The organism is Empedobacter sp. UBA7611, from assembly GCF_002484365.1.
Classification (GTDB): Bacteria; Bacteroidota; Bacteroidia; order Flavobacteriales; family Weeksellaceae; genus Empedobacter; species Empedobacter falsenii_B.
The window spans coordinates 1-57671 of record NZ_DLJR01000031.1 but is presented as its reverse complement, the minus strand read 5'-3'; the positions used below and the strand labels follow the sequence as shown (position 1 = coordinate 57671).

51 protein-coding genes and 1 pseudogene are annotated in these 57671 nt (G+C 31.7%); 30 read left to right on the top strand and 22 right to left on the bottom strand.

The genetic code is table 11. From position 1 onward, the window contains the following. Nucleotides 1-274 precede the first annotated feature (274 nt). Complete coding sequence (locus B3R94_RS04380; RefSeq protein WP_125349041.1) at nucleotides 275-847, top strand: hypothetical protein; 573 nt, start codon at nucleotides 275-277, stop codon at nucleotides 845-847. A 117-nt stretch (nucleotides 848-964) separates the two neighbouring features. Further along, nucleotides 965-1411: a hypothetical protein gene (locus tag B3R94_RS04375; protein ID WP_115001277.1), complete on the top strand. Its 447-nt coding sequence runs from the start codon at nucleotides 965-967 to the stop codon at nucleotides 1409-1411. A gap of 61 nt (nucleotides 1412-1472) precedes the next feature. On the opposite strand, the gene B3R94_RS04370 is transcribed toward B3R94_RS04375, so the two are convergent. Beyond that, complete coding sequence (locus tag B3R94_RS04370; RefSeq protein WP_291049064.1) at nucleotides 1473-2426, bottom strand: isopenicillin N synthase family dioxygenase; 954 nt, start codon at nucleotides 2424-2426, stop codon at nucleotides 1473-1475. Nucleotides 2427-2716: 290 nt separating this feature from the next. Here B3R94_RS04370 and B3R94_RS04365 point away from each other — a divergent pair, with 290 nt between their 5' ends. Both B3R94_RS04365 and hemF read left to right on the top strand, forming a co-directional pair. After that, a complete protein-coding gene (locus B3R94_RS04365; protein WP_038334655.1) occupies nucleotides 2717-3148 on the top strand; it encodes a hypothetical protein in 432 nt (143 codons plus the stop codon). A gap of 76 nt (nucleotides 3149-3224) precedes the next feature. Continuing rightward, the gene (gene hemF / locus B3R94_RS04360) at nucleotides 3225-4127 is read left to right on the top strand and encodes an oxygen-dependent coproporphyrinogen oxidase (protein WP_180906200.1); all 903 of its coding nucleotides are present in this window, start codon (nucleotides 3225-3227) and stop codon (nucleotides 4125-4127) included. Nucleotides 4128-4170: 43 nt separating this feature from the next. Here hemF and B3R94_RS04355 read toward each other — a convergent pair whose 3' ends face one another. Continuing rightward, nucleotides 4171-5616: an RtcB family protein gene (locus B3R94_RS04355; RefSeq protein WP_291098927.1), complete on the bottom strand. Its 1446-nt coding sequence runs from the start codon at nucleotides 5614-5616 to the stop codon at nucleotides 4171-4173. A gap of 17 nt (nucleotides 5617-5633) precedes the next feature. Continuing rightward, the gene (locus B3R94_RS04350; protein ID WP_291090153.1) at nucleotides 5634-6725 is read right to left on the bottom strand and encodes a slipin family protein; all 1092 of its coding nucleotides are present in this window, start codon (nucleotides 6723-6725) and stop codon (nucleotides 5634-5636) included. Between the two features lie 725 nt (nucleotides 6726-7450). Here B3R94_RS04350 and B3R94_RS04345 point away from each other — a divergent pair. Together B3R94_RS04345 and B3R94_RS04340 are read left to right on the top strand one after the other, a co-directional pair. Continuing rightward, nucleotides 7451-8470 carry a helix-turn-helix transcriptional regulator gene (locus B3R94_RS04345; RefSeq protein ID WP_115001268.1) on the top strand — a complete coding sequence of 340 codons (1020 nt, stop codon included), beginning with the start codon at nucleotides 7451-7453 and terminating at the stop codon, nucleotides 8468-8470. Nucleotides 8471-8510: 40 nt separating this feature from the next. Then, nucleotides 8511-9260 carry a polysaccharide deacetylase family protein gene (locus B3R94_RS04340; RefSeq protein ID WP_291098924.1) on the top strand — a complete coding sequence of 250 codons (750 nt, stop codon included), beginning with the start codon at nucleotides 8511-8513 and terminating at the stop codon, nucleotides 9258-9260. Between the two features lie 66 nt (nucleotides 9261-9326). On the opposite strand, the gene B3R94_RS04335 is transcribed toward B3R94_RS04340, so the two are convergent. Both B3R94_RS04335 and B3R94_RS04330 read right to left on the bottom strand, forming a co-directional pair. Beyond that, nucleotides 9327-9668, bottom strand: coding sequence for a phage holin family protein (locus B3R94_RS04335; protein ID WP_115001266.1), 342 nt, complete (start codon nucleotides 9666-9668; stop codon nucleotides 9327-9329). A gap of 134 nt (nucleotides 9669-9802) precedes the next feature. Further along, on the bottom strand, nucleotides 9803-11338 hold the full coding sequence (locus B3R94_RS04330) for a glycine--tRNA ligase (protein ID WP_115001265.1): 1536 nt from the start codon (nucleotides 11336-11338) through the stop codon (nucleotides 9803-9805). Between the two features lie 205 nt (nucleotides 11339-11543). Here B3R94_RS04330 and B3R94_RS04325 point away from each other — a divergent pair, with 205 nt between their 5' ends. The 6 genes from B3R94_RS04325 (at nucleotide 11544) to B3R94_RS04300 (ending at nucleotide 17862) form a co-directional block, all read left to right on the top strand. Next, nucleotides 11544-12062 (top strand): hypothetical protein, encoded by a 519-nt coding sequence (locus B3R94_RS04325; protein ID WP_115001264.1) that lies wholly within the window; start codon nucleotides 11544-11546, stop codon nucleotides 12060-12062. A 99-nt stretch (nucleotides 12063-12161) separates the two neighbouring features. Then, nucleotides 12162-12608, top strand: a complete 447-nt coding sequence (locus B3R94_RS04320; RefSeq protein WP_125349052.1) for an HYC_CC_PP family protein — start codon at nucleotides 12162-12164, stop codon at nucleotides 12606-12608. Nucleotides 12609-12736: 128 nt separating this feature from the next. Next, nucleotides 12737-14986, top strand: coding sequence for a TonB-dependent receptor (locus B3R94_RS04315; RefSeq protein ID WP_291098921.1), 2250 nt, complete (start codon nucleotides 12737-12739; stop codon nucleotides 14984-14986). Between the two features lie 22 nt (nucleotides 14987-15008). Further along, a complete protein-coding gene (locus B3R94_RS04310) occupies nucleotides 15009-15374 on the top strand; it encodes a heavy-metal-associated domain-containing protein (protein WP_115001258.1) in 366 nt (121 codons plus the stop codon). 122 nt (nucleotides 15375-15496) lie between these two features. Continuing rightward, nucleotides 15497-16066 (top strand): tRNA methyl transferase PRC-barrel domain-containing protein, encoded by a 570-nt coding sequence (locus B3R94_RS04305; RefSeq protein WP_115001257.1) that lies wholly within the window; start codon nucleotides 15497-15499, stop codon nucleotides 16064-16066. An 11-nt stretch (nucleotides 16067-16077) separates the two neighbouring features. Further along, nucleotides 16078-17862 (top strand): endonuclease, encoded by a 1785-nt coding sequence (locus B3R94_RS04300; protein WP_291098918.1) that lies wholly within the window; start codon nucleotides 16078-16080, stop codon nucleotides 17860-17862. Between the two features lie 75 nt (nucleotides 17863-17937). On the opposite strand, the gene dnaJ is transcribed toward B3R94_RS04300, so the two are convergent. The 4 genes from dnaJ to B3R94_RS04280 form a co-directional block, all read right to left on the bottom strand. Further along, nucleotides 17938-19062, bottom strand: coding sequence for a molecular chaperone DnaJ (gene dnaJ, locus B3R94_RS04295; RefSeq protein WP_291098915.1), 1125 nt, complete (start codon nucleotides 19060-19062; stop codon nucleotides 17938-17940). Nucleotides 19063-19076: 14 nt separating this feature from the next. Beyond that, nucleotides 19077-19634, bottom strand: a complete 558-nt coding sequence (locus tag B3R94_RS04290; RefSeq protein ID WP_260391935.1) for a nucleotide exchange factor GrpE — start codon at nucleotides 19632-19634, stop codon at nucleotides 19077-19079. Nucleotides 19635-19974: 340 nt separating this feature from the next. After that, nucleotides 19975-22413: a TonB-dependent receptor gene (locus tag B3R94_RS04285; RefSeq protein ID WP_291098912.1), complete on the bottom strand. Its 2439-nt coding sequence runs from the start codon at nucleotides 22411-22413 to the stop codon at nucleotides 19975-19977. Continuing rightward, complete coding sequence (locus B3R94_RS04280) at nucleotides 22361-24052, bottom strand: M23 family metallopeptidase (protein WP_291098910.1); 1692 nt, start codon at nucleotides 24050-24052, stop codon at nucleotides 22361-22363. Before B3R94_RS04280 ends, B3R94_RS04285 begins: the two co-directional genes overlap by 53 nt. A 237-nt stretch (nucleotides 24053-24289) precedes the next feature. Here B3R94_RS04280 and B3R94_RS04275 point away from each other — a divergent pair, with 237 nt between their 5' ends. The 7 genes and pseudogenes from B3R94_RS04275 to B3R94_RS04245 all read left to right on the top strand — a co-directional run bounded on the left by B3R94_RS04275 (nucleotide 24290) and on the right by B3R94_RS04245 (nucleotide 31423). Next, nucleotides 24290-25114 (top strand): hypothetical protein, encoded by an 825-nt coding sequence (locus B3R94_RS04275; protein WP_291098907.1) that lies wholly within the window; start codon nucleotides 24290-24292, stop codon nucleotides 25112-25114. Nucleotides 25115-25235: 121 nt separating this feature from the next. Beyond that, nucleotides 25236-25580 (top strand): hypothetical protein, encoded by a 345-nt coding sequence (locus tag B3R94_RS04270; protein ID WP_019975371.1) that lies wholly within the window; start codon nucleotides 25236-25238, stop codon nucleotides 25578-25580. Between the two features lie 7 nt (nucleotides 25581-25587). Then, a complete protein-coding gene (locus tag B3R94_RS04265) occupies nucleotides 25588-25878 on the top strand; it encodes a cell division protein ZapA (RefSeq protein ID WP_038335658.1) in 291 nt (96 codons plus the stop codon). A gap of 263 nt (nucleotides 25879-26141) precedes the next feature. After that, entirely contained in the window at nucleotides 26142-27704 is a 1563-nt protein-coding gene (gene rny / locus B3R94_RS04260; protein ID WP_371875740.1) for a ribonuclease Y, read from the top strand. A gap of 383 nt (nucleotides 27705-28087) precedes the next feature. Beyond that, nucleotides 28088-29047: a ribonucleotide-diphosphate reductase subunit beta gene (locus B3R94_RS04255; protein ID WP_038335662.1), complete on the top strand. Its 960-nt coding sequence runs from the start codon at nucleotides 28088-28090 to the stop codon at nucleotides 29045-29047. A 79-nt stretch (nucleotides 29048-29126) separates the two neighbouring features. Beyond that, nucleotides 29127-30656: pseudogene (locus B3R94_RS04250) on the top strand (ribonucleoside-diphosphate reductase subunit alpha); the annotation flags it as partial. Nucleotides 30657-30700: 44 nt separating this feature from the next. Next, nucleotides 30701-31423, top strand: a complete 723-nt coding sequence (locus B3R94_RS04245; RefSeq protein ID WP_280062991.1) for a hypothetical protein — start codon at nucleotides 30701-30703, stop codon at nucleotides 31421-31423. Between the two features lie 123 nt (nucleotides 31424-31546). On the opposite strand, the gene B3R94_RS04240 is transcribed toward B3R94_RS04245, so the two are convergent. Both B3R94_RS04240 and B3R94_RS04235 read right to left on the bottom strand, forming a co-directional pair. Next, a complete protein-coding gene (locus B3R94_RS04240) occupies nucleotides 31547-32212 on the bottom strand; it encodes a DUF2490 domain-containing protein (protein WP_125350203.1) in 666 nt (221 codons plus the stop codon). Between the two features lie 70 nt (nucleotides 32213-32282). Beyond that, complete coding sequence (locus tag B3R94_RS04235; protein WP_125350202.1) at nucleotides 32283-33314, bottom strand: LLM class flavin-dependent oxidoreductase; 1032 nt, start codon at nucleotides 33312-33314, stop codon at nucleotides 32283-32285. A gap of 106 nt (nucleotides 33315-33420) precedes the next feature. On the opposite strand from B3R94_RS04235, the gene B3R94_RS04230 reads away from it, so the two are divergent. Next, nucleotides 33421-34014, top strand: a complete 594-nt coding sequence (locus tag B3R94_RS04230) for an MgtC/SapB family protein (RefSeq protein WP_291098904.1) — start codon at nucleotides 33421-33423, stop codon at nucleotides 34012-34014. A 417-nt stretch (nucleotides 34015-34431) separates the two neighbouring features. Here the strand turns inward: B3R94_RS04230 and B3R94_RS04225 are convergent, their stop codons facing one another. After that, complete coding sequence (locus B3R94_RS04225) at nucleotides 34432-35013, bottom strand: tRNA-(ms[2]io[6]A)-hydroxylase (protein WP_115001228.1); 582 nt, start codon at nucleotides 35011-35013, stop codon at nucleotides 34432-34434. A gap of 70 nt (nucleotides 35014-35083) precedes the next feature. Next, entirely contained in the window at nucleotides 35084-35485 is a 402-nt protein-coding gene (locus tag B3R94_RS04220) for a hypothetical protein (RefSeq protein WP_291098901.1), read from the bottom strand. A 98-nt stretch (nucleotides 35486-35583) separates the two neighbouring features. On the opposite strand from B3R94_RS04220, the gene B3R94_RS04215 reads away from it, so the two are divergent. Further along, entirely contained in the window at nucleotides 35584-36825 is a 1242-nt protein-coding gene (locus tag B3R94_RS04215; RefSeq protein WP_291098898.1) for a glycosyltransferase, read from the top strand. 15 nt (nucleotides 36826-36840) lie between these two features. Here B3R94_RS04215 and B3R94_RS04210 read toward each other — a convergent pair whose 3' ends face one another. The 4 genes from B3R94_RS04210 to B3R94_RS04195 form a co-directional block, all read right to left on the bottom strand. Further along, the gene (locus B3R94_RS04210; protein WP_291073389.1) at nucleotides 36841-37353 is read right to left on the bottom strand and encodes a hypothetical protein; all 513 of its coding nucleotides are present in this window, start codon (nucleotides 37351-37353) and stop codon (nucleotides 36841-36843) included. 78 nt (nucleotides 37354-37431) lie between these two features. Next, nucleotides 37432-38871, bottom strand: a complete 1440-nt coding sequence (locus B3R94_RS04205) for an MBL fold metallo-hydrolase (protein ID WP_291098895.1) — start codon at nucleotides 38869-38871, stop codon at nucleotides 37432-37434. A gap of 137 nt (nucleotides 38872-39008) precedes the next feature. Next, nucleotides 39009-39596: a methyltransferase domain-containing protein gene (locus B3R94_RS04200; RefSeq protein ID WP_291067146.1), complete on the bottom strand. Its 588-nt coding sequence runs from the start codon at nucleotides 39594-39596 to the stop codon at nucleotides 39009-39011. A gap of 8 nt (nucleotides 39597-39604) precedes the next feature. Next, nucleotides 39605-40408 (bottom strand): sulfite exporter TauE/SafE family protein, encoded by an 804-nt coding sequence (locus B3R94_RS04195; RefSeq protein WP_291067148.1) that lies wholly within the window; start codon nucleotides 40406-40408, stop codon nucleotides 39605-39607. Nucleotides 40409-40628: 220 nt separating this feature from the next. Here B3R94_RS04195 and B3R94_RS04190 point away from each other — a divergent pair, with 220 nt between their 5' ends. Beyond that, the gene (locus B3R94_RS04190) at nucleotides 40629-41951 is read left to right on the top strand and encodes a M16 family metallopeptidase (RefSeq protein WP_291067150.1); all 1323 of its coding nucleotides are present in this window, start codon (nucleotides 40629-40631) and stop codon (nucleotides 41949-41951) included. A 14-nt stretch (nucleotides 41952-41965) separates the two neighbouring features. Continuing rightward, complete coding sequence (locus B3R94_RS04185) at nucleotides 41966-44008, top strand: M16 family metallopeptidase (protein WP_291098892.1); 2043 nt, start codon at nucleotides 41966-41968, stop codon at nucleotides 44006-44008. Nucleotides 44009-44223: 215 nt separating this feature from the next. Here the strand turns inward: B3R94_RS04185 and ccsA are convergent, their stop codons facing one another. After that, on the bottom strand, nucleotides 44224-47514 hold the full coding sequence (gene ccsA, locus B3R94_RS04180; protein WP_038335680.1) for a cytochrome c biogenesis protein: 3291 nt from the start codon (nucleotides 47512-47514) through the stop codon (nucleotides 44224-44226). Between the two features lie 270 nt (nucleotides 47515-47784). Here ccsA and B3R94_RS04175 point away from each other — a divergent pair, with 270 nt between their 5' ends. The 4 genes from B3R94_RS04175 (at nucleotide 47785) to B3R94_RS04160 (ending at nucleotide 50554) form a co-directional block, all read left to right on the top strand. Then, nucleotides 47785-48213, top strand: coding sequence for a CC0125/CC1285 family lipoprotein (locus B3R94_RS04175; protein WP_180906237.1), 429 nt, complete (start codon nucleotides 47785-47787; stop codon nucleotides 48211-48213). Between the two features lie 95 nt (nucleotides 48214-48308). After that, entirely contained in the window at nucleotides 48309-49565 is a 1257-nt protein-coding gene (locus B3R94_RS04170; RefSeq protein ID WP_038335682.1) for a Y-family DNA polymerase, read from the top strand. Nucleotides 49566-49577: 12 nt separating this feature from the next. Then, nucleotides 49578-50036, top strand: a complete 459-nt coding sequence (locus tag B3R94_RS04165; RefSeq protein WP_115001214.1) for a LexA family protein — start codon at nucleotides 49578-49580, stop codon at nucleotides 50034-50036. A 56-nt stretch (nucleotides 50037-50092) separates the two neighbouring features. Then, nucleotides 50093-50554, top strand: a complete 462-nt coding sequence (locus B3R94_RS04160; RefSeq protein WP_147280014.1) for a hypothetical protein — start codon at nucleotides 50093-50095, stop codon at nucleotides 50552-50554. Nucleotides 50555-50586: 32 nt separating this feature from the next. Here the strand turns inward: B3R94_RS04160 and B3R94_RS04155 are convergent, their stop codons facing one another. Next, entirely contained in the window at nucleotides 50587-51975 is a 1389-nt protein-coding gene (locus B3R94_RS04155; RefSeq protein ID WP_291098888.1) for a hypothetical protein, read from the bottom strand. A 294-nt stretch (nucleotides 51976-52269) separates the two neighbouring features. Between B3R94_RS04155 and B3R94_RS04150 the strand changes: the two genes are divergently transcribed. Both B3R94_RS04150 and B3R94_RS04145 read left to right on the top strand, forming a co-directional pair. After that, the gene (locus tag B3R94_RS04150; RefSeq protein WP_038335685.1) at nucleotides 52270-52518 is read left to right on the top strand and encodes a type B 50S ribosomal protein L31; all 249 of its coding nucleotides are present in this window, start codon (nucleotides 52270-52272) and stop codon (nucleotides 52516-52518) included. Nucleotides 52519-52651: 133 nt separating this feature from the next. Beyond that, nucleotides 52652-53824, top strand: a complete 1173-nt coding sequence (locus B3R94_RS04145; RefSeq protein ID WP_115001213.1) for a proline dehydrogenase family protein — start codon at nucleotides 52652-52654, stop codon at nucleotides 53822-53824. Between the two features lie 50 nt (nucleotides 53825-53874). Here B3R94_RS04145 and B3R94_RS04140 read toward each other — a convergent pair whose 3' ends face one another. Beyond that, nucleotides 53875-54183 (bottom strand): hypothetical protein, encoded by a 309-nt coding sequence (locus B3R94_RS04140; protein WP_115001211.1) that lies wholly within the window; start codon nucleotides 54181-54183, stop codon nucleotides 53875-53877. Between the two features lie 69 nt (nucleotides 54184-54252). Next, nucleotides 54253-54564 (bottom strand): hypothetical protein, encoded by a 312-nt coding sequence (locus tag B3R94_RS04135; RefSeq protein WP_115001209.1) that lies wholly within the window; start codon nucleotides 54562-54564, stop codon nucleotides 54253-54255. Nucleotides 54565-54712: 148 nt separating this feature from the next. Between B3R94_RS04135 and priA the strand changes: the two genes are divergently transcribed. After that, nucleotides 54713-57172 carry a replication restart helicase PriA gene (priA, locus tag B3R94_RS04130; RefSeq protein ID WP_115001207.1) on the top strand — a complete coding sequence of 820 codons (2460 nt, stop codon included), beginning with the start codon at nucleotides 54713-54715 and terminating at the stop codon, nucleotides 57170-57172. A 42-nt stretch (nucleotides 57173-57214) separates the two neighbouring features. Here priA and B3R94_RS04125 read toward each other — a convergent pair whose 3' ends face one another. Beyond that, nucleotides 57215-57589 (bottom strand): hypothetical protein, encoded by a 375-nt coding sequence (locus B3R94_RS04125; protein WP_291098886.1) that lies wholly within the window; start codon nucleotides 57587-57589, stop codon nucleotides 57215-57217. Nucleotides 57590-57671: the final 82 nt, after the last annotated feature.

The window sequence follows — 57671 nt, the reverse complement described above, 5'->3', positions numbered from 1 at the left end:
TTTGGAAAAATTGTAAAAGATTTTATTTATAATAGTTATAGAGAATATTTATAATAAACGTTTGTTGTCGGATATTAAACTTTGTATTAATTTGTTAAAAACAAACAATAATAGTTAAAGTGTAATTGTATGAAAGCGTACTTTAACACCTTTTTAACTATTTGTTTACGAAAATATGATGAAATGATAAGATTTGAAATCTTTTCAACTAAATTTGATTTTTGAATCGTAAAGACTTCATAAATTTAAACAAATTTTAAACCAAAACGCCAAAATGAGACTTTTTTTATTGGTTTTTTCCTTACATATTGTGTTATTTGTTGATGCGCAAAATGTTAACCCAAATCAAATTCGAACAAAAATTTACGATACTATTTTACAAGATATCCAAAAACAAAGTTTAGAATTTCCGAACAAAAAAATTGTGGTAGATCCTACGATTAATAAGTTTGAAGATTATAAAATGGACGAATTTGGGCTGAAATTAGATTCGGCGAAATATCTACAAGACACTTCAATTTGTTCTAAATTAACAACCTATAAATGCGTTTCGAAATTTGAGATTGATAATTATTCGATTACCAATGTTTACAAAGATGAAGCAGATGCGTTATATCCTGACTTTTATGGGATTTATGCACCAATCGATTCGTGGTACAATTTGATTTATTATGCGGCTGTTAATCATTTTGAGAAGGATAGAGAATTTCAATTTAACGTCTTAATTCCAGTTCGAAATGTGCAAATGAAAAATAAAACGATGAAGGAAAAAATGTTCTTTTATAACGTTTTGTTTGATGAGCAATTTAAGATTCTAAAATTTGAAAAATTATTATTAAAACATTAAAATTCAATCAGAAAAGTTGTAAATTAGCAAGACTCAAATTTTTAATTGATGTTAAACGTTAGCGCTTATATAGACGAGCTTTTGCAGTTATCAAAAGGCAATTTACGGATTTGCCGTATGAATTGGTGGCTTTTAAAATACGAAGATGAATTTGAGAAAGCAATAGAACAAACGTCTTGTAAAAAGTGGCAAAGATGGCTTTATAATGGAGAACATCCATATCCATGTGTTTGTCCAAAGCGCGAAAAATTATGCGTTTTTATCGATTTATATCGTGAATTGGATCGTTTGACACAAGTGCAACGTTTAGAGAATTTTTTTCACGAATATTTTCAAAAATTTGAGTTGATTAAAGATTCAAAAGAATCTTTAAAAAATTGGATGAATGATATTCGTCCAACGATTTCCTCTATTTATTTATTATTGGATAAGAATGATAATCTAAAAATTAGATTTTATAATTCGGATCCAGTTTTGGAAGTGAATATCAATAAAAATGATTATAAATACACCTTGTTGTGTTTGGATATTTTTAACTACAACATGTACGTAAGAGGAATGTAAAAGAAAAGAGAGTTGACGAAAATCAACTCTCTTTTTTATGAAATAATAGATTAAATATGGCTTATTTAATTAAACCAATTTCTCTTAAACGCTGAGTTAAGAAATCCCCAGCTGTAATATCTTCAAATTGTTTTGGATTTTCTTCTGTTACACAATCTTCTAAAACAGATAAGTCCATTTCAGAAACTGGATGCATAAAGAATGGAATAGAAAAACGAGATGTTCCCCATAATTCTTTCTCTGGATTAACCACTTGGTGAATTGTAGATTTCAATCTGTTGTTTGTGTGACGAGATAACATATCACCAACATTAATCACCAATTCGTCGTCAGCAGCAATAGCATCAACCCAAGTTCCATCGTGACGTTGCACTTGTAATCCACGACCTTGCGCTCCCATTAACAATGTAATCAAGTTAATATCTCCGTGAGCACCTGCGCGAACCGCATCTTTAGGCTCTTCTGTGATAGGAGGATAGTGAATTGCTCTCAAAATAGAGTTTCCGTTTTTCACTTTATCATCAAAGTAAAACTCGTCTAAACCTAAGAATAAAGCCAAAGCACGTAAAACGTAAACACCAGTTTTTTCTAATTGTTTGTATGTCTCTTCACCATAAGTGTTAAAACCTGGAACTTCGTTTACATCAACATTTTCTGGATAGTTGTATTTCGCTTTATCTTCTTCAGTTAAATACTGTCCAAAATGCCAAAATTCTTTCAAGTCACCAACAGTTCTACCTTTAGCATGTTCGTTTCCGAAAGCTGTATAACCGCGTTGACCACCAATTCCTTCTACTACATAAGTTTGTTTTGTTTCTGTAGGTAAAGCGTAAAATTCGCGAACGCTTTTATATAAATTTTCAACTAATTCGTCAGATAAAAAATGTCCTTTCAAAGCAACGAATCCGATTTCTTCGTATGCTTGTCCAATTTCGTTGACAAATTTTTGTTTTCTTGCAGGATCATCAGATAAAAAGTCTGCTAAATTAACCGATGGAATTCCGTTTTGTGACATTTATATTTTGTTTTATAAAATTTCTTCTGCAAAGGTATAGAAAGATTTCTTTTGTGAATAATATTGTTAATAACTTTTTTGGATTGCTATTGGTTTGATTTAAAATTAAATCGTTTAAATGATTTTAATTGGCTAAAATATTTATTTTTAATGATATTAAGTTTATTTTGAAGGTTCTATTGATTTTGATAAATATAAGCATTTACTATTTAAAATTGTATTTTAATATATATTACTTATAATTCTGATAATGGATATGGGTTTTGTTATATTACAAAAAATTAAAATGAATGAAATTACTATTTACTTTTTTATTATTTAGTTCAATTGTCTTTGCTCAAGAAAAAGGGAAGGCTAGGATGATGATTTATCCTGGTTGTGAAAAATTTGAAAAGAAAGGTGTAAAGAAGTTAGCAGACTGTTTTAGTAAGGATTTTAATAAACAGCTATTGCTTGAAGTTGAACAGGTGTTAAAAAATAATGGTTTGACAATTAATGAAATAAATGTAAATGCAAAAGTTAAATTTCAGATAAATAAAGAAGGTGAGTTTCAAGATTTAGAAGTAATTGGAAATGATTCAGAGAAATTACTTATTGAAGAGGCTTTTGTGAATTATGTTGTAAAATTGAAAAAAGACAACAAAAAAATAATTCCTGCTGTTACTGAAAAAGGAGAAGCTGCAAGATTAATTTTTGATATACCATTTAAAATTATAAATTAAGGTTTGAAGTTTTATTAATCTTAAGGCTAATTTTACCACAAGGAGATTTCATTCTATATTTGCAAAAATATTTATGATGAAAGATCAATTTTTTCAATATATACAAGACTTACAAAATAAAATTATTGCCAAACTTGAAGAAGTTGATGGTAAAGCCAAATTTCTACGAGATAATTGGGAACGCGAAGAAGGCGGCGGAGGTCTTTCTTGTGTTTTAACAGACGGAGCTGTTTTTGAGAAAGCTGGCGTTAATATCTCGAAAGTTTATGGAGAATTACCAGAAACAATGCAAAAAGCGTTGAATGTTTCATCGGGTAAATTTTTTGCTTGCGGATTGAGTTTGGTTATTCATCCAACAAGTCCACATATTCCGACGACTCATGCGAATTGGAGGTATTTCGAAATGTATGACAAAGAAGGAAATATTGTCGATCAATGGTTTGGAGGAGGTCAAGATTTGACGCCATATTATTTGGATGAAAAAGATGTGATGCATTGGCATACGATCTGTAAAAAAAGTTGTGATGCGCATGATGCGGCTTTTTATTTGAAGTATAAAGAAGAATGTGATAAATATTTTTGGAATACGCATCGAGAAGAAGCGCGTGGAATAGGAGGTTTGTTCTTTGATTACTTGAAACCAACTTCAGAAAAAACAGTTGAACAATGGTATGATTTCGTAACAGAAGTAGGAAACTCATTTTTGGAGGCGTATATTCCGATTGTTGAAAAACATAAAAATGATGAATTTTCTGCTGAACAAAAGGAATGGCAAGAAATTAGACGAGGTCGTTATGTGGAATTTAATTTAATTCATGATAGAGGAACTTTGTTTGGTTTGAAAACTAATGGTCGAATTGAATCTATTTTGATGAGTTTGCCAAAACATGTGCAATGGCATTATAATCATCAGCCAGAAGAAGGTTCGGAAGAATATAAATTAGTCGATGTTTTGAAACATCCAAAAGATTGGATTTAATCTATAATATATAAAATGCCTGAACAATTGTTCAGGCATTTTTTTAATCTTCTCTCGATCCGTCATCAGCCATTCTGACCATTTTAGGTGTAAAAGTTGCCACAATATCTACCAAATCTTGTTGCGCAGCCATTACTTCGTGAATATCTTTGTACGCCATCGGCGCTTCATCTTTTCCGCCACCGATTAATGTAATTCCAAAATAATTCAAATAATCGTTTATCTTATTTTGAGACAATGATTTAATTGCTTGTGTTCGGCTCATTTGTCGACCAGCACCATGCGAAGCAGAATGAATCGAATTTTCTTCACCTTTTCCTCGAACCAAAAAACCTGGCGCAGTCATAGAACCTGGAATAATTCCCATTACATCTTTAGAAGCTGGCGTTGCACCTTTTCGATGAACAATTACTTCTTCGCCATTGTAAATTTCTTTCCAAGCAAAATTATGATGATTTTCTATTTTCGCTAAAACTTCTGCACTGATAGATTTTGCAATTTTTTGATGAATAATTTCGTGACAAGCCGAAGCATATTCGCCAGCCAAATTCATCGCAATCCAATATTCTTGACCTTCGGCTGAATCTAAATCCAAATAAGCTAAATTCTGCGCTTTGTATGGAAGTTTACAAATTTCTTTTGCAATTTTGGTATAATGTCCAGCGATTGTAGCGCCAAAACCTCTCGATCCAGAATGCGTTAATAACGCTAAATATGAACCTTTTTTGATGTTCAATTTTTCATCATCTTCCTTGAAATCAATCAAACCAAATTCTACAAAATGATTTCCTCCACCAGAAGAACCCAATTGCGACCATGCTTTATCTTTTAGATTCTGAATAAATGAATTTGTCTCAAATTTTGCATCATCCAAAATCTGATGTTCAGCTTTGTATTGACCATGAAAACCATGTCCTGCACCAAACTTTGTATTTTTTATCAAAGTTTCTTTTAACGAATCGTGATGTTCAAAATAATGAGAAGCAGGTAAATCATAAATCGATAAAGCCATTCTACAACCAATATCAACGCCGACGCCATAAGGAATAATCGCATTTTTTGTTGCTAAAACTCCGCCAATCGGTAATCCATAACCCTGATGTGCATCTGGCATAATTGCGCCAGCAACGGTAACAGGAAGTTTCATGGCGACTTTCATTTGTTCCAAAGCGCCGTCCTCAATTTTTTCTGCTCCATAAATTTTAAAATCGGTTGGATTTTCATTCAATTCAATCAAGTTTTCATCTTGTTGAGGTAAATGAATTCCATCGATAAAGCCTTTTGCAAGTGTTTTGAAAATTTTATCTTCTAAAAAATCTTGTGGCGAAGACAAAACTTGCGCATATTTATCAAGCATTTCGGCTTTTGTATAATCATTTCTTTTTTTGTTGATTTTTAAGGCAATTCCTAAAATTTCGTTTTCAGGATAACCCAAGGCAATCAAATCATTTCCATTAATTGGTTTATTTTGTTGTTCAGTTGTTTTCATATAATTTGGTTAGAATATTATTTCGTAAACATTGTTTTTAGTTCATTTAATACATTCGATCCGCCAGAAATTGAGATTTCTCCCACTTTATCCGCGATTTTTTCGATGTATTCCATCTCTTTCAATTTCCATAATGTTTCGTTTTCTTCCATTAATTTTGCTGTATTCAACAAGCTTCTTGTTGAAGCAGTTTCCTCACGACGCGTAATCGAATTAGCTTGAGCCGTTTTTTCGGCAATCAAAACACGGTTCATAATTTCTCTTATTTCTCCTGGAAGAATAATGTCTTTCATACCTGCGTCAATCAATTTTAGACCAATTTCTTGGAATTGAGCTTGATATTTTTGAATGATATAATTCGTTACCGAATTTTTATCTGACATCAAATCATCAAAATTCATGTTTCCAATAAATTCTCTCAAACCTAATTGAATCGCTTGATAAATCATTTTTTCGAAATCTTTGTTCGATTGATAAGCGTTTAACAAATCAGTAATTTGATAATTTACCATAAAATTGATTCGTAATTGCGCTTTATCTTTCGTCAAAATTTCTTGTCCCGAAATTTCAATTGTTTGCGGACGCATATCAAAAGATACCATCGAGATTTTAACTTCGTTGTTATAAAATTTATACTCGCCAGCTTTTAAAACTGAATTAAATTCATTGTCTTTAAATAAAATTCCTTCATGATAAGTTGGAATAGAAATAATACGAATCGCACCAGCTTTTCTTAAAATATCTATTTCTCTTTTTGTTAAATTCTTAATTTCGTCAGTAGAATTTAAATCAAATTTTACAGCTTTTAATTGAGTCGAATTTTTCCAAATCATCACGTTTTTATTGTAAAATGAATCATAGATTTGATTGTTTTTGTAAATAATCAACACTTCGTTATGTAAAACTTCGATAAAATCTACCATCGATTTCAATGTTTCATTTTCTAAAAATATTGCATAGTATTTTTCATCAATTATTTCGTTAATGTTTAATTTTTCGATGTTTTTATTAAAGAAAATCCAATAGTTTCCTTTTGTATAAATTTTTTCTACTTCGTTATTTTTGATATAGATTCCAATTTCTTGGTTGTTAATTGGTAATTTTTTCATTATCTAATTTTTTATAAGTTTTTACTATTTTATATTTCTCCTTTATCGAAGAATCTTTTTCTAAATTTTTTAATTAAAAAAGCTAAATCATTTTCCTTTTTTAAAACGGAATTTGAAGTTTGAGCAGCTTATTTTGATTTCTTGTTTTAATCATTTTTTTCAAATCATTTTGACTTGATTTTTTAGTTTAAACTTTTGAAATCAATCATCAACTAAAGTTTCAAATTCAGGTTTTAAACAAGTTTTTGATCTTATTTCAAATTCATTTCTAGGAAATATATTCTCTATTCGAAAAGAAAACTTTTTAGCTTTTGTTTCCAATGGTACCCTTTCGGGCGATAAACAGATTAAAGTCTGTGTGAATTGCTCTACCCACTGAGCTATTTCAGTTTCCTGAAAGTAGGAATCGAACCTACGACCCATCCGCTGGAGATTTTAATTATTCAGAATAGAAGTGATGAAACAATTTCTACTACAATGCTATACTGAAACATTTGTCAAGGAATAATTAAAATCGTTTGGTTTTTAAACCTTTGACAAAGTTGGAGTAGAAGTGTGCAAGTGAATTGCGCAATAAAATATTTTTTCGAATTAATTTGTAAACGATTATTAACAGAGGGTTTTATATTGAAAATATTTTGAATAAAATTTGAAATAAAAATTTCTGCGCAAATAGATTGCGTACTTTGATTTGAAATTTGTAGTATTGAACAAAGAAATCAACCATGGCAACCAATAAAATTGCATTAATACGTTATCAAACGATCGATAAATGTCTTCAAAATCATTTCAGAAAATGGACATTAGAAGATTTGATAGAAAAAGTTTCGGAAGCTTTGTATGAATATGAAGGAATAACTTCTGGTGTTTCGAAACGTACAATTCAGGGCGACATTCAGGTGATGCGAAGTGATAAATTGGGTTATAATGCGCCAATTGTTGTTCGAGAAAAAAAGTTTTATGAATATGAAGATCATGACTATTCGATTCATAATTCACCAGTTTCTTCTGCTGATTTAGATAAAATGAAAGAAGTGATTTCGGTAATGAAACAATTGAATGGGTTTAATTATTTTGATGATATGAACGAGATTATTACGCGTCTCGAAAATAATTTATCCAAACAAACGCATCAACAACCAAATTATATTCAGTTTGAGGAAAATCCATTGTTAAAAGGTTTGGAGCATTTGAATCGATTGTATCAAGCAATAGTGAAGAAGCAACCTCTGTTGATTTCTTATCAATCATTCAAAGCAAAAAATCAAGAACCAAAACAACAAGTTTATTATCCGTATTTGTTGAAAGAATACCGTAATCGCTGGTTTTTATTGGCTAAATCGAGAAAAGATAAAAATTTGTATACGTTGGCTTTGGATAGAATTGTTGAGTTTTATGAATTGGCAAATGAACCTTTTGTAGATGAGCAAGAAATTAATTTTGATACGTATTATAACAATGCGATTGGCGTAACGAAAAGTGTGAAAGAAAGGGAGCAGCGTGTTGTTTTTCGTGTGAATAAAAAATTAGCGCCCTATGTGGTGACAAAACCAATTCATGCGACGCAAAAAGTGTTGGAAGTGACGGACGAAGGAACTTTATTTTCGATAGAAGTTGTACATAATTTTGAGTTGGAACGAGAACTTTTAGGATTTGGAGAAGAAATAGAAATTCTTGCTCCAAGATTAGTGAAAAAAAGAATCAAAACACGATTAGAAAAAGCATTAGAAAAATATAAAAAATAGAATTTCTTTCATACATTTAATTCATTAAAAACTAACTTAAATGATATGGAATAAAAGAATAATGACACTTTTGAGTGTCTTTTTATTAATCTTCTCGACAAGTTTGTTTGCACAGAAAGCGAGTGATTCTGTGAAAAAATATATCTATTTAACTTTTGATGATGGACCTTTGAATGGAAGTGAAAATATTGATGAGGTTTTCAAAAATGAGAAGTTAAAAGTGACTGTTTTTCTTGTAGGAGAACATGTGGAGAAAAATAAAACAATGACGGATTATTTTAAATATTACGAAGATAATCCTTACATCGAAGAATGTAATCATAGTTGGACGCATGCGAATGATCAGTACAAAAAGTTTTATAGTAACGAGCAAACGTCGGTTGCGGATATTTTGAAAAATCAATCGACCTTAAAATTACAAGATAAAATTGTTCGTTTACCCGGAAGAAACATGTGGAGATTGGATGGGAAATCGAAGAATGATGGAGCTTCAGGAGTGCAAACGGCTGATGGTTTAGCGAAGTTAGGATATAAAGTTATTGGTTGGGATTTGGAATGGGCGCATCATGCAAAAGATGGAACACCAGTGCAATCTGTTCAAGCGATTTATAAACAAATTGTTAATCAATTAGAATCGAATAAAACCTTTACAAATAATAATATAGTTGTGTTAATTCATGATGAGATGTTTCAGAATAAATGGGAAGAGTCCGAATTGAAACAATTGGTTGATCTTCTTAAAAAACATGATAACTATATTTTTGAGCAAATAAAATTTTATCCTCAATAAAACTTTTATAAAATACAAAAGCTGTCCAAAATTAGACAGCTTTTTATATGTAGTAATTTGTATAAATTAGTCTCCCATCATTCCTCCAACTAAAGAATTGACAATTGCTAAAACAATACCAAATAATAATGCGTACCAGAATCCGTCAACATGGAAACTGTCTCCCATAATTGCGCTTGCTAATAAGATAATAATTGCTGTAATCACAAAAGAAAATAAACCTAATGTTAAGATTGTTACAGGTAAACTAATAATGTTTAAAATTGGTTTTACAACAGCATTTAAAAGTCCGATAACAAGTGCAACAATAATCGCAGAACCATATCCTTTTACAGATACTCCAGGTAAAATGTTAGCAAGTCCGAAAACAACTAATGCTGATACCAAAAGATTAATAATAAAGCCCATAATTTGTATTTTTTAGATTAATATATCTAGATTAAAATCAAAAGCTTTGCCAAATTGTTAAAAATTTTAATAAAAATAAAAAAAGCTCAGAAATTTCTGAGCTTTAGTATTATTGTATTGAGAAGATATTCTTTTTATAATTGTTCAAAAAGATATTTCATGTTGACTTCTTTGTCGATAATTTGAGCTAACTCATTAATATTAACACGTTTTTGCTCCATTGTATCACGGTAACGTAAAGTAACAGAATTATCGTTTAATGAATCGTGGTCAACAGTGATACAGAAAGGAGTTCCAATCGCATCCATACGACGGTAGCGTTTCCCGATCGTATCTTTTTCTTCGTACATTACGTTGTAATCTAAACGTAATTTTTTCAAAATTTCTTTCGCTAATTCAGGTAAACCATCTTTCTTCACTAATGGTAAAACAGCCGCTTTAATTGGCGCTAATGCAGCAGGTAAAGACAACACTACACGTTCTGATCCATCTTCTAAAACTTCTTCTTTCAATGAATTTGAGAAAACTGCTAAGAACATACGATCCAAACCTACAGAAGTTTCTACTACGTAAGGTGTGTATGATTCGTTTGTTTCGTTATCGAAATATTGAATTTTTTTACCCGAATGTTGTTCGTGTGCTTTCAAATCGAAATCTGTACGAGAGTGAATTCCTTCTAATTCTTTGAATCCGAATGGGAATTTAAACTCAATATCAGCTGCAGCATTTGCATAGTGGGCTAATTTTTCGTGATCATGGAAACGATAATTTTCATTTCCTAAACCTAATGTTTGGTGCCAACGCAAACGTGTTTCTTTCCATTTTTCGTACCAATCTAACTCAGTTCCTGGTTTTACGAAAAATTGCATTTCCATTTGTTCAAACTCACGTTGACGAAAAATAAATTGACGTGCAACAATCTCATTACGGAAAGCTTTACCAATCTGAGCAATTCCGAAAGGTAATTTCATACGTCCAGATTTTTGTACGTTCAAGTAATTCAAGAAAATACCTTGAGCCGTTTCTGGGCGCAAATATAAATCCATTGCTTGATCTGCTGTCGCACCTAATTTTGTTCCGAACATCAAGTTGAATTGACGAACTTCTGTCCAGTTTTTAGAACCCGTTACAGGATCAGCAATTTCTAATTCTTCAATCAAAGCTTTTACGTCATCTAAATCTTCGTTTTCCAAAGATTTTCCCATGCGCGCTAAAATTGTATTGATTTGATTTTGATATTCTACAACACGAGGATTTGTCGCAACAAATTGATCTTTATCAAAAGCATCTCCGAAACGTTTTGCAGCTTTTGCAACTTCTTTCTCGATTTTACCTTCAATTTTTGCACAATGATCTTCAATTAAAACATCGGCACGGTAACGTTTTTTAGAATCTTTGTTGTCAATCAAAGGATCATTAAACGCGTCAACGTGGCCCGAAGCTTTCCAAGTAGTAGGGTGCATAAAAATAGCAGAATCAATGCCGACAATGTTTTCGTGCATTTGTACCATTGCTTTCCACCAATATTGTTTGATGTTATTTTTTAGCTCAGCTCCGTTTTGACCATAATCGTAAACGGCTGATAATCCATCATAAATCTCACTCGATTGAAAAATGAAACCATATTCTTTCGCATGAGAAACTACTTTCTTGAAAATATCTTCTGACATAATTAATTGTGTGTTCTTATTTAAAGTGCAATTTTAGTGATTTTTGATGACTATTGAGGTATATTTTGATAAAATCGTAAGGCTTTAATCGCTTATTCTATTTTTTGAGAAGATTATTAACAAAATGATTGATTTTATTATTCGACTTATTTCAATTTCAATCAAAAAAAAACATACTTTTAAATCATAAAAAAAAGATAACCCTATGAAAAAAATTATTCTTCCTGTTCTATTATTAAGTTTTGTTACAAGTTGTAATTCTAATAATTCATCTAGTTCATCAACAGAAAATAAAATTGAAAGTGAAGTGAAAGATTCGGTTAAAGAATCGGATGTTAATTATAATGTTGCGCTTGATTTTATGAATAATTATGTTGATTATATCATGGATACAATTGGAAAAATAAACGAAGATGAGTATATCAAGCAAAATGAATTATTGACGCAAAGTTTTAAAGATCGATACAAATTTGTGCAAGATTCTGCTTTTAAAGTTGAGCCAGAAGTTGGGTTGGATTTTGATCCGATTGTCGATGGACAAGATTTTCCTGATAAAGGATTTAAAATAAAATCGATTGATAAAGCAACAGGTTTAGTGACTTTGCAAGGGATAGATTGGCAAAATTTTGAAGTTGTTTTGAAAATTGTTAACGAAAACGATAAATCGTTGGTAAATGGTTCTGGGATTATTAATATTCCGACGAACAAACAGGCAAGAAGATAAAGTGATGAAAACTGAAAATTCTATAAGAAACTTTGAAAATGATATAAATTTCAGTTTGTTTTGATTTGAATTTTTTGTTTATTTTTGTCCAACATGAAAATGCAACATTACATAAAGTATGTTTTGTCGGTGGTTTTGATTTTTTCAAATCTTAGCTACGCATTTTCTATGCATTTTTGTCAAGGAGTGGTGGAGCAAGTGAAGTTGAATCATTTGGATAATAATTCGCACGAAATGGGAGTTTCTACTTCGTGTTGTCCTCCAAAAACAGAAAAAAAACATTGCGAATTACCGGAAAACAATAAATCTAAAAAAGATGATTGCTGTAAGGATATTTCATATTCGGATAAGTTTGTAGAAAAGCAAACTGTCAAAATTCAAAAACTTATTCCGATTAGTTTTATAGTTTCTGAAATTCTTCAAATTAGAATTCCGATTCAAGATGAAGAGGTGAGCAATCAATCTAGTTTCCTTGATTTTTATGTTGCGTCAAATGCACCGCCAAATTATATACTCAATTCTCAGTTAACATTTTACGAAGGGTAATACCCGTTTATTTTTTGATTAAATTAATCAGAAAACAATACGCTATTATCTAAATATTAAAGTATTTGATGAAAATCTAATCAACAAGTACACAATAATAAATAGGCATTGAGCCTTAAATCGTAAAAATGAAAAAAATATTCACTTCAGTATTTATACTAAGTGCTGCGTTTTCTTACGCACAATCTACTTTAAAAGGAAAAATTACAGATCAAAATCAACAACCAATCGTTGGAGCAGAAGTGTTTTGGCAATCGTCAGATATTACTGTTATTACAGATGAAAAAGGAAACTTTGAGATCGAAAATTATCAACCAACCTCAATTTTAGGTGTTTTTTATGACAATGAAACAACAACTTTTAAGGAATTAAAAGACGAATTTCAGAATATCACCATCAATGTAAAAGATCATTTTGGGGATACTTCGTTGAATGAAGTTGTGGTTCGTGATACAAGTAGTTCGCTTAAAAAATCGAAGTTTGCAACCAATATGACGACAATGACTGGAAAAGAATTGTTGAAAGCAGCATGTTGTAATTTAGCTGAATCTTTCGAGACAAATCCTTCTATTGATGTCAATTTTTCGGATGCTGTGACAGGAAATAAGCAAATTAAAATGTTAGGTTTAACCTCTCCTTATATTTTGATTGCAGAAGAAAATATACCAAATGTTCGTGGAGCTTCTCAAGCTTTTGGGCTTAGTTTTACGCCAGGAACTTGGGTAGAAAGTATTCAGGTGACGAAAGGTGCTGGAACGGTGATTAATGGTTACGAAAGTATTTCTGGGCAGATTAATACAGAATTAATAAAACCTTCAAATGATATTCCGTTGTTTGTGAATCTTTATGGTTCGACAGATTCTCGTTTTGAAGGAAATGTGCATTTGAACAAAAAATTGAATGATAAATGGAGTACTTCTTTGTTTATGCATGGAAATGCACGCGTTTCGAAGAATGATATGAACGATGATGGATTTTTAGATAATCCGCTTGGACACCAAGTTAATGTAATGAATCGTTGGCAATATCAAAACTTAGAAAAAGGTTGGGTCGGATTTTTATCTGCAAGATATTTGAATGATACAAAACAAGCAGGACAAGTTGATTTTGATAAAGATCGTGATAAATTAACAACAAATTATTGGGGTTCAGAAATCAATACAAATCGTGTGGATGTTTCATCAAAAATTGGGTATGTTTTTCCAGAAATGCCTTATCAAAGTATGGGATTGCAAACGGCGTTTAGTTATCATAAACAAGATTCTTACTTCGGATTGAATCAATATGATATTGAGCAACAAAGTTTTTATTCCAACTATATTTTCAGTTCGATTATTAGCAATACAAAAAATAAATTTTCTACAGGAGCGAGTTTTACGTACGATAAATTCAAGGAATTTGTAGCGCTTCCGACTGATGTAAATTATGATCGAATTGATAATTCTGCAGGAGCATTTTTCGAATATACATTTGATAATATGAAGAATTTCAATATGATTGCTGGGCTTCGTGGAGATTATCATAATCGAATGGGATTTTTCTTAACACCTCGTTTGCATACGCGTTATACACCTGTAAAAGGAACAACAATAAAAGCGTCGGTTGGTCGTGGAAAACGAATCAATAATATATTTGCAGAAAATCAGAATTTATTTGCATCTTCAAGACAATTTAATATTTTGGGCGATAGAAATGGAAAAATATATGGTCTAGATCCAGAAATTGCATGGAATTATGGATTTAGTGTGACGCAAGAGTTTAAATTATTTGGAAAAAATGCAGATGTAACAGCAGATTTTTATCGAACAGATTTTCAAAATCAAATTGTAACTGATATCGATTATTCGGCTCGTCAAGTAAGATTTTATAATTTAGAAGGAGATTCGTATGCAAATTCGTTCCAATTTGATTTTAATTATAATCCATTCACAAATTTCAAAATTAGAGCATCTTATAAATATTACGATATCGCAACAGATTATGAAAAAGGAAAATTAGAACGTCCGTTGCAAGCGAAACATCGTTTCTTTACAAATTTAGAATACGAAACACGCGAAAGAAATGGTAAAAATTGGCGTTTTGATGCAACGTATAATTGGATTGGAAAACAGCGTTTACCAAATACATCAGATAATTTACCAGAAAATCAGTTGAATGAATATTCGAATCCATTTGGGACAATTAATTTCCAGATTACACGTGTTTTTTCAAAACGTTTTGAAGTATATATTGGAGGAGAAAATGTAACGAATTATCAACAACATCGCGTAATTTTAGGAGCAGATAATCCTTTTGGTTCAAATTTCGATAGTTCGATTGTTTATGCGCCAATTTTTGGACAAATGTATTACGCTGGATTAAGATTTAGTTTAAAATAAAAATCATAAAAAATATAAAATAATGAAAAAATTATTAGCCTTTGCTTTGGTTGCGACTTTAGGAATTAGCGCACAAGCACAAAATAAAAATGCAAAACACGATTTACACGTTAAAGGAAATTGTAGGCAATGCAAAGATCGTATAGAAAAAGCAGCTTATGGTGTAAAAGGTGTAAAATCTGCTGAATGGGATAGTAATACGCAAAATTTACATATTATATTGAATGAGAAAAAGAGTAAAGTGGATGATGTAGAAAACGCTGTAGTAGCGGTTGGTCACGATACTGATAATAAACGTGCAGAAGAAAAAGTGTACGGAAATTTACCTTCTTGTTGTTCATATGATCGTGAAGGTTCAGCTGGGGAAGCTAACACGCATAGTCATTAAAAGATTTTAAAATACAAAAAAGGGATTTCAATTAGAAATCCCTTTTTTGTTTATAAGATGTTAATAGTTTAAAAATGAAAATTTTATTTTTAACTTTTAGTTAACATTAACATTCTATATTTATGGCTTTCCTTTTTTGGAAAGAAACAAATAAATTAATTGAAGTGAAAATAGGTCAAATTGTAGAAATTCCAAAAAATTCTTCTATTTATAATATGGAAAAACCATCTTTTCAATCAAAAGAAGAAGAACTTTCTTGGAAGGTAAACCAAAGAAATTATTCTTTGTTTGATGGTTTTATTGTGGGAGAACATACTGGAATAGAAAAATTTGAAATAGGACAACGAAAAGGTTTAAATGTTAGCGGAAAAGAATTTCCGGTTTATGTGATTGGAATTGATGAACGCGAAAACAGAATTTTTATAGGACAAGGAAAAAATCATCCAGGCCTTTTTACAGATGTATTCTTTTTTGAAGAACAAAATATAAGTTGGTTAGAAAAACCATTTTTAATCAATGAAATAGAAGCTAATGTTGCATCTACATATTTGAAAGAAGAAATAAATGCGAGGTTTTATCAATTTGGAAAAATCTATTTTTTGGAGTTCGAAAAACAAATTCCTTTGATAATGAAAAATTACACATTAAGGCTTTCTTATGAAAACAAGGAAGTTATACTATTAAACAAATAATTGTTATTAAAATGAAATTGAAATTTACTTTTTTATCATTTGCTTTAGCATTATTCGCACAAGCTCAAAAAGCACCTGCGTATTATTCAAGCATTAATTTTAGTAAAACGAAGAATGAGTTGAAAAATGATTTTGCTAAATTAATTACTGATACTCATAAGCAAAATGTTTCTTATTCAGAAGGTTTGAAAAATTTATTTCAAACAAGTGATGCCGATCCTCAAAATCCATCTAATTTATTGTTGATTTATGGATCTCAAAGTTCAGGTACGCATCAAAGAAGTCGTGCTTTTTCAGGATCTTGGAATAGAGAGCATGTTTATGCAAAATCTAAAGGAACGCCAAATTTAGGAACTTCTGGACCTGGATCAGACGGACATCATTTACGTCCTGCTGATGTCACATTGAATAGTACTCGTGGAAGTTTGCTTTTTGATGATGGAGTAGGAGCAATGGCAATGAAAACGAGCCGTGGTGGTTGGTATCCAGGTGATGAATGGAAAGGAGATGTTGCGAGAATTTTAATGTATATGTATGTACGTTATGACAAACGAACTTTACCTCTTAACATTACCTTTGGACCAAGTACGTATTCGTCAGATTTCCCTGATATTCTTTTGAAATGGAATGTAGAAGATCCTGTTTCACAATTTGAAATTCAAAGAAATAACGTTGTAGCGAATGTTCAAGGAAATAGAAATCCATTTATCGATAATCCATATTTAGCAACTGTTATTTGGGGAGGTCCTAAAGCGCAAAATAATTGGCCAGAATCTTTTGGTGAAGGAGGAGGTTCTGAAGAAGATACTGAAAAACCTACTGCGCCAACAAATTTAGCTTCAACAACGATTACATCATCAAGTGTGTCGTTAACTTGGACAGCTTCTAGAGATAATGTAGGTGTTAATAAATATGATATTTATGTAGACAATACATATAATACAACTGTTTATAGTAATAACGGAACAGTTTCTGGATTAAATCCTTCGACAACTTATTCTTTTTATGTTGTAGCAAAAGATGTAGCTGGAAATAAATCGGATAATAGTACTGTAATTCAAGTAACAACAAAAGAATCTAATATAGGAGGAGGTTCAGGAGAAGGAACAAGCTGTGGAACAGAGGATTTTGAAAATATTCCATCTACAGGAAGTACACCTCCAGCATCATCTTACACAGATAGAACTTGGTCGAATAGAGGAATTGTGTGGACTGCAATAAATGCAAGAACAGACAAGCAAATTTATATCGATGGAGATAGTAATAAAGCAATTTGTATTAGAAAAGGAAATTTAAAATCATCTACAATTTCTGGAGGAATAGGTTCTTTATCAGTAAAAACATATCTTCCTTTTGCAGATTCTGATGGATTTTATACATTAAAAATTAATGGAGAAGTAAAAGGACAAATACCTTATTCTAAAACAGCTAAAACAACAAAAATTGATAATATTAATATTGAAGGAGATGTTGTTATTGAGTTGATAGATGAAACTTCAAATAACCGTGTTTCTTTTGATAATTTATCATGGACTTGTTACGAAAAATTAGCAACAGATGAGGTTAAAAAACAAAATAATAAACTAGTTATTTATCCTAATCCAGTTAAAAATCATGAATTTGTTGTCAATGGAATTGAAAATAAAGAAACTATTCAAATTTTTACTATCAATGGACAATTAGTCCAAACAATTCAAAATGTAACAAATAACTCTAAAGTTAAATTGAATAAATTAACAAAAGGTGTTTATATTATTAAAACGAAAAATCAATCTAATAAGATTATTGTAGATTAAAAAAATATCATCTTAATGATAAACAAAAAAAATCCATCTCATTTGAGATGGATTTTTTTGTTATATATTTTTCAATTACTGAAACATATCTTTTACACGTTCAAAGAATGATTTTTCATTTTTCGAAGGTTCTGGTGAGAAATGATCATCGTCTCTCATTTTTTCAAAATACGCTTCTTGATCTTTCGATAAATGAGTTGGTGTCCAAATGTTAACATGCACAAATAAATCACCTTTTCCGTAACCGTTCAAATCTGGTAAACCTTGACCTTTTAAACGTAATACTTTTCCTGATTGAGTTCCTTTGTCAATTTTAATTTTTACTTTTCCATTAACCGTCGGAATTTCTTTAGAAGCACCTAAAACAGCATCTGGGATAGAAATATACAAATCAAAATGTAAGTTGTTTCCATCACGTTTCAAAGTGTCGTGTTCTTCTTCTTCAATCAAAACAAGTAAATCACCAGGAATACCATCAAAAGGCGCATCGTTACCTTTTCCACGAACTTGCAATTGAATTCCTTCTCTTGCTCCAGCTGGAATTTTAAGATCGATTGTTTCCTCAACTTTGATTAATCCTTGATTATTTGCTCCCGAAGGAATTTTGTCTGCAACTTTTCCTACTCCTTGACAAGTTCCACAAGTTGTAGCAGTTTGCATTTGTCCTAAAAATGTGTTGGTAACACGGACTTGTTGTCCAGAACCGCCACAAGATGGACATGTTTTAGATGTAACGCCATCTGCTTGTTTAAAACGTTTAACTTTTACTTTCTTTTCGCAACCGTTAACCATTTCTTCTAAGTTCAATTTTACGCGAATACGCAAATCAGAACCTTTCATTCGACGTGGACCACGAGATTGACCTCCAAATCCACCACCGAATCCTCCGCCTCCAAAGATATCGCCGAAATGAGAGAAAATATCTTCCATATTCATTCCGCCGCCACCGCCGAATCCTCCGCCAGCAGCTCCGCCCATTCCTGCATGTCCGAATTGGTCGTAACGTGCACGTTTGTTGTCGTCGCTTAAAACTTCGTAAGCTTCTGCAGCTTCTTTAAATTTATCTTCTGCCTCTTTGTCACCAGGATTTTTGTCAGGGTGATATTTGATGGCAAGTTTACGATAGGCTTTCTTGATATGCTCTGATGTTGCAGATCTTTCGACCTGCAATATTTCGTAATAATCTCTTTTTGATGACATTTTCTTAATCTAAATTATAATCCAACAACAACTTTCGCGTAGCGAACTACCACATCATTTAATAAATAACCCGTTTCTACAACGTCTACAATTTTTCCTTTTAAATCCTCCGTTGGAGCAGGAATTTGAGTAATTGCTTCGTGTAAATCAGTATTGAAATCGTCTCCAGCTTTAGTCTCCATTTCTTTCAAACCTTTTGCACGTAACGTTTCTACTAATTTATTATTGATTAATTCAACACCTTGATGTAAGCTGTCGTCTCCTGACTTTTCAATTTGATTTAAAGCGCGTCCAAAATCATCTAAAACAGGTAATAAAGATGTAATAACTTCTTTATTTGCCGTCTTGAAAATGTCCATACGTTCGCGCGAAGTACGTTTTTTGAAGTTGTCAAACTCTGCAAATAAACGTAAATATTGGTCTTTTTCTTTTGCTAATTGTTCCTTAACAATTTCTAATTCTGACTTTCCAGCAGTTTCTTCTTGTGGTTGTTCTACAGTGTTATCACTCTCTTGAACGTTTTCTTGAAGATTCTCGTTCTCTAATTCTTCGTGTATATTTTGGTCAGACATATTCTTATTAGTTTTTTTGTTTCTGATTGAATCAAATAGTTTGCCAATGCCCATTATGTGTCGTTTTGTCAGATTTTAAATAAAAAAGAAGCACTTCTGTCGTTAGAAGTGCTTCGGTAAATGTATAAAGTTTTTTTGATTTGAGTTTTAGTAGAATTAAATTTCGTCACTTCGAGTGATTTTCAAAGAAAATTGTATCGAGAAGTTAGATGAAATAATATTTTCTTATTTATCAAAGTGTTATTCTAAACTTGTTTCAGAAACACATCTTGCGAGTTTTACTTTGAGGATGCGAAGTTGAAATGAATTCAACTTGACATTATAAGGATAAAAAATTATCTTAAAACTTAAAATTAATCTTTCCATTCAAGAAACGTCCTGTCAAATAATTTGGCATTGTGTAAACTGCACTCGAATTTACGTCGCGAATCCATGAATTACTGATTTCGTTTTTAATATCAAACACATTGAAAACATCTACACCAATCGAAATTTCTTTGAAATTACTCCAGAATGTTCCTTTTGATGGTTTCAATTCTTTTTGATTAATAATTTCTTTCACAAAACCAATGTCAACACGTTTGTAATCTGTCAACGTTGTTTGGTATTGGTAAGGATCTGCAAATTGTGGTGCTCCGTTTGGTAAACCAGAAGCATAAATCAAATTTACATTCACTTTGAAAGATGGTAAAAACTCCATATAATCTTGGAAAAATGCAGATAATTTGAAACGCGGATCTGTTGGTAATGGAATATTTCCTCTGTCATCAATATTTTGATAAGCGCGCGCATACGAAGCCGAGAACCAAGAATCGATTCCTGGAACAAACTGCCCAAATAAATGCATGTCAAGTCCATACGCATAACCTTTGGAGTTGTTATCTGCCGTATAACGAATTCTTACATTGTCTACATAATACGGATTCAAATCGTTTAAGATTTTGTAATAAACCTCAGTTGTTAATTTGAACGGACGATCCATCCATTTGAATTCGTAATCGTTTCCAAATATAAAATGAATTGATTGTTGCGATTTTACTTTATCATTCAAAGAACCATCTAAACGACGAATTTCGCGATAGAAGGGAGGTTGATAATAAATACCTGTCGAAAAACGGAACAACATATCGCTTTCCCAATCTGGTTTAACAGCGATTTGAGCACGAGGCGAAACAGTTGTTTCTTCGTTAAAATCCCAATAAGCTGCACGTACACCAGCGTTGAACATCACTTTCGCATCATTCCACATGAATTTGCTTGTATATTGTGCGTAACCTGAAATACGATTGGTTTTTAAATTATTTTTTGAATTGACATAATAACTTAAATTCAAACCATTTCCTGGATTTGGATTCATAACATATCCTGTCGAATCGATTGCTTGCCATTCACCTAATAAATCACGAATATCTTCTTGTTGAAATTTTGCACCCCACTCAATATCATTGTTTCCGTTGATTTTGTATTTTCCTTTGTGTTGAATTCCGGCAACTAATGCATCAAAATTATTTCGTGCATGATCGATTTGCGAACCAACATCATTCGTAGAAGTAGCATGGCCTTTTTCGTCTACTTCAGAAATGAAATAAGAACCTTGAATATCAAAATATTCGCGCTCTTTCGAATGATAAGCAAAAACATCTAACCCTAAATCTACTTTAGAATTTGGTTGATACGTAAATGATAAACTTCCTGTTTCTGTCGCAAATTTATCATCTTCTTTTCCGTCATAAAAAACAGTTAGCAACAAGGGAGTATCCATTGTATTGATATAAGTTTCACGTTTTATAGGAAACATTTCGTAGCGCGAACGTGACATTGTTCCCAAAAATGCAACATTCCATTTATCATTTAATTTATAATTGATATTGGCTTGCACATCGTAATATTCAGGATTGAAATTGGTATCACCTTTTAAGGTATTCAACACTAAATTTCTGTTTTGATAACGAGCTCCAACAATTGCCGAAAGTTTTTTGTCTTTAGAACCTCCGCCTAATGTCAAACTTCCGCCCATTAAACTTGCTTCTAATTGTCCTTCAAATTTTGTTGGGCGTTTGTAGGTAACATCTAAAACAGAAGACATTTTGTCGCCGTATTTTGCTTCCCAACCACCAGCAGAAAAGTTGATAAATTGCGTCATCGCAGGATTTACAAAACCTAAACCTTCTTGTTCGCCAGAACGAATCAATTGAGGTTTATAAACTTCGATTCCGTTAACGTAAATTAAATTTTCGTCATAATTTCCTCCGCGAACCATATATTGCGAACTTAATTCTGTATTCGAATTTACGAAAGGCAATGTTTTCAATAAATCGGCAACTCCGCCAGTCAAACTTGGTCCTTGTTGCATTTGCGCAGCACTCAAAACGGTACTTTGCAAAGGTTTATTTTTATTGGATTGAAAAGAAATAGTTGCTTCACCTAATTCGATTGCATTGGTTTGATCAGGAACTAATTGAACAAAAATCTCTTTCTTGTTTTTATCTTTTAGCGTAAAAGTTTGTGCAAACGAATGATAACCATTGTTGTTAAAAGTTACGGTAACGGAAGAATTTGATGGAATATCAATTTTGAAATTACCATTTTGATCTGTAAAATAAGATTGATCGTTGACAATAATCTCAGCTTCACTAATTGGAATTCTATTTTCGTCGACAACTTTACCATTAATTTGCGCAGTTTGAGCAAATAAAATTCCACCCAAAAGAGATAAACTTATGGTACTAAGAAATCTTTTTGAATGTTGTAGAGTATGTTGCTGTGTTGTTTTTTTCATCTTTCACGTTTAATTCTAATTGATGGTTGCCAACCGAAATCTGTTCTTTGTTCAAATTAATTGATAATCGTTTAATTTTTTGATCATATTCGGCTAAAACCCACTTACCATCGATATAAGCTTTATAATCTTTTATCCCAGATTGTGCATCATCAATTGTAAATTTGATAATAGCATTAGCTTGAGTAAATTGACTATCTGATTTGATATTTAACGGAGTAATTGTCGGTTTAGTATTGTCAATTAAAATAGAAAAAACACCAAAATCTTTTGGATTTGCAACAAGCTTTCCATTTTTGAGCTCTGTTGTTAAATAATCTTTTTTCCAAGCACCTCTTTTTTGATATTCGCGTACAATAACAGCTTTGTCCAATTGCGCTGTTGGAATGTCAGTAGTCGGTTCTATTGCTAACGTGTAAGTTTGATGAACTGGTATATAATAATCGCCCACCCAATGTTTACCATTCGAGAATTTATAAGCTAAATCAAAATCTTCATAAAAAATATTTTTAGGGAAAAATATTTCGATTCCATCAGATTTGAAATGATTTTCTTTGTTCCACAACATTGGATTTGTTTCAGGAAGTTTTGCAGAGTCTACAAATGCTTTTCCATTAACTGTAAAAGATTGCGAAGATAAATTTCCTGCATAATCAGAAACGTCAATTTTTACTTTGTACGATTTTCCTTCTTCAAGTTCTAAAATTCCATTGTTTTTTAGATTTGAATACATTCTGACAGGATTCCCATCTTTCACAAATCCTTGATACACCCAACTGTTATTTTTCTGAATATCGCCATAATCGCAAACACTATTTATAGCTCGCGCTTCATCAAACGAAAAACGATTAGAAGTAAACGTATAAATCGGTTCATCATTCACATAAATATTAATTTGATGAACTCCATTGTTATTTTCTGCTCCATTGTGTTTGTCATAGGCTTTTACACCAAAACCTATTGCGCCAGAGGCAGAAATTGTACCTCCATTTACCACAACAACACGATTGGTTTTTTGATTCACATCGCCATAAATTGGATAAGCATATAGGCCTAAAATAGATGGTTTTCGAGTATCAGGTAAATCAAAACCGAAGTAAAAAGGATTAATTGGTTCTTCTGTTTTGGTATCACGAATTTCGAAATGTAAATGTGGACCTCCAGAACCTCCAGAATTTCCAGAAAGAGCAATCAAATCGCCCATTTTTACAGGAAGTTCGTTTGGTTTTGGATGCAATTCTATCTTAAACGTTTCGTTTGCATATTGTTGTTTGCGCACATATTCTTGCAATTCGGGCGTAAATTCTCTCAAATGGGCATAAACAGAAGTATATCCGTTTGGGTGATCGATATAAAGTGCATTTCCATAACCTGTTGGCGAAATATTAATGCGAGAAATGTAACCGTCTCCAACCGCTTTTACTTTCAGACCTTCTCGTTGTTGAGTTTTGATATCAAGCCCAGCGTGGAAATGATTGGCACGTAATTCTCCAAAATTACCAGCTAAATAATTGGTAATTTCTAAAGGATTTTGGAAGATGTTTTTTGGATATGTTTCAGATTTTGGTTGTTCTGATCGTTGTCCAAAAACAACAGAACTTAGTAATAAGTTTAGGAAAATTGGCTTAATCACTTTCATTTTTTCTTTTCAATAATTAACAAATCAGTTAAAAGTAAACTAAATCTTTTACAAACCTCCTTAATCTTTTGAATTTCTGAAAATTATTTGGAGATAAATTTTTGTAAAATAAAATTAAATAAATGATTATCAATATTTTGTATTTGTAAAATAATAAACAAGTAAAAGAAAAGGATTTTAGTGAATGATTGAGAAATGATGAAAGTAATTTTAAAATCAAACATAAAAAACATCATCATGAGAAAAATTATTTTAGCACTTTTTATAGTTGTTTCTATCGTAAGTTGTAATGAATACAAAGGTTCAGAAAGTAATGCAGAATTGGCTGCTGATGCGAAAGAAGAAGTTGCGGTTTCTAATGCTGCAAATTTAGAAGTAGAAGGGAAGGTTTTTAAATCGAATGCGTTGATCGAAATGAAAGTAAAAGATGCGATGAAAGATGCGGTTCAAATCGAAGAAAATGCGATTTCGTTGAATGGATTTGTTTTGAATAGTGAAATGATTAATCAAATTTTAGATTCGGATATAGTTGAATTATCTGAAGAAAGCGTTAAGAAAATAGACAAAATTCAACGTTCTTATTTGATTGAATTGAAAGTTCCGTCAAATAAATTGCGCGAACATGTCAAATTTGCAGTAGAAAAAGGAATTATTATCGATTATATTTTGATTAATAATGAAGAAATGACCTTTGAGAAATATGAAAATGAGTTGAAAAATGAAAACAATAAAGCAGTTAAAATTTCGCAACAAATCGAAAATAAAGTCAACAAAGCGTTGAAAAATGATGCGACTTCTTATGCGACTATTGCGTATCAATTATCAGAAGAACCACGAGTTGTAACGAATATTTTACCACAAACCGATCTGAAAGCGTATAGAGAAATCAAGTTAAGATATGAGTTAAAACAAAGTTGGAAAGATGGAATGTATTATTTCAAATCAATTTTGATTGTTTTCTGTCAATTTCTGCCAACTATTCTTTCGGTATTGTTTTTGTTTTTTAGTATCAAGTATGTTGTGAAAGTAGTGAAGAATAGAGAAACGAAACAAAAAATATAAGTAAATCTCTATTTGTCAAATGAATAAGAAAAAACTGATAATATTTAGGTTTTTGTATTGATTAGAAGTAAAAAAATACTATTTTTGCAATAGAAGCTAGAATAATTGAAATTCTCAGGAGATGGAAAAAATGGTAAAATTTAATGAACTTGAAAACAAAGTTTTAAGTGTTTTAGGCCAACTTGGGAATTATAAAGATATATTGAAGGGCGCTGAAAACTCGATACAAGAATTGGAAAAATTGCAAAATGAAATCAATTCTCTAAAAGAAGAAAATGCCCGATTGAAAAATAAATTGAGAGATTCGCAAGCGAATAACTTAAATTTAAATGAGGAAGTAAAACGATTAAAAGTCGTTAATGCAATGAGCGGAAATCAGGAGTACAAACAAATGATGAAGCAAAGAATGAACAAATTAATAAAAGAAGTCGATACGTGCATCGCTCAAATTAAAACTAATAATTAATAAAAGAATGTCAACTCAACGAATTGAGATAAAAATTGCTTCACGTCATTACCCAATGACGATTAATTCTGACGAGGAAGAAATGTTACTTTCTTGTGCAGAAGAAATAAATGGTATTTTGAAACAATTTGAACAAAAGTACGCTGTTTCTGACAAACAAGACGCGCTTGCAATGGTGACAATTCAGTTAGCTTTACGTGAAGCAAAGCTGAAAAAGCAAGTGAAAGATAACGAAGAAATGACAACAGAGCGCATTTCGAAGTTATTAGAATTGATTGATCAGTCAATCGCAAAATAAGAGAAGTTCTGACAGTTGTGAAACTGTCCACTAAACAATATTCCTACATTAGTTCTAGCTATTTTGGTTAACTCAACACTAGTTTTGTTACCGAGTGAACACCGTTCGGAAAGCGGGCCGCAACCTTTTAGGTTCATTTATTTGACAGCGGATACTTGACTGACGGACTAACTCAAATCCTGTTTACAGGAGTTAACTCAAAACATACTTTACTAATGTAGGTTTTTTTATATATAAACATTACATAATCTATGGACCCAATTATGACAATAATTATTGCAATTGTTACATTAATCATAGGTGCAGCGGTGGGATATTTCTTATCAAAAAAATCAGTTGATAAACAGAATCAAGAACTGATTGACGAAGCAACTCGCAAAGCACAAAATTTGATTAATGATGCTGAGAAAGATGGTGAAGCCATTAAAAAAGAGAAAATTTTTCAAGCCAAAGAAAAATTTTTAGAATTAAAATCTAAACACGAAGAAGTTGTTAATCAACGTGAAAGAAAAGTAGCTGATGCTGAGCTTAAAGTAAAAGAACGTGAAGAGAGAATCAAAACGGACTTAGCAGAAATTCAGAAACAAAAAGATCAGATTAAATCTGAGAAAGGAAATATACAAGCACGTACAGAGAAGCTTAACATTAAGCAAAAAGAAGTGGATACGATGCACAAAAAACAAGTAGAAATCCTTGAGAAAATTTCAAACTATTCTGCTGATGAAGCACGTGCTGAATTGATTGAAGTCTTGAAAGACGAAGCAAGAACGAAAGCACAAGCTCATATCCAAGAAATTATGGAAGAGGCTGAATTGGATGCGAAAAATGAAGCGCGTAAAATTGTGATTTCTTCTATTCAACGAATCGGAACAGAGCAAGCGATAGAGAATGCAGTTTCTGTGTTTAACATTGAATCTGATGAAATCAAAGGACGTATCATTGGTCGTGAAGGACGTAATATTCGTGCAATAGAAGCTGCTACAGGAGTTGAAGTGATTGTTGATGATACGCCAGAAGCGATTATTCTTTCATGTTTTGATCCTGTTCGTCGTGAAATTGCTCGTTTATCTTTGCACCGTTTAGTAACGGATGGGCGTATTCACCCAGCACGTATTGAGGAAGTTGTGGCAAAAACAACAAAACAAATTGAGGATGAAATTATCGAAGTTGGTAAGAAAACAATTTTAGATTTGGGAATTCACGGTTTACACAAAGATTTGGTTCGTATTGTTGGACGAATGAAATATCGTTCTTCTTATGGTCAAAACCTGTTACAACACTCTCGCGAGGTGGCAAATTTGGCAGGAACCTTGGCTGCAGAATTAGGGTTAAATCCTAAGTTAGCGAAACGTGCAGGTTTATTACACGATATTGGTAAAGTTCCGGAGCAAGAATCTGAATTGCCTCACGCAATTTTGGGGATGCAATGGGCAGAGAAATATGGAGAACATCCAGACGTAATTAATGCAATTGGAGCTCACCACGATGAAATAGAGATGACTTCTTTAATTTCGCCACTTATACAAGTTGCCGATGCAATTTCTGGTGCTCGTCCAGGGGCTCGTCGTCAAGTTGTGGAATCGTATATGCAACGTCTGAAAGATTTAGAAGCTACGGCTCTTAACTTTGATGGTGTAGAAAAAGCATACGCGATTCAAGCTGGTCGTGAGTTGCGTGTGATTGTAGAAAGTGATAAAGTTGATGACACAAAAGCAGCTGAATTATCGTTCTTAATTTCGGATAAAATTCAAAACGAAATGACTTATCCAGGTCAAGTTCGTGTAACTGTAATTCGTGAAACACGTGCAGTAAATATTGCAAGATAAAATTTAGAATTTAATCATATTCTTTAGGCAAGTCTACAACAAGGCTTGCCTATTTTTTTTTGTTAAATTATAGAAAATTAATCCAAGTTATAGTTGTTATTTTGATAAAAATTATTAAATTATAACGAATAAAAATTCAAAAATAATTAATTAATAATCAAATAATTAACAACTTGTTGATAACCTTTTTAATTTTTAAGATTACAAAATTTTTAATTGTAAAATCTTATCTTAATTTTGAAAGAATCGATGAGTAATTGAAACGAAAATGTAACCCTATTGAGGTTCAAATTTCTAAATAAAATAAAAGAACCAACTTCATTTATTTTGATGAAAGAATTCGTTTTTACCAAAGTTTATTAATCTAAAAAGTCCAAAAAACTATGTCTATTTTTGATAAAAGGGTAAATTATAAACCATTTGAATATCCTGAAATTTTAACCTTTACAGAAGCAATCCAAAAAGCATATTGGGTACACGGAGAAGTAGATTTTACTTCAGATATCCAAGACTATCATGCCAATTTAGATGATGCGAAACGCGAAATTCACAAACGTTCTATTTTATCAATTGCGCAAGTAGAGGTAACGGTAAAAGGATTCTGGGGAGATTTGTATCATTATTTTCCAAAGCCAGAATTGAATGGATTAGGTGCTACTTTTGCAGAATGTGAGTTTAGACATAGTGAAGCGTATTCGCGTATTTTGGAGGTAAATGGTTATTTAGATGAGTTTAATGTAGCCTTACAAAATCCAATTTTCAAAAGTTATAATACGTTTGTTGGAGAAATTATGCGTGACGAGAACAAATCAATTGTAGAGAAATTATTGTTCTTTGCATTGGTAATCGAAGATAGTTCGTTATTCTCGAAATTTGCAAATATTTTGGCATTTACACGTTTTGATGGTTTAATGAAAAATACAGCAAACATCATTGCTTGGACATCTACAGATGAGCAAATTCACGCAAATGCTGGGATTTATTTGATTAATAAAATTCGTGAAGAAGGTTTATTACCAGAGGAATTAGATCAAAATTGGGTAGAAACTGCTGTTCGTGGTTATATTGACCAAGAAGAAATGATGTTAGATTGGATTTTCGAGAAAGGAGAATTTGGTTATTACTCAAAAGCAGATTTATTAAACTATATGAAATACCGTATTGATGAAGCAATTGCTAAAATTGGATACAAAAAAATATTTCATATTTCCCAAGAACAGTATAAACCGATGGCTTGGTTTGAGGAAGAAGTTTTTGCGAGTAGTTTAGACGATTTTTTCGCAAAAAGACCAGTAGATTATACTAAACATGACAAAAGTATTTCGGCAGACGATTTATTTTAAACCGCCGAAACTTTTTATCAAAAACACAACTATAAATAAAATTATTTAACAATATCACATCATTATAAATTCTAAAGCTATGGACAATCCAATACCACACGACGACATTCAAAATATATTTTTTGACGGTGAAGCACCAAAATTATGGTGGAAAAACTCTGAATCTGAACAAATTTTGAATAGAGGTTATTTATTGAAAGGGGAAACAGTTGAAGGAGCTATAGATCGTATCACAGCTGCGGCTGCAAAACGTTTATACAAACCAGAATTGCAAGAATCTTTCAAAGAAATGATAGAAAGAGGTTGGATGAGTTTATCATCTCCAATTTGGGCAAATATGGGAACAGAGCGTGGTTTACCAATTTCTTGTTTCAATGTTCATATTCCAGATAGTATTGAAGGAATTACGCATAAATTAGGAGAAGTTATTATGCAAACTAAAATCGGTGGTGGTACTTCTGGTTATTTTGGTGAATTGCGTGAGCGTGGAGCGGCGATTACAGATAACGGAAAAAGTAGTGGAGCTGTTTCGTTTATGGAATTGTTCAATTCTGCGATGAATGTGGTTTCTCAAGGTTCTACACGTCGTGGAGCTTTTGCGGCTTATTTGGATATTGACCATGATGATATCGAAGAATTCTTGAAAATTAAATCGATAGGAAGTTCAATTCAGAATTTATTTTATGGTGTTTGTGTACCAGATTATTGGATGCAAGAAATGATTGATGGAGATGCGGATAAACGTCAAATTTGGGCGAAAGTTTTAGAGTCTCGTCAAGAAAAAGGATTACCATATTTATTCTTTACAGATAACGTAAATAAAAATAAACCACAGGTTTACAAAGATTTAGGAATGTCAATTAATGCTTCTAATCTTTGTTCAGAAATTATGTTGCCTTCATCTGCTGATGAATCATTTATTTGTTGTTTATCTTCTATGAACTTAGAGTTATACGATGAATGGAAAGATACTGAGGCAGTACGTTTAGCAATTTTCTTTTTAGATGCAGTTTTACAAGAATTCATCGAAAAAACAGAAGGAAATCATTATTTAGCATCAGCTAATCGTTTTGCAAAACGTCACCGTGCTTTAGGTTTAGGTGTATTAGGGTGGCACTCTTATTTACAACGCAACATGATACCTTTCGAAGGAATGGAAGCGAAATTACGTACAACAGAAATTTTCAAGCATATTCAATCTAAAGCAGATAAAGCTTCGGAAGAATTAGCTCGTATTTATGGTGAACCAGAGGTTTTAAAAGGCTACGGACGTCGTAATACAACAACTTGTGCAATTGCACCAACTACGTCTTCTTCTGCGATTTTAGGACAAACTTCTCCAGGAATTGAGCCGTTTGCTTCAAATTATTACAAAGCAGGTTTATCGAAAGGAAACTTTATGCGTAAGAATAAATATTTGACTAAATTATTACAAGAAAAAGGAATCGATAACGAAGATATTTGGCGCGAAATCATGTTGAATGGTGGCTCTGTGCAACATTTAGAACAATTGACAAAAGAGGAAAAAGATGTGTTCAAAACATTCAAAGAAATTTCTCAATTAGAAATTGTTCAACAAGCAGCGATTCGTCAAAAATATGTAGATCAANNTACAAATAGAAAATCCGCTCATTGAGCGGATTTTTAGATTTTATGAATTTTTTAGATTTAGTTATTATTGAACAAAAATTTACTGATTTAAAGTCGTTGAAAAGAACGGCTTTATTAATTAATATTATTGGATGCATTTTCGGTTTGAGTACATTAGTTTTTCAGTTTTTTAATGAAATTTTAATTTATTTATCTTTTGTTTATCCTATTTTTTGCATCATTTTAGTTAGATATTATCGAGGTTTGATCTCAATTGAGCCTGAAATTAGACCAAATCTTCCAACAATTTCTATAGGTTTTATGTTATCTTGTTTTGGATTAATCATTAGAACCGCTATGGATTACAATGTCTTAGATTATAAAAATGTATGGGTTCCTTCGAGTGTTATAGCGTTATTAATCTTAATAATCTATTATTTTAATCAATTTAAAATATTGATTTACAACAAGAAAAATTTTGTTTATAATGTTTTTATCATAATATTAATTGAAGTATTTTCTATTTATTCTGTTATATTCATTAATTGTAAGTATGATCAATCTACTCCTCAAATTTATGAAACTCAGATTTTGAAAAAAATTAAGAAAAATAGTAAAGGAGGTAGTAGTTATTATTTAATAATTGAAGATTGGAACAATACATTTATAGAAAAAGAGATAAAAGTAGATTATAAAAAGTATTACTCAAGTTTTGAAGGAGAAAAGCTTAAAGTAGCAGAAAGACGAGGAAGATTTGATATACCTTGGTCTTATTTTATAGAGTAATTAGTAAGCTATTTTAATAAAGTTATTGATTTATCAATAAAAATAGTGCATTTTACTTTTGTTTTTCCATTTAGCTTAACTTTCATATAATCAAGTGTAAATTATTCTAACCAAGATAAGACTCTATTTTATCAGATTATTAACTGTTAATCCAATCATCAAATGATCAGTATGAGATGCTTTAAGACTTTGTAACATGTAACCAGCTTCTAAACTAAAAGTAGGCGAAATAACGTAACCAAAGCTTAAACCAAGTCGATTTCTATCAAACGTTTTATCTTTTACAGCTTGTAGAAAAATCTCATCATACGCTTTCAAATACCACGTGTTTTCGATTAATTTGGCATTATTTAGAGGAATAGTTGCAGTCAATTGATAACGAAATCTAAATTGTGTATCATTTTCTAAAAAGCGTTCTTCGACACGAAAGCGATGGGCAAAATTAAAACGTTGTAAAGTATGTTTTGTATTGAATTGTTGATACAAACGATGCTCGTGACTATGTGCATAATCATCGGTAGAAGTAGGTGTTCTGTTCTGAATGTAGGCGTAACCAGCTAACACTGTATTGTTATTTTCGGTTAAGTTGTAACCAATTCCTCCACGAATCAAAAGTTGTTGTAACTGATCTAAATCTTCGTACGAACGATATTGTATATCCGACTGAAAATTAAAATCTTTATTGATTTTTTGATTGATATTTAAGGTATTCCAAGTTCTAAAATTACTTTCTTGTGCTTGCACACCGAAGTTGGCTAAAACAATAAAACAGGCTAATATTTTCTTCATTCATTCAATTTTAACGAAAATAAAAAAAGACACGAAAACGAATCGTGTCTTTTGTCAGTATATGTTAAATTTATTTTGTTACCTTTTTCACTTTTGGTAAAATATCTTTTCCAAAAATTTCGATAGATTTCATCATATCCAAATGATTTGGCGCTCCAACATCCATGTGAGCAGAAAAACGAGTTAAACCAAACATTTCCTGATATTTCAAAATACGATCAACCGCCAAAGAAGCGTCTCCAACAATCAAATGTCCATTTGTAGAACGTCCATAATCAAATTGTTGTTTTGTATATTTTGGCCAACCTCTACTTGCTCCAATTCTATTCATTTGTGCGCCATAAATTGGAAAATATCCTTCAGCAACTTTTTCGCTATCCTCTCCAAAAAAAGAATGCATATGAACACCAATTTGCATTTTATTTACGTCATGCCCATTTTCGATATAAACTTGTTTATAAATTTCGAACAGATAGTTAAAATCAGCAGGATTGCCTCCAATAATCGCGAAAATAATAGGTAAACCTAATGTTGCAGCACGTACAATTGATGATTTTGTTCCGCCAACAGCAATCCAAATAGGTAGTTTTTCTTGCACAGGTTTTGGATAAACACTTTGATTAATAATTGGCATTCTAAAATTTCCGCGCCAATTGATTACTTCGTTTTTATTTAAATCTAAAAGTAAACGAAGTTTTTCATCAAAAAGAGCATCGTAATCGTTTAAATCATAACCGAAAAGAGGAAAAGATTCGATGAATGAACCGCGTCCAGCCATAATTTCAGCACGACCATTCGATAAATTGTCAACACTAGCAAAATCTTGATACAACTTTACGGGATCTGTAGAACTGATGACAGAAACGGCACTTCCCAACTTAATATTTTTTGTAACTGTAGACAAAGCAGCCAAAATAATTTCTGGAGAAGAAACTGCGTAATCAGGACGATGATGTTCTCCAATTCCAAAGAAATCTAATCCAATTTCGTCCATTAATTTTACTTCTTCTATAATCTCACTCATACGTTGTTGAGGAGTTTGTGTATAACCAGTTTTAGGATCAATATGTAGATCGCCAAACATTCCTATTCCTAATTCCATACTATTTTAGATTTAGTCAAATTTACGTATAGAATTTTAGATTTAAATTGATATAGGATAGTTAATAAAAGATCAAATTTGTATATTTAATGTTATATATTCTGTTATGGAAGAATTTTTAGCGAAATCGATTCAAAATGAATTGATTTTAATTTGTATATCGATTATAATTGGCGTTTTGATCGGTACGGAAAGAGAATATCGCAACAAATCTGCCGGTTTACGAACATTCATTTTAGTTAGTTTTGGTTCCTGTTTGTTTACAATTCTTTCGATCCGAATTGGAGTAGGAAATCCTGATCGATTGGCTGCAAATATCATTACGGGAATTGGATTTTTAGGAGCCGGAGTAATTTTTAAGGACGATAATAAAGTTGCAGGGATTACGACCGCAACTACTATTTGGGCGACTGCATCGTTGGGAATGTGTATTGGCGCGGGTTATGTCTATTTAGGTTTATTGGGAAGTGTTATCGTTTTGATTATTTTGGTTGGATTAACTTATCTTCAAAATTATATTGATGATTACCATAAAATTAAAAATTATACAATTCTGACAAAGTCGAAAGAGGAATATGAATATTGCCAAACATTATTTAAAAAATTTGATTTAAAATTTTCGGTTGCTAAGCAACATACTACAGATGGAAATGTCTCTACAACTTGGTTAGAGGTAAAAGTAAACAACATAAAATGTTAATGAAACAATTATTAGATGATAAAATTATAAAAACCTATCAATTTTAATTAGAATGAAAAACCTAACAGATGACAAAAATATTTGGTTAGATGAACCAGAAGATCACGATTTTCCTGCTGCGCAAGATTATTTGGAATTAATTTTTAAACCTGAAATAGCAGTTTCGCTTGCAAATAAATTATCGGAAGCCGAGACAATTATCAAGAAATCCAAAGACATTTTCAGAGCGAGTAAATTGAGTTTACTTCCTTTGGANNTTGGTGCGATCTGCAAACGAATTAATCATTGCAGATGGTTATCATCGCTTGTGTTGTAGTTATTATTTGACGGAAGATTTGGACGTTCCTTGTCGATTGATTTATGTCGAATAAAAAAAGTGAAATCAAACCTTGATTTCACTTTTTTATTATCTAAATTCTATCCGTGTATTGCTTCTTTATTTCCGTAAGATTGAATCAAATTTCCTTCAAAATCCAACCATTCTTTCCAACGTTTGTCCACATCAACATCAGTGGAAAGTTTTCGAGCAAAATTTAAGAAAGTAGTATAATGATTTGCTTCCGAAACCATCAAATCATAGTAAAATTTTGCTAATTCTTCGTCATTAATATTTTGTGATAATGTTCTGAAACGTTCACAACTTCTAGCTTCAATCATCGCTGCGAATAATAAACGATCCACAAAAGCCATATTACGAGAACCATCTTTTTTACAAAATTTCATCAACTGACCAACGTAATCATCTTTACGCTCGCGACCTAATTTGTATCCACGACGCTCGATAATTTCTACAACCATTTTGAAATGTTGCATTTCTTCGATGGCAATATCTGACATTTCTTGAATAAATTCGTCATGTTCAGAATTATACGCAATCATTGTAATCGCATTTGTTGCCGCTTTTTGCTCACACCACGCATGGTCTGTTAAAATTTCTTCTAAATTTCTTTCCGCAATATCAGCCCAACGTGGGTCTGTCAAAAGTTTTAATCCAAGCATTTTTCGAAAAATATTAAGTCCAAATTTACGAAATTATATTGTTTAAAGATTGAATGTGAAAAATCGTTTTCTAAATGGTTTTCTTTTCAATCATTTCTAACATCACATCCGAAGCATGTTTGAAAGTTGGTGCTTGTTCCGTCAAACTTGCTGCATTTTTTTTGTTCACTTTAAAAATCAAATCTTTTTCAGTTGTAAATAATAAAGCATTTGTAAATGGATTTTTGATGTAAGAACTCAAAATTAAAAAAGTCTGTTCAACACTATGAAATTGCTCAACTTCTTCGGTTTTATAACGAAATGTGAAGGCAAAATTGTACTCATTATTTTCTAAAAGATGTAAACGAACAAATATATTTTTAAGATCAGTATCTCCAATAGTTTTGGCCATTGTCAATTTTGCAAAAGTTCCTTCTTTGATACTTGATTTTACTTGCTCGAAAAATTCTTCAAAAACAGTTTGATAAGACATTTTATATAATTTTAGCTACAAATTTACATTAAAATAAGCCAATTGGGCGCATAATATTTAATCTTCCGATTAACAAACAGAAAGCGTAATTTTGTGGGATGAAAAAACTTTTAATCATTGGTCAAGTTTGGCCAGAACCAACTTCTTCTGCGGCAGGAACTCGAATGATTCAATTAATTGATTGTTTCAAAAAAGCTGAATTTGAAATAACATTTGCGTGCGCTGCTTCAAAATCTGATTATAGTTTTGATTTGATTTCTAAAGGTGTAAAAGAAGTTGAAATTCAGTTAAATGATGATAGTTTTGATGATTTTGTAAGAGAATTAAATCCTGAAATTGTTCTTTTTGATCGTTTTATGATTGAAGAACAATATGGTTGGCGCGTTTCGAAAGAATGTCCAAATGCATTGAAAATTTTGGACACAGAAGATTTACATTTTCTACGAAATGCGCGACAAGAAGCAGCTAAAAAAGGAATAGAATTTACAGAAGATTTATTGTTTTCTGATTTAGCAAAACGAGAAATAGCTTCTATTTTACGCTGTGATTTATCGTTGATGATTTCAAAAAAGGAAATGGATATTCTTCAAAATCAATTTAAAATTGATGAAAAAATCTTGTATTATTTACCTTTTTTAGAAAATGAAATTACAAATGAAAAAATCAATTCTTGGAAAAATTTTGAAGAAAGAGAACATTTTATGTTTATCGGAAATTTTATTCATGAACCTAATTTTAATTGTGTTCAGACCTTAAAAAAAGAAATTTGGCCAATTTTGAGAAAGAAACTTCCGAAAGCTGAATTACATATTTATGGCGCTTATGCAACGCAAAAAGTTTTGCAATTGAATAATCCTTCCGAACGTTTTTTGATCAAAAGTAGAGCAGAAAATGCGCAAGAAACGATGTCAAATTACAAAATTTTGTTGGCTCCGATTAATTTTGGTGCAGGTGTAAAAGGAAAATTTGTTGATGCAATGCAAACTGGAACGCCTTCGGTTACGACTACGATTGGAGCAGAAGCAATGAAAGATGATTTTGATTGGAATGGTTTTGTAGAAGATGATTTTGAAGCGTTTGTGGAGAAAGCTATTTTGCTTTACAATAATGAGAAAGAGTGGGAAATTGCTCAACAAAATGGAATCAAAATTCTGAACGAAAATTACATTAAAACTAAATTTGAAGCTGACTTTTTAGAGAAAGTTAAATCGATTGAAGAAAATTTAATCCAACATCGAAATCTAAATTTTATTGGTCAAATTTTGCAACATCATCATCATCAAAGTACAAAATATATGTCACTTTGGATAGAACAAAAAAACAAAAACCTTTCGAAATAGGGTGGTTTTTGTTGATTATTCTACTTTGAAGCTATTTACAATTTTGACAAAATCGCTTTTCATTATTTCTTGATTTTCGAAACTGCAATATTGTAAAATCTGATAGACAAATTCTTTCGTTTCGATTACAGTTTGCAAGAAATAAATATGTCCAGATTCGGGATCATTTGTTTCAAATTCGGTATAAGCATAATTGAATCCCTGTTCGTAGGCAACATAAGGTTTTTTGATATAATTAAACCCTTTTTGTGTTTTATATGGCTCGATAGAATTTAGCGTATAATCAATCATATCCAAATTAGAATCTGCCAATTTTAATTCATCTTTGTGTTCAAAAATCACAAATCCATACGAATTCGGCTTTGGAGCAAGACTTTCAAACTGAATAGTTGCATAATCATTTAACCCAACTGTACGCTGAAAATCTTTCGGAATAGTTAACGCAAACGATTCAGCTCCATGTATTTTCTGTTGAGCAAAAGCGGTAATACATGTAAAAAGAGTAGCGATGAATAACAATTTTTTCATTGGATGAATTTAGATGACGAATATAAAAAAAGCCTTGTTTATCACAAGGCTATAACGTTATTTTTTAAAATAAATTGTTTATTTCGTTGAACAAGAATTATTTCCTGATTGACAAGGCGAAGTTCCTTCTACAATTTTTACACCTTCAACTTCTTTTATTTTACCAAAACCTCCAGCAACGTCAATCAAATTTTCGTAACCACTAGCGCGTAAAATTGAAGTGAAAATCATCGAACGATATCCTCCTGCACAATGTACTAAATAGGTTTCCTCTGGATCGATTAATTTCATTGATTCGTTGATGAAATCTAATGGAGCTGTAATTGCACCTTCTACGTGAGAAGTTTCGTATTCACCTGGCTTACGAACGTCCAAAATTTTTAATTCAGTTTCATCAACTAACTCTACAAACTCTTCTGGAGAAACCGAAACAATTTCATCGAAATCTTTTTCAGCCTCAACCCAAGCTTGGAAACCATTGTTCAAAAATCCGATTACATTGTCGTATCCGACACGAGCCAAACGTGTTACCGCTTCCTCTTCTTCACCAATTTCTGCAATTAACAAAATTGGTTGTTTGATATCTGTAATTAATGTACCAACCCATGGTGCAAAATTTCCTCTAATTCCGATATTGATAGAATTTGGAATAAATCCTGCTGCGAAAGTTTGCGGATCGCGAACATCTAAAATTAAAGCATTTGTATCTTCCGCAACTTGAATAAATTCGTCTGGAGATAAAGCTTTGTTCGCACGTTCTTTCACAACATCCAAAGATTCGACACCTAATTTATTCATCATCACATTTTCTGGAAAATAGAATGGAGGAGGCATTAATCCTGAAGTTAATTCAGTAATAAATTCTTCTTTTGTCATAGTAGGATTCAAAGCATAATTCACTTCTTTTTGATGTCCTAACGAATCAAAAGTTTCTTTACTCATGTTTTTTCCACAAGCAGAACCCGCTCCATGTGCAGGATATACGATAATATCATTAGCCAAAGGCATAATTTTGTTTCGTAAAGAATCAAATAAATAACCAGCTAATTTTTCTTGTGTTAAATCTGTATTTAATTTTTGAGCTAAATCTGGACGACCAACATCATCAATAAATAAGGTATCTCCTGTAAAAATTGCATAATCTTTACCGTTTTCATCTTTCAATAAATACGTTGTACTTTCCATCGTGTGACCTGGCGTGTACAAAGCTGTAATAGTTATATTTCCTAAAGAAAAAACTTCGCCATCAGTTGCGATATGTGCATCAAAATTTGGTTCTGCAGTTGGACCATAAATAATTGTAGCACCAGTTTTTTGAGCTAAATCTACATGTCCAGAAACGAAGTCTGCATGAAAATGCGTTTCGAAAATGTATTTGATTTTTGCATTGTCTTTTGTCGCTTGATCGATATAAGATTGTGTTTCTCTCAATGGATCAATAATTGCAACTTCACCATTGCTTTCTATATAATAAGCACCTTGCGCAAGACATCCGGTGTAAATTTGTTCAATTTTCATAAGAATGATTTAGTGTGTAAAAATACAAATATTTAAATTTAGAATTTTCCTCTGATGGATGAATTCTGATACTTTTCTTCTATTTAAACTCAAATAAGATTGATAGTTAGCCTAAAATTTATGAATGAAATCATAGGTTATTTGGCAATCTTTTTTAGATTAATAAATAATTCAGTTTTTGCTCTTGGCGGAATAGAATTGTAACAATTTTCCATGACTTTGAAATCAAAATAATCGTTGAAATACGTCTGATATTCAGTTTTATTACCTCCAAAAGGTGGCGTGTCATTTCCGAATTCTCTGTTAAATAATACACCAACTAATTTTCCGTTTTCGGCTAATAGTTCATTCATTTTGATGCTATAATTTTGACGTAATTTTGGATCTAACGCACAAAAAAAAGTTTGCTCTAAAATCAAATCAAACTCACCATCTAACTCAAAAAAATCTTGATGAAGAACTTTGATATTGGGATTATGTTTAAATTTTTCTTTGATTTTTTCAACTACAATTTCCGAAATATCAATCAATGTAATATTTGTAAAACCTTGTTCCAAAAGGTATTCTGCTTCGTAAGCATTTCCACAACCAGGAATCAAAATACGGATATTTTTATCTTCTAATTGATCGATATACTCTTTTAGCGGAGTAGAAGGAGCTTTTAAATCCCAACCAGTTTGATTTGTGGTGTATTTATCGTTCCAAAAATTTTCGTTCAGTTCCATACTTTAAATTATTGAATTATAAATTCTTCGATGAACATAAAAATTGCCATTAAAATAATAAAGATAGCAAATGTTCGCTTTAGAAATTGTACTGGTAAAAATTTGTTGATGTAGGTTCCGATAAGAATTCCAACCATAGAAATTCCAATGAAAACACTCAAGAAACTCCAATCAATTTTGATGTGTAAAGCATCACCAATAAAAAATCCGATAAGTGAATTGATGGCAATAATTACCAATGAAGTTGCCGAAGCTCTTTTCATATCTAATTTTGCAACCATCATCAATGCTGGAACAATCAAAAAACCACCACCAGCACCAACCATTCCTGTTAATCCTCCGATTAAAAATCCTTGAATAAATAAAACAGGATTTAACTTATTATTTTTCTGATCAACTTCTACATCTTTCTTACCTTTTAACATAGAAATAGCGGCGAAAACCATCAGAATAGCGAATAAACCAAACATTGCCATTCGGCGTGTGACGATAAAATCGCCTATAGCAAATAAATTAGTTGGTAAGGCAGGAATTAAAAATGCGCGAACCAATGTAATTCCAACAACAGCTGGTAAACCAAATTGAAAAACAACTTTCCAATCAACCATTTTTTGCGAAGCTTGCTTTATTCCTCCAATCAATCCTGTCGATCCAACAATGCATAATGAATAAGCAGTAGCAATTTTTTCGTCGAAATGAAAAATATACGCTAAAATAGGAACGGCTAAAATAGATCCACCACCACCAAGAACTCCCATAATTAGACCGATGAAGAAGGCGCCTACAAAACCAAAAAACTCTATAAAATCCATTTTTTTTCTCTCGATTTATACAAATCTATAGCAAATACAACAACAATTACTATAGGTATATTATGAAATATTGTTGTAAATTAATACAAATGCCTACTAAATCAATAGACGTATATTATTTTACTTTTTTTAATTATTATGCAAATTTGGTGTAACATTTTCAAAAAAACTGCTACTAATGTTACATAAGCATAATAGATAAAAACTTAAAAAATACTAAATGAAGAAAATTTTTATGTCTATCTTATTTGCAGGATCAGCATTATTTGGTCAGCAAATAAAATTTGATGAGTATACTCTAGCAAACGGATTGCATGTTATCCTTCATCAAGATAATTCTGCTCCAGTTATTACAACAGGTGTTATGTATCACGTAGGTTCGAAAGATGAGCAAGTTGGTAAAACAGGTTTTGCACACTTTTTTGAGCATTTATTATTTGAAGGAACAGAGAATATTAAGAGAGGTGAATGGTTCAAAATTGTTTCTTCTCATGGAGGTTCTAACAATGCGAATACAACAACGGACAGAACATATTATTACGAAACTTTTCCATCAAATAATTTAGAATTAGGATTATGGATGGAATCTGATCGTTTGCGTCAACCAATCATCAATCAAATTGGCGTCGATACACAAAAAGAAGTTGTAAAAGAAGAAAAACGTTCTCGTTTAGACAATCAACCTTATGGTAAATTTTCGTACGGAGAAGCGGTTAATCCTCATGTTTTCAAAAAACATCCTTACCGTTGGAGTGTAATTGGTTCTTTTGAGGATTTGAGTAATGCAAAATTAGACGATTTCAAACACTTTAGTCAAACTTTTTATGTGCCAAATAATGCTGTATTAGTTGTTGCGGGTGATTTTAATAAAGACGAAGCAAAGAAATTAATTGAGAAATATTTTGGTGTAATTCCAAGAGGAAAAGATGTTGTGAAAACTGTTGTGAAGGAAGATCCAATTACATCAGAAATTCGTGCAACAGAATATGATGCAAATATTCAGATTCCTTTATTGGCGATTAATTATCGTACGCCAGATAACAAATCAAAAGATGCTTATGCATTAGAAATGTTATCAAGCTATTTAACAGGTGGAAAATCATCAGTTTTATATAAAAAATATGTTGACGAGAAAAAAGAAGCATTACAAATATTTGCTTTCAATCGTCAAATGGAAGATTACGGAATTTATTCAATCGGAATTTTACCTCAAGGAGAAGTTTCTTTGGATAAATTAGAAGGAGATTTACAACAAGATATAGAAAAAGTTCAAACAAATTTGATTTCTGAAGAAGATTACCAAAAAATCTTAAATGGAATTGAAAATAGTTTTGTGGCTTCAAAATCGGGTGTTCAAAACATTGCACATGCTTTAGCGGATGCTTATATGTTGGGCGGAGATACAAATAAAATCAACGAAGAATTGAAGGTTTATCAATCTGTAACAAGAGAAGATATTCGCAATGTTGCTAAAAAGTATCTAAACAAAAACCAACGTGTAATTATTCATTATTTACCAGAATCTAAAAAAGCTGCAAAATAAAAAACAACCGAATTATGAAAACAAAAATATTATCTCTTGCAATCGCTTTTATGGCAGTTAGCTTAAATGCGCAAGTGGCGATTCCAATGCCAAAACCAGGTCCAGCACCGACGGTTAATTTAGGAAAATCGAACGAATTCAAATTAAAAAATGGTTTAACAGTTATCGTTGTTGAAAATCATAAATTACCACGAGTTTCTGCTACATTAACAATCGATAATCCTCCATTTGCATTAGGTGCAAAAAAAGGAGCAGAGTCTTTGTTGGGCGAAATGTTGGGAACAGGAACAAAAACAAAATCTAAAGATGATTTCAATAAACGTATTGAGTTTTTAGGAGCTCGCGTTAATTTTTGGGAAGAAGGAGCTTCTGCAAGTTCTTTAACTAAGTATTTCAACGAGATTTTTGGTTATATGGCAGATGGAGCTATGAATCCAAACTTTACTGAAAGTGAATTTGCTGATGTTAAAAAACGTTACATCGAAGGTTTAAAGTCGAATGAAAAATCTGTAGAAGCAGCAGCATCTCGCGTTTCGAATATATTAGTTTATGGAAAAAATAATCCTTTCTCAGAATTTGATACACCAGCCCAAATTGAGAAAATTACATTGCAAGATGTGAAGGATTACTACAATACCTACTACAAACCAAACAATGCTTATTTGATTGTTGTTGGAGATATTTCGACAAAAGATGTAAAAGCATTGGCGGAGAAAAACTTTGATTCTTGGCAAACAGGAAAATTAAATATTCCAGCATTTCCAAAAGTAGAAGAAGTTACAAAAACGGAATTAAATGCGATTAATATGCCTAACGCAGTGCAATCTGTGGTCTCAGTTTCGTATCCAGTTCAGTTGACAAAGAAAGATCCAGATTATTATGCAGCGTTAATTGCGTCGTCTATTTTGGGAGGCGATTTTAATTCGAAATTGAATATGAATCTTCGTGAAGCGCATGGTTGGACATATGGTGCACGTGGTGGAGTTTCTGATTCTCGTTACATTGGACGTTTCAATACTAATGCAACTGTTCGTAACGAAGTGACGGATTCTGCTATCGTTGAGACGATGAAAGAAATTAAAGGAATGACGTTAAACAAAATTGATCAACAAACGTTGAATGATGTAAAAGCAAAATTCTTAGGAAACTTTATCTTGACTTTAGAAAGTCCTTCTACGGTTGCTAACCAAGCTTTAATGAAAAAGACAAATCAATTATCAGATAGTTTTTATGCAGATTACATCAAAAATATTAATGCTGTAACAATTGATGATGTATTACGCGTTTCGAAAAAATATTTCCGTCCAGATCAAGCAAAAATCAATGTAACAGGGAAATTAGAGCAAATTGCTCCAGCTTTAGAAAAGCTAGGTTACCCAGTTAATTACTACGATTCTTTCGGAAATAAAATAGATAAACCAACTTCTGGTGCAAAAACTACAACTGTTTCAGTTGCTCAAATTACAGATAATTATTTAAAAGCAATTGGTGGTGCGGATAAAGTAAAAGCTGTAAAATCTATTGTTCAGAAAGGAAAAATAGAGACAATGGGACAGAGTGGAGATTATATTGTAAAAGCAACTTCAAATAAAATTGCAACTTCATTTACGATTATGGGAATGACTATTAAACAAGTTTTTGATGGTCAAAAAGGTTATATGTCTCAAGCAGGTCAAAAAATGGATTTACCAGCAGATATGACAGCTCCTTTGTTTAAGACAAATTCATTATTTACACCTTTGTCAGAAGGTTATAAAACAGCTAAAGTAGAAGGAATCGTTTCTGAAAATGGAGTTGAGTATTATAAAGTTGTTGCTGCTGATATTGACCGTACAGATTATTATGATGTAAAAACTGGTTTGTTAATGAAATCTGAGCAAAAAATGAAATCTCCACAAGGAGATATGATTGCAACGACAATTAACAAAGGATATAAAACGTTTGATGGAATATTAATGCCTTCTGAAATGATAACGGAAACAGGTCAGCAAACGATCAAAATTGTTATTGATACAACAGAAATTAATAAAAACGTTTCTGACGCAGATTTTAAATAAACAATTCTTTTAAATATTTTTCAAATTAAAAAGGTAATCCGAGTTTTTGGATTGCCTTTTTTAGTTTTATAAAATATAAGCTTCTTCTAAGAATCTATTTAATATAGATTTCTCTAACGTCTAGGTTTTAAAAATTATATTTAATGATTATTAAAACCAAAATAAAAAAAGCTCACCTTTCGATGAGCTTTTAACATTTATAATATTCAAAGAAATTAATCTTTTGATTTTACATGGTAAACTTTGTTTTGTAAATACCAAGCCGCTAATGTTAAGGCTAACATTGCTACTGCTGTTGCAGGAACCCAGAATGGGATTGGAATTGGATCTCCGGCTGCGTAAGAGTGTAATCCAGATAAGTAATAGTTAACGCCAAAATACGTCATAATTACTGTCCAAACTGCCCACATTGCAGCAACGTTGAATGCAAATTTTCCTCTTAAACCTGGAACTAAACGCATGTGTAAAACAACTGCATAAACAATTACTGAAACGAATGCCCAAGTTTCTTTTGGATCCCAAGACCAGTAACGTCCCCAAGATTCGTTTGCCCACATACCGCCTAAGAATGTACCGACAGTAAGCAAATAAATACCGATTGTTAACGACATTTCTGAAACGTAAGTCATTTCTTTTAGAGAAATTTCAATCTTTTTATTTGGTTTAATCATCATGATAATTAATGAGAAAACCCCTAAAATAGCACTTAATCCAAAGAAACCATAAGATGAAACGATAATCGCAACGTGTACAATTAACCAATATGATTTTAGAACTGGTACTAATGGTGTAATTTGTGGATCTAACATAGAACCTCCATGCGCAAATCCCATCATAATTACAGCAACCATAGCTCCTGTTGTAGGAATAAATGCGTTTCGGTTTTTGTATAATAACAATCCAGCTAAAACACTAATCCATGAAATAAATACAATGGCTTCGTAACCGTTAGACCAAGGTGCGTGTCCCGTTAAATACCAACGAACACCAAGTCCTGCGGCTTGTATGATAAAGACAATAAATATTAATCCCAAACAAACATTGATAATTCGATGCAGTGCTTTGCTTTCTGAAAATAACTGAATGAATGATAAAATCATTAAAACTCCACCAACCATACAATAAGCAATCATCACCCAAAAGAAAACGTTGTATTTGTTGTATAAAACCTCAATCTCAACTTTTGTTGGAGAAGGCACAACATTTTTACCCCATTTTTGTTGGTATTTATCGATATAATCTACCGCATTATCTGCAGGCGTCCAATTACCATTTTCTAATCCTTTCGAAACCATGTTAAAATAAACACTAATCATTCCAAGTGCCATTGTATCGATTTCTACAGGATTTTCTTGTGTTTGATAAATCCAAGAAGTCCAACGCTCTGAAGGATCATTCTGAACTGGAATTATTTTTAATTGATATCCTTTTGCAGTTTGATCTAAAATATTGAAACGCTCTGTAACCTTAATTACTTCCTCATCAAATTTAGAACGCTCTGAAGGTTTTCTTGAGAATGCCTCGTTATAGGCTTTATCTAATTTAAAACGAGTCGTTTTTGGATCGATCAAATTCATTAAAGATGTGTAACCATCTTCGTTTGCGCTTGTAATTTTCTTTAAACGATCTCCTCCTTTATCTCCAACTTCAATCATCGGAGCATTTACCCAATAAGCAGGATCTAATTGCAAAGAAATAAACCATTTATTGGCAGATAATCCGTGGAATTTATCTTTTTTGTAAACTTTTCTAAGGATTTCTAAAGCTTGCGTATTAACAGGTTTTATACGTCCTTCGATATCTTGTGTAAGTAAATGACCAAATTTATCAGCGTGTTCGTCCGGAATTTTTACATTCTTAGCTAATTCATCTCCATCAGCCATTTTTGTAGAAAAACTACCAATATGTTCTGATGAATGAACATTTCCTTTTTCCGAATCAGTCTGAATTTTTTGATGTCCATTTTTTCCTCCATCAGTAGTACTTGGATTTTGAGCAAATGCTAATCCAGAAAGTAAAAATAATGGAAGTAAAATATTTACTTTTTTGGTATGTAAACTTTTTAATAAAGAGTTTAATTGTGTAAAACGAGTTCCTTTCCAGAATAATGAAACAAACATTCCTCCAAATAATAAGAAGTATCCTAAATAGGTAATGTTAGTTCCCCACCAGTCTTGGTTAACTTGTAAAATAGTTCCGTCTTCTGTTGGGAAATAACTCGATTGGAAGAAACGGTAACCTTTATAATCCATTACATTGTTCATATAAATGTGATGTTTTGTTTCTTTTCCCTCGTCGATAACTGTAATGTTAGATTCGAAAGAAGAAGGGTTTGTAGAACCAGGATAACGGTCTAAAATAAAGTCATCTAAACGAATGCTAAATGGAACTTTTACTAATTTAGAACCGTAACCTAACGAAATATTCATTCCGTCAATTTGTACGTCAGCAGAATAATTTGTGACACCTTTTCCTCCAACAATCGTCACTGTATCGCGTTTATCACCAACAATAACTTCAGCTCTAATTGCACCAGGAAGATTTTTTTCTTCTGCTTTAAATTTAGAACCTTGTCGATATAAAACTTCACCTTTGAAAGCCGGATTTGGAACTACAAATTGCGCTCCGTTGATTGTATACAACGAACGTAATTTTAATGGAGCAGGAACATTAAACTCAACTTTTCCAGCACCTTCTTGCAATTTCTGCATGTCTGTAATTTGTCCAACTTGTTGTCCAGCCATTTGTACATATTCTCCTTCGAAAGGTGATTTGATAACCAAATTTTCTCCTTCTCCAGTAATTTGTACCGCACCATCTTGCGGTCTATTGTACGAAACTAAAGTTCCATTAACACTTTTGATTTCACCATTTCTGATGAAAACAGAATTACGTCCAGTTTGTCCAACTGTCACAATTTCTAAAACATTAATTCCTTCTTTTTTTCTTACAACTGTATCTAAAGCGTGAGGTACGTAATCAAAAGTTTTTAATTTAATGACTTTATCTTTGAACTGATATTCACCTTCAAAGTGTCTACGGAACAGAGAACTTGTACTATCTTTTCTGTCAAAATACGTCATGTTGTATTGATGATTGTCGTACGCTAAACGTTGTGTACCATCATCAACCATCATTTTGAAATAAGATTTGTACGATGTAATTTCGTTACTTGTTCCTCCTTCTGGAATAGGCATTTCACCCTCGAAACTGATGTAACGAGTAATTCCTCCTCCAATAAAAATAAACAAAAATGCTAAGTGGAAAACCAATAAAGGCAATTTTTCCTTTGACCATAATCGGTATCGTTTGATATTCATTAAGAACAAAACGATCAACCAAATCATTAATACCTCAAACCACTTTGCCTCGTAAATAACAGCTTTTGCAGTAGCCGTATCGTAGTCATTTTCAATGAAAGTGGCATAACCCATGGCGATTGCGTAGATGAATAGCAAGACCGTCATGGTTCTGGTAGAAAATAGATATTTTTCTAATTTACTCATTACTTATAATTGATTTACAAAAATAGGTGAGTTTATCAGATAAAGCATTAAAACTTAAATGATTTTTATTAGAATCAATGAGTTAATAGAATGTTAAATATGTTGTATCGAAATTGATTTTAAATATTTGAAAAACACACTGTTAATCAGGGATTTTTATAAAAAAGTATTTTCTTCAAAAATAATTTGTTAAGAAAATATTTAGAAATATCAAAAACATATCTTAAAAGGAACAACTTTTGTTAAAGCACAATAACCAATTATAATGATATGAAAAAATTAACTCAAATTTTATGTGCTGGAGCTTTCATTTTTGCTTTAGCAAGTTGTCATAACAGCAAGGCTGTTGCATACCAAAAAGATAATGGTACAGGCGGTTATACCGAAGAAAAGGTGAACAATGATACGTATATTGTTAGTTTTGATGGAAACGAATACAATAAAAAAGACAAAACGTTTGACTATGCTTTGTTGAGAGCAGCAGAAATTGGTCAGCGTAATAATTTTGATTATTTTGCAATTTTAAGTACGGTGAACGATAAAGTCTTGGAAAAAAGTAACAGCTACACAAAATTAGATAATAATGATACGTGGCTGAAAGTACAATATTTCAAAAACAGTAAACCAATAAAATTTCAAACGGTTTATGAACCAGCTGTTGTAATAAAAGATTTGCATAAAAAATATAAAATTAAATAAGGATACAAACCACTCATTTGAGTGGTTTTTTGTTTCGGAATAAATTAACATTTTCGATGACACAATGTGGCGTTTTAACTTCTCAACTTTGCACTATGTTCGCATTGATAGATTGTAATAATTTTTACGCCAGTTGCCACCGTGTTTTTCAACCGAAGCTTCTTCATCAGCCAATTGTAGTGTTGTCTAATAATGATGGTTGTGTAATTTCGCGTTCTGCCGAAGCGAAGTTAGCTGGAATTCCAATGGGTGCGCCTGCGCATCAATTTCAACGTATTTTTGAACAGAAAAAAATCAAAGTTTTTTCGTCAAATTATCAATTATATGCGGATATGAGCAATCGTGTAATGTCGATTTTATCGTTGTATTCGCCTGATCAGGAAATTTATTCGATAGACGAATGTTTCTTAAAATTGAATGGATTTGATCGTTTTGATTTGAAAAATTACGGATTAGAAATCAAATCTAAAATATATCAATTTACAAAATTGCCAGTTTGTGTAGGAATTGCTCCAACAAAATCCTTGGCGAAATTAGCGAATCATATTGCGAAAAAATTTCCAGAAGTTCATCAAGGGGTTTATATTATTCAGACTCAAGAACAAATCCATAAAGCGTTAAAATGGTTAAATATTGAAGATGTTTGGGGAATTGGTCGACGAATGTCGCGACGTTTGAGAATGATTGGTGTCAACAAAGCGTTGGATTTTGTACAATTAAAAGATGATTTTCTTCGGAAAGAATTTTCGATAGTAGGTTTGCGTTTGAAAAAAGATTTGTTAGGTGAAGCGGTGTTAGATTTAGAAGCGATTTCGGCAAAGAAAAGTATTGCAACGACGCGTAGTTTTGAAGAATATACCAACGATTTTGAATATGTAAAAGAGCGTGTTGCTACTTTTGCGGTTTCGTGTGCAGAGAAACTTCGGAAACAGAATTCTTCTTGCAATTTGGTTACAGTTTTTATTCAGACCAATAATTTTGATAGAAATAAACCACAATATTACCGTACAATTTCGGTCCATTTACCTTACGAATCGAATTCAAGTATAACGTTGTCCAAATTTGCAATTAAAGCGTTTGAGCAAATTTATAAAGATGGTTATGAGTACAAAAAGGCTGGAGTAGTGGTGTCTGGAATTGTTTCGTCAGATCAAAAACAATTATCGCTTTTTGAAGAAGAAAATCCAAATCACCCAGATTTGATGAAAGTCATCGATTTGTTGAACAAAAAATTTGGTGCGGCAAAAATAAAATTAGCTTCGCAAGATTTGAATAAAACGTGGAAAATGCGTCAAAATAATTTATCACCTTGTTATACAACCAAGTGGAAAGATTTGTTGGTGGTGTATTAAACGATAGAAAAAATGAATGGAGAGATAAAAATGTTAGACAAAGAACTCAACCTTTTTGTTATAAATACAGATGGTGAGAAAAAATATATTCCGAATTTTGGTCATGTAAATGCTGGATTTCCTTCACCTGCAGAAGATTTTGTGGACGATAGAATAAGTTTGGACGAACGTTATTTAACGCATCCCGAATCTACTTTTTTGATTGTCGTTGGTGGAGATTCGATGTATCCTGTTTATCAAAAAAATGATATTTTGGTGATTCGGACAGATCTTATTCCGTTGCATCACGATGATATTATTGTTTCTGTTAATAATGAAGATTATACGTTGAAACGCTTTGATAAAATAAACAATAAACTGATTGCGATAAATCTAAATTACAAAGATTGTGTTCAAATACACGAAAATGATGAGGTGGTTATTTTAGGAGTTGTTGGTGTTTTGGTACGAGAAATAACGAATAGAATTTAAATCTTTGTTGTAACTTTTTTATAAAACATGCATCTTAATAGTAAAGATATGATGTTATGAGAAAATTTATTTTATTGTGTTTTGCAGTGATGTTGGTGCAATCTTGCGTGACAATTTCAACTGTTTCGAATGTGTCAACGAATGCGTCAAGATATTTGAGTATTGATGGAATTTATAAAACAGAAGGAACAACATATTCAGCAACAAAAGTGATTAGACGAAATAATAATCAAATCGTTTTGGACTTTACACAAATGCAAGGAGAAGTTTATTATTTCTTGAAAACAAATCAAGATATAGAACTTGAATTAGATTATGAAGTGAAACAAAAAAATGGTTTAATGGATTTTTCGATTGTAGATTATACAGGAAAAGAATTAACTCAAATAGGTAGTGCTTCGAAAGGAAAAATGAATAAAAAAGAATCTATTCATTTAGAATCTTATAAAAGTTATAGAATCAATTTTAAAGGAGATGATTTTAAAGGAAAAGTATCTGTTCAGTTAAATAATAAATAAATAAGGTCGAGTTTTACTCGACCTTATTTATTTTATTGAAATGCTCCAATTGTAGGAGTTGTTCCTCGAGGTTGTCCGTTATAATCTAACGGATATTGTTGCGCAAAAGATATTTTTCCTTTTCCTTTTGCAGGTGATTCGTTTTTCACCGCTAATTTATTTGCAAAATACGCTGTATTTTCAAACATTGGATCTAATGTAATACTTGCCAAGAAATTTGGCGCAGTTGTCACATTTAATACTGAAGTATCCGCATTGTGAATAACATTGGTGTCAAATAAATAATTGAAAGCCGCACCATCTTTTTTATCCAATAAAATAGCATTTGGCGTGCGTTCATTATATATAATACAATTTCCGAACGTTGCTTTTGTCAAAGCCGAAACATTTTTATCATTGTTTTCGTTACTCAAGAAAAGCGAATAAGCTGGACCAGCACTTGTCGCAAAATTGTAATAATTGGCAAAAGTAGAATGATAAAATTCGTACGAACCACCATATTCTATTGCTAAAGTTGCCAAATTACTATTATTCATCACCAAGTTGTAACCTGTAATTGTAGCGTTTGTTGCTAAAATTCCATACGATTGATTATTAACAATTTTAGCATTACTAATATCTAATTTCGAATTATTTACGTGTAAACCAGTATCTGCACCAATAATTTTTGCATAATTGATTTTTGATGTACTATTTGGAGCTAGTTCGATTTTGTTCCATTGATCAGGAATCGAATCGTATTTATTATCATGACGAGCTGAACGAAATTTCACTTCTTCATTCAAAGCTCCATTTACAGTAAGTTTTGCATTGTTTCCAACTGTTAAACTTGCTCCTTTTTTGAAATAAACTTTTGCACCTTTATCAATTGTTAAATCACTTGTAATAGTTAAATTTCCGTCAATTACTTGGGCTTCGTCCATATTCCAATTTGCAGAAGAAATTGTAGCATCTTTTGTATGAATTTTAGCTTTTTCTATCCAAGAAAGTAACTTGATTTTTTTAGAAGAATTGGTTGTTTTAAAGTTAATTTCGTCATCGTAAAGCGGATTAAGAGGCGCTTCTTGAGCATTTACTTCAACAAAAATAAATAAACTATCCTTTTTGCGAATCGGCACATTTTCGAAACTTGTTCCTGCTTTTCCGTCTACATTTATATTGAAAAATGAATTATTTCCACGTGTCAAATATATTTTTGGAATCACGCGATCATCATTCTCAGGATTATAAATTTTAAGCAGATAGGTTTCAGATTTAGAGAAATTATATACGGTATCTACGGAAACGGTATCTTTGCTAAAGCGCAATTCAGAACTAATTGGATCATAGTCAAAATCATCGCGACAAGATTGAAAACCAATCAAAGAAGCAATACCAAGTCCGGCGATTAATGTTTTTACGTTCATAAAATTATGATTCATTATATAAGTTTAAACAGCAAATAATAGGTTTTATTGTAGATGGACAAAGATAAAAAATAGATTTTTATGAATAGATTCACCAAAAATATTTGTACGAATTACTAAAATGTTTATATTTGCACCACGAAAAATGTGTACAAGAAGTGCAGGTTTAATTTTAAGAAGCCCATTACACTCGAAATTAAATTTGCTTAATGTATTGTTTTAAATGTTTTTTCAATAAAATTGATTGTAACATTCTGTAAATAATATTATCTTTGCACTCCAATAAAGTTAACAAAGAAGATTAAAAAAATGAAAAAAGATATCCACCCAACAAATTACCGTTTGGTAGCATTCAAAGATATGTCTAACGAAGATGTGTTCATCACAAAATCTTGTGCTGATACTAAAGATACATTAGTTGTTGACGGAGTAGAGTACCCATTAATCAAAATGGAGATTTCTTCTACATCTCACCCATTTTACACAGGTAAAACTAAATTGGTTGATACTGCAGGACGTATCGACAAATTCAGAAGCAAATACGCTAAAAAAGGATAAGAATAGGCAACTATTTGCAATCTTTAAAATATATCAAAAACCTACAAGAATTTCTTGTAGGTTTTTTTTAGTTTAATCAGGTTTTAATTATAAATTTGTAACGTTATATTAACACAAAAAATAGTTAACTCACATGTCTTTATTCGACAATACACAGTTTGCTTTCGAATCGAAATCAGATAAAGATTTAAAGAAAGCGTATTACTTATACAAGTTAATCGGAAGCCCCGCATTGACAAGTTTTGGAACTAAGTTTTTTAATTTACCATTTGCGGTAGATATCCCATTCGTAAAACCTGTAATTCGTGAAACAATCTACAAACAATTTGTAGGAGGAGAAACGGCAGAACAAGGTGTGGTTGTCGCAAATGAATTATTTAAATATCACGTAAGTTCTATTTTAGATTATTCTATCGAAGGATTAACAGAAGAAAAACAATTTGACGAAGTTCGTGACGTTATGTTACACTTGGTTGATTTAGCAAAATCTAATCAATCAATTCCATTTGTAGTATTTAAACCAACTGCATTTGGTCGAATCGAATTATTTGAAAAAGTAGGGAAGAAACAAACGTTAACTGCAGAAGAAGAAAAATCTTGGGCTAATATTCGTCAACGTTTCGAGGCAGTATGTCAAAAAGGATATGATTTGGATGTTAATATCATGGTAGATGCAGAAGAAACTTGGATGCAAGGTTCTGCAGATGATTTGACTGACGAAATGATGGTGAAATATAACACAAAACGTGCATTAGTTTGGAATACGTTGCAAATGTATCGTCATGATCGTTTGGCTTATTTGAAAGAAATGCATGCAAAAGCAGAGCGCGAAGGATATTTCTTAGGATTCAAAATTGTGCGTGGAGCATATATGGAGAAAGAGCGTGCACGTGCGCAAGCCGAAGGTTATCCATCTCCAATTCAACCAAACAAAGAAGCTTCGGATAGAGATTATAATCTAGCGTTAGAATTTATTGCTTCTCATCACGAGCGTTTTGGTTTATTCGCAGGTTCGCACAACGAAGAAAGTTGCGAATTGTTAATCAAATTGATGAACGAAAACGGAATTGAGAAAAATAATCCAAATTTCTGGTTTGGACAATTATTTGGAATGAGTGATAATATTTCATTCAACTTGGCGCATTTAGGATACAATATTGCAAAATATTTACCTTACGGGCCAATCAAAGAAGTAATGCCTTACTTGGTTCGTCGAGCACAAGAAAACACTTCTGTTGCAGGACAAACAGGACGCGAATTGATGCTGATTGAAAAAGAATTAGAGCGTCGTAAAAAATCGAAATAATCGTATTTTATATAAAGCAAAAATCCACTCAATTTGAGTGGATTTTTTGATTAATTATTATTTTTCTTGATTCTAATCTTGCCTTTATGTTCATGATACATCATACAAGTTGCTTTATTTTCTAACTCTTTGCATGTTTTTTCAAAATCATAAATAACACTCACGGTTTCACCTTCTTTTTTGTCTGAAAATATTTCATTGTTACAAACCAAATAATCCTCTTTGTCATCAACACGAATGTAAGTTCCTGTACAATCTCTCACAATCGTTCCAGTAAATAATCGATCGTGTTTAATACTTGTACTGCAAGAAGATAGGGCTAAGGTAAGGAGAGTAGTTAATGAGAAAAGTAGTTTCATATTTTGATAAATTAATAATCATAAATATAAAGTTTTTTATAGTGTAAATAAATAGAGTTTAACTATATTTTAAAAACTTTTTTTATTAAAATTTAGAATAACCAACATCATCGAATCTTGTAAGGAAGTCACTTGATGAATAACTTTTGGAGGAAGAATATATTCGTCAAATTCTTTTAAATTGACAATCTCAATTTTTGAATCAATTTCTATTTCACCTTTCAGCATTAAAATTTTTGCATTTACAGGTAATTGATGATCGATTAATTTCAAACTTTTTTTTAGTCCAAAAGCAACAACACGCGTATCATCATTTCTGAAAATGATTTTTATAATTGGTTTTTCCGATTCCGAAATCTGATCTAAAATGGCATGTAACATAATGATAGTTTTTGAATTCTCTTAAAATTAGTATTAATTCTTCAAACTATCTGAAAATGAAATATTAATAATTTGTGAAATTTTAAGCAATTGTAATCTTCATTCTTAACACAAAAAAATGTTTAACTTGCGTTTTTAATCATATAAAATGACAACGAATTATTTTGCCGAAATTATTTTACCACTTTCATTAAATGGAACATTTACATACCATCTTTCTGAAATTGATTTACAGCAAATTAAAGTTGGTCAGCGTGTTTCCGTGCCTTTCGGAACGCAAAAATTATATACAGGAATTGTACATTCTATTCATCAAAATGCGCCAGAATTATACAAAACAAAGGCGATTCATGCTTTTTTGGATGATGAACCTTTGGTGACGCAAACGCAAATTAATTTTTGGGAATGGATGGCGAATTATTATATGTGTTCACTGGGCGATGTTTTTCGAAATGCTTTTCCTTCTGCATTAAAATTAGAATCTCAAACTTTTGTTCGATTAATTAATCCAAATTATGAAACAATTGAAGAGCTAAATGATTATGAATTCTTAGTTTTTGAAGCGTTGAAATTGCGTGAAATCATTTCAGTTGAAGAAGCAGCTTTAATTGTAGACGAGAAATCAGCAATTCCAACACTTAAATTATTAATTGATAAAGGAATTATTCGGTTAGATGAAAAACTGAACGAAAAATATACGCCAAAAATTGATAATTATGTCCGATTACATCCAGATTTAAAAGGAAATGAAACTGCCTTTATCGAGATTTTAAATCAATTAAATAAAGCACCAAAACAGCGCGAAACCTTGTTGCAATTGATTACGTTAGAAACGCAATCACAAGAAAAACCGCTAAAAGTTGCAGATTTTATAAAACAAGGTGCGACAAATGCTGTACTTAAATCTTTAGCAGAAAAAGGAGCAGTTGAAATTTATCAACATCAAACTTCTCGTGTAGATGAAGATGAGAAAGAAGTTGCTGAAATTGCTGAATTGACCTTGAAACAAACTGAAGCTTTGAATCTAATTAAAGAAGATTTTAAAGATAAATCGACTGTTTTGTTACATGGCGTAACGTCAAGCGGAAAGACAGAAATTTATCTAAAATTGATGGAGCAAGTAATTGCGAAAGGAAATAAAGTGTTGTACTTATTACCAGAAATTTCTGTGACAACGCAAATTGTTCATCGAATCAAAAAACATTTTGGAGAAAGAGTAGGAGTTTATCATTCGAAATTCAATCAAAATGAACGTGTAGAATTGTGGCAGAAAACCTTGAATGGCGATTTTGATATTATCATTGGTCCACGAACAGCGTTGTATTTGCCTTTTGATAATTTGGGAATGATTATCGTGGATGAAGAGCACGAATCTTCTTATAAACAAATGGATGTAAAACCATTTTTTCATGCGCGCGATATGGCGATGTTGCTTGGAGGAATGATGAATGCGAAGGTTTTGTTAGGTTCAGCGACACCTTCGGCTGAAAGTTATTATAATGCGAAAAATAAAAAATATGGTTATGTCGAATTAACTGAACGTTTTGGGAGTATAAAATTACCCGAAATTAATTTGATTGACCTCAAAAAAGCGCAAAAGGAAAAAGAAATTACAGAAGATATTTCGCATACACTTCGTGATGAAATTTTCAATCAATTGCATCAAAAAAAGCAAGTCATTTTATTTCAGAATCGTCGTGGATATGCGCCAATTATGGAATGTAATACGTGCGGTCATACGCCCGAATGTCCAAATTGCGATGTCAGTTTAACATATCATAAATTCTCTAATCAACTAAAATGTCATTATTGTGGTTATGCACAAGCAAAACCTTTGCGTTGCCCGAGTTGTGGTTCGCACGAATTGAATACAAAAGGTTTGGGAACGGAGCAGATAGAACAGCAAGTTCAAACAATTTTTCCTGAAGCAAAAGTTCGAAGAATGGATGTCGATTCGATGCGAGGGAAATTTGCGTACGAAAAATTGATCGAAGATTTTGAGAACAAAGAAATTGATATTTTAATTGGAACGCAAATGATTACAAAAGGTTTTGATTTTGGAAATGTTAATTTTGTTGGTGTTATTCGAGCAGATTCTTTGTTAAATTTTCCTGATTTTAGAGCGCACGAAAAAGCGTTTCAATTGTTAACGCAAGTTTCTGGTCGTGCAGGTCGTCGTCAAGAACAAGGAAAAGTATTGATTCAATCTTTTCAGCCAGAACATCAGATTTTGCAAAATGTCACAACCTACAGTTATGCACCAACGATGAAAGATATTTTGTATGAGCGAAAAGAATTCTTGTATCCTCCTTATTCACGGTTAATCAAGTTGCGTTTCAAGCATAAAAATAAAGAGCGTTTGGATAAAACGGCGGCTCAATTAGTCGTTTTGCTTAAACCAAGTTTTGATGCAAAATGTTTACTTGGTCCAGAAACGCCTTCGATTGGAAGAATCAATAATTTGTATATTACAGATGTGATGATTAAAATTAGACCAAATCAATCACCTCAAAAAGTAAAAGATTTAATTCAAGCAAAAATAGATCAATTGCATACAATTGCAGCTTTTCGTTCGGTACGAATTGATGTTGATGTTGATCCAGTTTAAAATAAAAACCTCCCAAAAGTTAACTTTTGGGAGGTTTTCTTGTTAAGATTCTAAACTTCTTAAATATTGTTGTTGCAAAGATCGTCGTCTACCTTTCAAGAATAAGAAAAGATTTAGCATCAACATTATTCCTAAATAAATGGCGAAACTACCAATTTTTGTACTTAATTTTACAATCAAATCTTCGGTTGTTGCGATAGAAGTCATGTAAACAATTAGCATGGCAAAACCGATATTCAAAAGATAAAAACCAATTTTGAATAATGAATTTGTTGCGCTTGCAATATCTTCTTTTTGATGGAAAATATCGTACATAAATATTTTTCCATTTTTGAATAAAACGTTAGAAACTGCGATTGTCATTAATATTGCCACTGGTAAGTAAACCAAATATGCAATTAGATTGTAATTTGTCATAATTTGCTGTGTTTAAGTGTTTATTTTTTTGCTTTTTCTTGCGATATAAATAATTGATAAATTAACCCGTAGTGCATTTGTA

What these genes read in the sequence shown, in the direction of transcription:
- B3R94_RS04380 (WP_125349041.1), top strand. Translation starts at nt 275, where the DNA reads ATGAGACTTTTTTTATTGGTTTTTTCCTTACATATTGTGTTATTTGTT.
- B3R94_RS04375 (WP_115001277.1), top strand. Translation starts at nt 965, where the DNA reads ATGAATTGGTGGCTTTTAAAATACGAAGATGAATTTGAGAAAGCAATA.
- B3R94_RS04370 (WP_291049064.1), bottom strand. Translation starts at nt 2,426, where the DNA reads ATGTCACAAAACGGAATTCCATCGGTTAATTTAGCAGACTTTTTATCT.
- B3R94_RS04365 (WP_038334655.1), top strand. Translation starts at nt 2,717, where the DNA reads ATGAAATTACTATTTACTTTTTTATTATTTAGTTCAATTGTCTTTGCT.
- hemF (WP_180906200.1), top strand. Translation starts at nt 3,225, where the DNA reads ATGAAAGATCAATTTTTTCAATATATACAAGACTTACAAAATAAAATT.
- B3R94_RS04355 (WP_291098927.1), bottom strand. Translation starts at nt 5,616, where the DNA reads ATGAAAACAACTGAACAACAAAATAAACCAATTAATGGAAATGATTTG.
- B3R94_RS04350 (WP_291090153.1), bottom strand. Translation starts at nt 6,725, where the DNA reads ATGAAAAAATTACCAATTAACAACCAAGAAATTGGAATCTATATCAAA.
- B3R94_RS04345 (WP_115001268.1), top strand. Translation starts at nt 7,451, where the DNA reads ATGGCAACCAATAAAATTGCATTAATACGTTATCAAACGATCGATAAA.
- B3R94_RS04340 (WP_291098924.1), top strand. Translation starts at nt 8,511, where the DNA reads ATGATATGGAATAAAAGAATAATGACACTTTTGAGTGTCTTTTTATTA.
- B3R94_RS04335 (WP_115001266.1), bottom strand. Translation starts at nt 9,668, where the DNA reads ATGGGCTTTATTATTAATCTTTTGGTATCAGCATTAGTTGTTTTCGGA.
- B3R94_RS04330 (WP_115001265.1), bottom strand. Translation starts at nt 11,338, where the DNA reads ATGTCAGAAGATATTTTCAAGAAAGTAGTTTCTCATGCGAAAGAATAT.
- B3R94_RS04325 (WP_115001264.1), top strand. Translation starts at nt 11,544, where the DNA reads ATGAAAAAAATTATTCTTCCTGTTCTATTATTAAGTTTTGTTACAAGT.
- B3R94_RS04320 (WP_125349052.1), top strand. Translation starts at nt 12,162, where the DNA reads ATGCAACATTACATAAAGTATGTTTTGTCGGTGGTTTTGATTTTTTCA.
- B3R94_RS04315 (WP_291098921.1), top strand. Translation starts at nt 12,737, where the DNA reads ATGAAAAAAATATTCACTTCAGTATTTATACTAAGTGCTGCGTTTTCT.
- B3R94_RS04310 (WP_115001258.1), top strand. Translation starts at nt 15,009, where the DNA reads ATGAAAAAATTATTAGCCTTTGCTTTGGTTGCGACTTTAGGAATTAGC.
- B3R94_RS04305 (WP_115001257.1), top strand. Translation starts at nt 15,497, where the DNA reads ATGGCTTTCCTTTTTTGGAAAGAAACAAATAAATTAATTGAAGTGAAA.
- B3R94_RS04300 (WP_291098918.1), top strand. Translation starts at nt 16,078, where the DNA reads ATGAAATTGAAATTTACTTTTTTATCATTTGCTTTAGCATTATTCGCA.
- dnaJ (WP_291098915.1), bottom strand. Translation starts at nt 19,062, where the DNA reads ATGTCATCAAAAAGAGATTATTACGAAATATTGCAGGTCGAAAGATCT.
- B3R94_RS04290 (WP_260391935.1), bottom strand. Translation starts at nt 19,634, where the DNA reads ATGTCTGACCAAAATATACACGAAGAATTAGAGAACGAGAATCTTCAA.
- B3R94_RS04285 (WP_291098912.1), bottom strand. Translation starts at nt 22,413, where the DNA reads ATGAAAAAAACAACACAGCAACATACTCTACAACATTCAAAAAGATTT.
- B3R94_RS04280 (WP_291098910.1), bottom strand. Translation starts at nt 24,052, where the DNA reads ATGAAAGTGATTAAGCCAATTTTCCTAAACTTATTACTAAGTTCTGTT.
- B3R94_RS04275 (WP_291098907.1), top strand. Translation starts at nt 24,290, where the DNA reads ATGAGAAAAATTATTTTAGCACTTTTTATAGTTGTTTCTATCGTAAGT.
- B3R94_RS04270 (WP_019975371.1), top strand. Translation starts at nt 25,236, where the DNA reads ATGGAAAAAATGGTAAAATTTAATGAACTTGAAAACAAAGTTTTAAGT.
- B3R94_RS04265 (WP_038335658.1), top strand. Translation starts at nt 25,588, where the DNA reads ATGTCAACTCAACGAATTGAGATAAAAATTGCTTCACGTCATTACCCA.
- rny (WP_371875740.1), top strand. Translation starts at nt 26,142, where the DNA reads ATGACAATAATTATTGCAATTGTTACATTAATCATAGGTGCAGCGGTG.
- B3R94_RS04255 (WP_038335662.1), top strand. Translation starts at nt 28,088, where the DNA reads ATGTCTATTTTTGATAAAAGGGTAAATTATAAACCATTTGAATATCCT.
- B3R94_RS04245 (WP_280062991.1), top strand. Translation starts at nt 30,701, where the DNA reads ATGAATTTTTTAGATTTAGTTATTATTGAACAAAAATTTACTGATTTA.
- B3R94_RS04240 (WP_125350203.1), bottom strand. Translation starts at nt 32,212, where the DNA reads ATGAAGAAAATATTAGCCTGTTTTATTGTTTTAGCCAACTTCGGTGTG.
- B3R94_RS04235 (WP_125350202.1), bottom strand. Translation starts at nt 33,314, where the DNA reads ATGGAATTAGGAATAGGAATGTTTGGCGATCTACATATTGATCCTAAA.
- B3R94_RS04230 (WP_291098904.1), top strand. Translation starts at nt 33,421, where the DNA reads ATGGAAGAATTTTTAGCGAAATCGATTCAAAATGAATTGATTTTAATT.
- B3R94_RS04225 (WP_115001228.1), bottom strand. Translation starts at nt 35,013, where the DNA reads ATGCTTGGATTAAAACTTTTGACAGACCCACGTTGGGCTGATATTGCG.
- B3R94_RS04220 (WP_291098901.1), bottom strand. Translation starts at nt 35,485, where the DNA reads ATGTCTTATCAAACTGTTTTTGAAGAATTTTTCGAGCAAGTAAAATCA.
- B3R94_RS04215 (WP_291098898.1), top strand. Translation starts at nt 35,584, where the DNA reads ATGAAAAAACTTTTAATCATTGGTCAAGTTTGGCCAGAACCAACTTCT.
- B3R94_RS04210 (WP_291073389.1), bottom strand. Translation starts at nt 37,353, where the DNA reads ATGAAAAAATTGTTATTCATCGCTACTCTTTTTACATGTATTACCGCT.
- B3R94_RS04205 (WP_291098895.1), bottom strand. Translation starts at nt 38,871, where the DNA reads ATGAAAATTGAACAAATTTACACCGGATGTCTTGCGCAAGGTGCTTAT.
- B3R94_RS04200 (WP_291067146.1), bottom strand. Translation starts at nt 39,596, where the DNA reads ATGGAACTGAACGAAAATTTTTGGAACGATAAATACACCACAAATCAA.
- B3R94_RS04195 (WP_291067148.1), bottom strand. Translation starts at nt 40,408, where the DNA reads ATGGATTTTATAGAGTTTTTTGGTTTTGTAGGCGCCTTCTTCATCGGT.
- B3R94_RS04190 (WP_291067150.1), top strand. Translation starts at nt 40,629, where the DNA reads ATGAAGAAAATTTTTATGTCTATCTTATTTGCAGGATCAGCATTATTT.
- B3R94_RS04185 (WP_291098892.1), top strand. Translation starts at nt 41,966, where the DNA reads ATGAAAACAAAAATATTATCTCTTGCAATCGCTTTTATGGCAGTTAGC.
- ccsA (WP_038335680.1), bottom strand. Translation starts at nt 47,514, where the DNA reads ATGAGTAAATTAGAAAAATATCTATTTTCTACCAGAACCATGACGGTC.
- B3R94_RS04175 (WP_180906237.1), top strand. Translation starts at nt 47,785, where the DNA reads ATGAAAAAATTAACTCAAATTTTATGTGCTGGAGCTTTCATTTTTGCT.
- B3R94_RS04170 (WP_038335682.1), top strand. Translation starts at nt 48,309, where the DNA reads ATGTTCGCATTGATAGATTGTAATAATTTTTACGCCAGTTGCCACCGT.
- B3R94_RS04165 (WP_115001214.1), top strand. Translation starts at nt 49,578, where the DNA reads ATGAATGGAGAGATAAAAATGTTAGACAAAGAACTCAACCTTTTTGTT.
- B3R94_RS04160 (WP_147280014.1), top strand. Translation starts at nt 50,093, where the DNA reads ATGAGAAAATTTATTTTATTGTGTTTTGCAGTGATGTTGGTGCAATCT.
- B3R94_RS04155 (WP_291098888.1), bottom strand. Translation starts at nt 51,975, where the DNA reads ATGAATCATAATTTTATGAACGTAAAAACATTAATCGCCGGACTTGGT.
- B3R94_RS04150 (WP_038335685.1), top strand. Translation starts at nt 52,270, where the DNA reads ATGAAAAAAGATATCCACCCAACAAATTACCGTTTGGTAGCATTCAAA.
- B3R94_RS04145 (WP_115001213.1), top strand. Translation starts at nt 52,652, where the DNA reads ATGTCTTTATTCGACAATACACAGTTTGCTTTCGAATCGAAATCAGAT.
- B3R94_RS04140 (WP_115001211.1), bottom strand. Translation starts at nt 54,183, where the DNA reads ATGAAACTACTTTTCTCATTAACTACTCTCCTTACCTTAGCCCTATCT.
- B3R94_RS04135 (WP_115001209.1), bottom strand. Translation starts at nt 54,564, where the DNA reads ATGTTACATGCCATTTTAGATCAGATTTCGGAATCGGAAAAACCAATT.
- priA (WP_115001207.1), top strand. Translation starts at nt 54,713, where the DNA reads ATGACAACGAATTATTTTGCCGAAATTATTTTACCACTTTCATTAAAT.
- B3R94_RS04125 (WP_291098886.1), bottom strand. Translation starts at nt 57,589, where the DNA reads ATGACAAATTACAATCTAATTGCATATTTGGTTTACTTACCAGTGGCA.